At 74.4% G+C, this 51,371-nt stretch carries 42 protein-coding genes and 1 tRNA gene; 25 read left to right on the forward strand and 18 right to left on the reverse strand.

Annotated features, from left to right (window positions below):
* Positions 1–608 precede the first annotated feature (608 nt).
* Positions 609–896 (reverse strand): hypothetical protein, encoded by a 288-nt coding sequence (locus ABWU78_RS14680; protein ID WP_253054963.1) that lies wholly within the window; start codon positions 894–896, stop codon positions 609–611.
* A 310-nt stretch (positions 897–1,206) separates the two neighbouring features.
* Between ABWU78_RS14680 and ABWU78_RS14685 the strand changes: the two genes are divergently transcribed.
* A complete protein-coding gene (locus ABWU78_RS14685) occupies positions 1,207–2,211 on the forward strand; it encodes a LacI family DNA-binding transcriptional regulator (protein ID WP_253054962.1) in 1,005 nt (334 codons plus the stop codon).
* Between the two features lie 229 nt (positions 2,212–2,440).
* Entirely contained in the window at positions 2,441–5,755 is a 3,315-nt protein-coding gene (locus tag ABWU78_RS14690; protein ID WP_439158803.1) for a family 16 glycoside hydrolase, read from the forward strand.
* A 153-nt stretch (positions 5,756–5,908) separates the two neighbouring features.
* Here ABWU78_RS14690 and ABWU78_RS14695 read toward each other — a convergent pair whose 3' ends face one another.
* Positions 5,909–6,928 (reverse strand): LacI family DNA-binding transcriptional regulator, encoded by a 1,020-nt coding sequence (locus tag ABWU78_RS14695; protein WP_439158804.1) that lies wholly within the window; start codon positions 6,926–6,928, stop codon positions 5,909–5,911.
* 136 nt (positions 6,929–7,064) lie between these two features.
* Here ABWU78_RS14695 and uxaC point away from each other — a divergent pair, with 136 nt between their 5' ends.
* The 8 genes from uxaC (at position 7,065) to ABWU78_RS14735 (ending at position 15,855) form a co-directional block, all read left to right on the forward strand.
* The gene (gene uxaC / locus ABWU78_RS14700) at positions 7,065–8,564 is read left to right on the forward strand and encodes a glucuronate isomerase (RefSeq protein ID WP_439158805.1); all 1,500 of its coding nucleotides are present in this window, start codon (positions 7,065–7,067) and stop codon (positions 8,562–8,564) included.
* A gap of 215 nt (positions 8,565–8,779) precedes the next feature.
* Positions 8,780–8,950 carry a hypothetical protein gene (locus ABWU78_RS14705; RefSeq protein ID WP_253054958.1) on the forward strand — a complete coding sequence of 57 codons (171 nt, stop codon included), beginning with the start codon at positions 8,780–8,782 and terminating at the stop codon, positions 8,948–8,950.
* Entirely contained in the window at positions 8,950–9,306 is a 357-nt protein-coding gene (locus tag ABWU78_RS14710; RefSeq protein ID WP_439158806.1) for a YciI family protein, read from the forward strand. The genes ABWU78_RS14705 and ABWU78_RS14710 overlap by 1 nt, the downstream gene beginning before the upstream one ends.
* 10 nt (positions 9,307–9,316) lie before the next feature.
* Positions 9,317–10,669, forward strand: a complete 1,353-nt coding sequence (locus ABWU78_RS14715; protein ID WP_253054954.1) for an RNA polymerase sigma factor — start codon at positions 9,317–9,319, stop codon at positions 10,667–10,669.
* A 217-nt stretch (positions 10,670–10,886) separates the two neighbouring features.
* The gene (locus ABWU78_RS14720; protein ID WP_439158807.1) at positions 10,887–12,488 is read left to right on the forward strand and encodes an endo-1,4-beta-xylanase; all 1,602 of its coding nucleotides are present in this window, start codon (positions 10,887–10,889) and stop codon (positions 12,486–12,488) included.
* A 180-nt stretch (positions 12,489–12,668) separates the two neighbouring features.
* Positions 12,669–13,463 carry a (Fe-S)-binding protein gene (locus tag ABWU78_RS14725; RefSeq protein WP_253055359.1) on the forward strand — a complete coding sequence of 265 codons (795 nt, stop codon included), beginning with the start codon at positions 12,669–12,671 and terminating at the stop codon, positions 13,461–13,463.
* Positions 13,460–15,199 (forward strand): LutB/LldF family L-lactate oxidation iron-sulfur protein, encoded by a 1,740-nt coding sequence (locus ABWU78_RS14730; protein ID WP_439158808.1) that lies wholly within the window; start codon positions 13,460–13,462, stop codon positions 15,197–15,199. Before ABWU78_RS14725 ends, ABWU78_RS14730 begins: the two co-directional genes overlap by 4 nt.
* Positions 15,196–15,855 carry a LutC/YkgG family protein gene (locus tag ABWU78_RS14735; protein ID WP_439158809.1) on the forward strand — a complete coding sequence of 220 codons (660 nt, stop codon included), beginning with the start codon at positions 15,196–15,198 and terminating at the stop codon, positions 15,853–15,855. Before ABWU78_RS14730 ends, ABWU78_RS14735 begins: the two co-directional genes overlap by 4 nt.
* A 70-nt stretch (positions 15,856–15,925) precedes the next feature.
* Here ABWU78_RS14735 and ABWU78_RS14740 read toward each other — a convergent pair whose 3' ends face one another.
* Entirely contained in the window at positions 15,926–16,585 is a 660-nt protein-coding gene (locus tag ABWU78_RS14740) for an NUDIX hydrolase (protein ID WP_439158810.1), read from the reverse strand.
* Between the two features lie 189 nt (positions 16,586–16,774).
* Here ABWU78_RS14740 and ABWU78_RS14745 point away from each other — a divergent pair, with 189 nt between their 5' ends.
* Positions 16,775–17,482, forward strand: a complete 708-nt coding sequence (locus ABWU78_RS14745) for a uridine kinase family protein (RefSeq protein WP_439158811.1) — start codon at positions 16,775–16,777, stop codon at positions 17,480–17,482.
* A gap of 3 nt (positions 17,483–17,485) precedes the next feature.
* On the opposite strand, the gene ABWU78_RS14750 is transcribed toward ABWU78_RS14745, so the two are convergent.
* The 8 genes from ABWU78_RS14750 to ABWU78_RS14785 all read right to left on the reverse strand — a co-directional run bounded on the left by ABWU78_RS14750 (position 17,486) and on the right by ABWU78_RS14785 (position 27,744).
* Positions 17,486–18,034, reverse strand: a complete 549-nt coding sequence (locus tag ABWU78_RS14750; protein WP_353707675.1) for a hypothetical protein — start codon at positions 18,032–18,034, stop codon at positions 17,486–17,488.
* A gap of 159 nt (positions 18,035–18,193) precedes the next feature.
* Complete coding sequence (locus ABWU78_RS14755) at positions 18,194–19,237, reverse strand: methyltransferase (protein WP_439158812.1); 1,044 nt, start codon at positions 19,235–19,237, stop codon at positions 18,194–18,196.
* Positions 19,238–19,369: 132 nt separating this feature from the next.
* Positions 19,370–20,446, reverse strand: coding sequence for an LLM class flavin-dependent oxidoreductase (locus tag ABWU78_RS14760; RefSeq protein ID WP_439158813.1), 1,077 nt, complete (start codon positions 20,444–20,446; stop codon positions 19,370–19,372).
* Entirely contained in the window at positions 20,443–21,882 is a 1,440-nt protein-coding gene (locus tag ABWU78_RS14765) for an LLM class flavin-dependent oxidoreductase (protein WP_439158814.1), read from the reverse strand. Before ABWU78_RS14765 ends, ABWU78_RS14760 begins: the two co-directional genes overlap by 4 nt.
* Positions 21,879–22,679 carry an ABC transporter ATP-binding protein gene (locus tag ABWU78_RS14770; protein WP_439158815.1) on the reverse strand — a complete coding sequence of 267 codons (801 nt, stop codon included), beginning with the start codon at positions 22,677–22,679 and terminating at the stop codon, positions 21,879–21,881. Before ABWU78_RS14770 ends, ABWU78_RS14765 begins: the two co-directional genes overlap by 4 nt.
* Complete coding sequence (locus ABWU78_RS14775; RefSeq protein WP_439158816.1) at positions 22,655–23,518, reverse strand: ABC transporter permease; 864 nt, start codon at positions 23,516–23,518, stop codon at positions 22,655–22,657. Before ABWU78_RS14775 ends, ABWU78_RS14770 begins: the two co-directional genes overlap by 25 nt.
* Positions 23,515–24,660 carry an ABC transporter substrate-binding protein gene (locus ABWU78_RS14780; RefSeq protein WP_439158817.1) on the reverse strand — a complete coding sequence of 382 codons (1,146 nt, stop codon included), beginning with the start codon at positions 24,658–24,660 and terminating at the stop codon, positions 23,515–23,517. Before ABWU78_RS14780 ends, ABWU78_RS14775 begins: the two co-directional genes overlap by 4 nt.
* A gap of 516 nt (positions 24,661–25,176) precedes the next feature.
* On the reverse strand, positions 25,177–27,744 hold the full coding sequence (locus ABWU78_RS14785) for an ATP-dependent Clp protease ATP-binding subunit (protein WP_087472769.1): 2,568 nt from the start codon (positions 27,742–27,744) through the stop codon (positions 25,177–25,179).
* Positions 27,745–28,021: 277 nt separating this feature from the next.
* On the opposite strand from ABWU78_RS14785, the gene ABWU78_RS14790 reads away from it, so the two are divergent.
* From ABWU78_RS14790 to ABWU78_RS14800, 3 genes are all read left to right on the forward strand, one after another.
* Entirely contained in the window at positions 28,022–28,669 is a 648-nt protein-coding gene (locus tag ABWU78_RS14790) for a hypothetical protein (protein WP_253055351.1), read from the forward strand.
* Between the two features lie 249 nt (positions 28,670–28,918).
* Positions 28,919–29,872 carry a universal stress protein gene (locus ABWU78_RS14795; protein ID WP_253055350.1) on the forward strand — a complete coding sequence of 318 codons (954 nt, stop codon included), beginning with the start codon at positions 28,919–28,921 and terminating at the stop codon, positions 29,870–29,872.
* A gap of 49 nt (positions 29,873–29,921) precedes the next feature.
* Complete coding sequence (locus tag ABWU78_RS14800; RefSeq protein WP_439158818.1) at positions 29,922–31,694, forward strand: ABC transporter ATP-binding protein; 1,773 nt, start codon at positions 29,922–29,924, stop codon at positions 31,692–31,694.
* A gap of 175 nt (positions 31,695–31,869) precedes the next feature.
* Here the strand turns inward: ABWU78_RS14800 and ABWU78_RS14805 are convergent, their stop codons facing one another.
* Positions 31,870–33,732, reverse strand: coding sequence for a VaFE repeat-containing surface-anchored protein (locus ABWU78_RS14805; RefSeq protein ID WP_439158819.1), 1,863 nt, complete (start codon positions 33,730–33,732; stop codon positions 31,870–31,872).
* A gap of 236 nt (positions 33,733–33,968) precedes the next feature.
* Entirely contained in the window at positions 33,969–36,050 is a 2,082-nt protein-coding gene (locus ABWU78_RS14810) for an ABC1 kinase family protein (protein WP_439158820.1), read from the reverse strand.
* 121 nt (positions 36,051–36,171) lie between these two features.
* Between ABWU78_RS14810 and ABWU78_RS14815 the strand changes: the two genes are divergently transcribed.
* Positions 36,172–36,504: a cupin gene (locus ABWU78_RS14815; RefSeq protein WP_439158821.1), complete on the forward strand. Its 333-nt coding sequence runs from the start codon at positions 36,172–36,174 to the stop codon at positions 36,502–36,504.
* Positions 36,505–36,587: 83 nt separating this feature from the next.
* Here ABWU78_RS14815 and ABWU78_RS14820 read toward each other — a convergent pair whose 3' ends face one another.
* Positions 36,588–37,079, reverse strand: a complete 492-nt coding sequence (locus tag ABWU78_RS14820; RefSeq protein ID WP_439158822.1) for a hypothetical protein — start codon at positions 37,077–37,079, stop codon at positions 36,588–36,590.
* 113 nt (positions 37,080–37,192) lie between these two features.
* Here ABWU78_RS14820 and ABWU78_RS14825 point away from each other — a divergent pair, with 113 nt between their 5' ends.
* The 7 genes from ABWU78_RS14825 (at position 37,193) to ABWU78_RS14855 (ending at position 45,311) form a co-directional block, all read left to right on the forward strand.
* Positions 37,193–38,251, forward strand: coding sequence for a LacI family DNA-binding transcriptional regulator (locus ABWU78_RS14825; protein ID WP_439158823.1), 1,059 nt, complete (start codon positions 37,193–37,195; stop codon positions 38,249–38,251).
* A gap of 98 nt (positions 38,252–38,349) precedes the next feature.
* Positions 38,350–39,516 (forward strand): Gfo/Idh/MocA family protein, encoded by a 1,167-nt coding sequence (locus tag ABWU78_RS14830; protein WP_439158824.1) that lies wholly within the window; start codon positions 38,350–38,352, stop codon positions 39,514–39,516.
* Between the two features lie 71 nt (positions 39,517–39,587).
* The gene (locus tag ABWU78_RS14835; RefSeq protein ID WP_439158831.1) at positions 39,588–40,799 is read left to right on the forward strand and encodes a dihydrodipicolinate synthase family protein; all 1,212 of its coding nucleotides are present in this window, start codon (positions 39,588–39,590) and stop codon (positions 40,797–40,799) included.
* A gap of 432 nt (positions 40,800–41,231) precedes the next feature.
* Complete coding sequence (locus ABWU78_RS14840; protein ID WP_439158832.1) at positions 41,232–43,388, forward strand: heavy metal translocating P-type ATPase; 2,157 nt, start codon at positions 41,232–41,234, stop codon at positions 43,386–43,388.
* Positions 43,389–43,486: 98 nt separating this feature from the next.
* The gene (locus tag ABWU78_RS14845) at positions 43,487–43,951 is read left to right on the forward strand and encodes a hypothetical protein (RefSeq protein WP_253055342.1); all 465 of its coding nucleotides are present in this window, start codon (positions 43,487–43,489) and stop codon (positions 43,949–43,951) included.
* 65 nt (positions 43,952–44,016) lie between these two features.
* Positions 44,017–44,616 (forward strand): DUF305 domain-containing protein, encoded by a 600-nt coding sequence (locus ABWU78_RS14850; protein ID WP_439158825.1) that lies wholly within the window; start codon positions 44,017–44,019, stop codon positions 44,614–44,616.
* 98 nt (positions 44,617–44,714) lie between these two features.
* Complete coding sequence (locus ABWU78_RS14855) at positions 44,715–45,311, forward strand: alpha/beta hydrolase family protein (protein ID WP_353707660.1); 597 nt, start codon at positions 44,715–44,717, stop codon at positions 45,309–45,311.
* A 17-nt stretch (positions 45,312–45,328) separates the two neighbouring features.
* Here ABWU78_RS14855 and ABWU78_RS14860 read toward each other — a convergent pair whose 3' ends face one another.
* Positions 45,329–45,865 (reverse strand): rRNA adenine N(6)-methyltransferase family protein, encoded by a 537-nt coding sequence (locus ABWU78_RS14860; RefSeq protein ID WP_439158826.1) that lies wholly within the window; start codon positions 45,863–45,865, stop codon positions 45,329–45,331.
* A 158-nt stretch (positions 45,866–46,023) separates the two neighbouring features.
* On the opposite strand from ABWU78_RS14860, the gene ABWU78_RS14865 reads away from it, so the two are divergent.
* Complete coding sequence (locus ABWU78_RS14865) at positions 46,024–46,770, forward strand: hypothetical protein (RefSeq protein ID WP_439158827.1); 747 nt, start codon at positions 46,024–46,026, stop codon at positions 46,768–46,770.
* A 286-nt stretch (positions 46,771–47,056) separates the two neighbouring features.
* Here ABWU78_RS14865 and ABWU78_RS14870 read toward each other — a convergent pair.
* From ABWU78_RS14870 to ABWU78_RS14880, 3 genes are all read right to left on the reverse strand, one after another.
* Positions 47,057–47,129, reverse strand: a tRNA-Thr gene (locus ABWU78_RS14870).
* A 112-nt stretch (positions 47,130–47,241) separates the two neighbouring features.
* Positions 47,242–48,789 (reverse strand): alpha/beta hydrolase, encoded by a 1,548-nt coding sequence (locus ABWU78_RS14875; RefSeq protein WP_439158828.1) that lies wholly within the window; start codon positions 48,787–48,789, stop codon positions 47,242–47,244.
* Between the two features lie 89 nt (positions 48,790–48,878).
* On the reverse strand, positions 48,879–49,472 hold the full coding sequence (locus ABWU78_RS14880; protein ID WP_439158829.1) for a hypothetical protein: 594 nt from the start codon (positions 49,470–49,472) through the stop codon (positions 48,879–48,881).
* Between the two features lie 129 nt (positions 49,473–49,601).
* On the opposite strand from ABWU78_RS14880, the gene ABWU78_RS14885 reads away from it, so the two are divergent.
* Complete coding sequence (locus ABWU78_RS14885) at positions 49,602–50,840, forward strand: low temperature requirement protein A (protein WP_439158830.1); 1,239 nt, start codon at positions 49,602–49,604, stop codon at positions 50,838–50,840.
* A 150-nt stretch (positions 50,841–50,990) separates the two neighbouring features.
* Positions 50,991–51,365, forward strand: coding sequence for an SHOCT domain-containing protein (locus ABWU78_RS14890; protein WP_087471101.1), 375 nt, complete (start codon positions 50,991–50,993; stop codon positions 51,363–51,365).
* Positions 51,366–51,371 lie beyond the last annotated feature (6 nt).

Here is a 51,371-nt window from a genome sequence, read left to right on the forward strand (position 1 = left end):
GTCGTCGTCGAGGTCGAGCACGTTCGTCCCCCACGCGCTGCGGAGCTCGACGAACCCCAGCCCGAGCTCGGAGGCGACGACGCACTGCGTCTTGACGTCGGGCGATATCTCGTCGGCGAAGCCCGAGAGCGTCCACATCGTGCCGCCCTCCCTTCTGCTCGTGGCTCCCGGGCGACGACGCGGCCGGCACCGTGCGGCCACCGGGGCGCAGCCTCCGGCCCGGGGAGGGGCTCGTGCGGAGGGCGGCGCGGGGCCGGTGAGGCGAGGACGCGGGGTCGTACGGGACGGTGGTCGAGGTCCTGCGCACGGAGCTCGTTCTCCGTGCGCCTGGCATGGACAGTAGGTGCGGGCCATGGCACGGACAACGAGTTGCCATTTGTTGCACCTGACAGCGCTGGACGAGCGACCGCGGCACCAGGCGCACCGGACCGCGGGTGCCGGGTCGTGCGCGGGCACGAGGCGCGCGGGTGGGCGTGGTTGCCGTCGGTTGCCACCGGTCGGCGTCGCCGGGCGACGCCCGGCGACGGTTCCGTGACGGGGCCGTCGACGGCTGCCCGGCCCGCGTCGGCGGCGGTCCGGGCAGGGCACGCGGAGGGCGCGCCGGCGCGTCAGGTGCCGGGGTCCGCCGGGGTGCCGAGGTCGAGCGCGACGAGCCGGAAGCCCGCCGACCGGACGGCCCGCAGGACCTCCCCGCGCAGGGGCTCGGCCGCCACGACCGGCAGCTCCGTGTGGGGAGCCTCGACCCGGGCGAGGTCGCCGTGGTGGTGGACCCGCAGGTCCTCCAGGCCGAGGCGGCGCAGCTCGCTCTCGGCCGCCTCGACCTGGACGGCGGCCTCGCCGTCACGGGCGCGGTCGACGGCGAGGTCGACCGACGGCGCCTGATCGGTGCGGCTCATCGACGCCGTCCGCCGGGCAGGACCGGGACGGCACCGGAGGTTCGAGGTCCAGGCCGCCGACGTGCCGTCGTCGGGCGCAGGGACGCGTTCGCACGCGAGATCACGGAGCCATTGGAGGATGCCGTTCGGGGCCCGTCAAGGAGTTGCCGTCGGTTGCCGTGGGTTGCCACGAGACCTGCGTTCGGGCGGCGCGAGGGGCGGCACGAGGCGGCCACGGCGTGCGTATCGGCTGGTCACGGGGCACGGCCGCGACACGAGGGTGACAACCGGTTGTTGTCCGGCGCTGTCACGCCCGTTACAGTCCGACCGCATGACCTCAGCCGGCAATGGTGCCAGCCCGACGATCTACGACGTCGCCCAGGCGGCCGGCGTCGCCCCCTCGACCGTGTCACGGACGTTCTCGCGTCCCGGCCGCGTCAACGCGCAGACCGCGGAGCGGATCCGCCAGGTCGCCAACGAGCTCGGGTACCGGACGAACCCGCTGGCCCGCGGCCTGCCGAGCGGCCGGACCTCGCTGCTCGCGATCGTCGTGGCCGACGTGACCAACCCCTTCTTCTTCGAGATCATCCGCGGCGCGGAGAAGACGGCCCGCGACGCCGGGTACACGCTGCTCATGGTCGACGCCCACGAGTCCGACGAGGCGGAGCGCCGCGCGCTCGACCGGACGCTGCCCCTCGTGGAAGGTCTGATCCTCGCGACCTCCCGGCTCTCGGACTCCTCGATCCGGGTCGCCGCGAAGCAGCGGCCCACCGTCGTCATGAACCGGCACATGACCGACGTCCCGAGCGTCCTGACGGACAACGCCCAGGGCATGCGCAGCGCCGTCGAGCACCTGGCCGGGCTCGGGCACACGAGCCTCGCCTACGTCGCAGGGCCGGAGGCGTCGTGGGCCGACGGGATGCGCTGGCGCGCGTTCCGCGAGGCGACGCGCGAGACCGACGTCCAGGCGCGGCGGATCGGCCCGTTCGCGCCGACCCTCGCCGGCGGGCTCTCCGCGGCCAAGTCGCTCGTCAAGCACCCCGCCACGGCGGCCGTCGCGTACAACGACCTCATCGCGATCGGCGCGATGCGCGGTCTGCGCCGGCTCGGGGTCGAGGTGCCGCGCGACCTGAGCATCGTCGGGTTCGACAACATCTTCGGCTCGGACTTCTGCACCCCGCCGCTCACGACCGTCGCCGCACCGCTGCGCCACTTCGGGTCGTTCGCGGTCCAGCGGCTCCTGGCCCAGCTCCGCACGTCGCCCGCGCCGGCCGCCGGGCCGACGCTGCTCCCGGCGAAGCTCGTCGAGCGCGGCTCGACCGGCCGCCCGGCCTGACCGCACCCGCCCGCGGCGCGGTCGCCGCCGGGCCGGGCAACAAGTGGCAACTCGTTGCCCGTACGTCGTGCGCGCCCGGATAGTGACGGCACAGCGCACCGATGCGCGCCCTGTGCGCAGTCCGACGCACGGTCCTCGACGGAGAGGCAGGCTGATGGAACACCCCTCGACCGACGCACCACCCCCGCACGGCACGCCCCGGCCCCGCCGCAGAAGACGGCGTGCCCTCGTGGCCGCGCTCGCCGCCCTGGCCGTGCCGTCCGGCGTCCTCACGGCCCAGGCCGCGGTGCCGACCGCCGCACCCGCCGTGGCACCCGCCGCGACGCAGGCGGACATCCGCCCGCAGGAGCCCGGCGTGACCCTGCGCGTCTTCGACGTCCAGGTCATCCTCGACGACTACTGCACGCTCAAGCCCGGGCAGACGCCCAACGTCGACAAGATCATGCCGACCATCGACTGGACCACGGCGGCCGACTTCGGCCTCACGGACAAGTTCGTCACCGAGGTGACGGGGTACCTGAACGTCCCCGAGGCCGGCACGTACGACTTCCGGATCACGAACGACGACGGCGCGCGACTGCTGCTCGACGACGAGCTCGTCGTCGACCACCCGGGCCGTCACGGCGCGACGTCCAAGGAGGGGTCGATCCAGCTCGACGCGGGCTACCGCGCGCTGCGCATCGACCACTTCGACGGCGAGTTCGACCAGCGGCTCAAGCTCGAGTGGCGGCCGCCGGGCGCCTCGGGCTACGTGCTCGTCCCGAACTCCGTGCTGAGCACCGACGCCGACGTCACGCGCGTCACCTCGCCCGGCCGCAAGGAGTGCGAGGGCATCACCGAGGCACCGGGCGACGGCCTGCCGCTCACCGAGGTGCACCCCGACTACACGCTCACCGACCTGCGCCCCGAGGGCTTCCAGCCGCAGGTGACGGGGATGGACTGGCTGCCCGACGGCCGTCTGGCCATCTCCACGTGGGGCGGCGACCGGCTCACGCAGCGCGGCGAGGTCTACCTGATCGACCACGTCCAGGGCGACACCGGCGCGGACGACGTGACCTACACGAAGGTCGCCGAGGGCCTGACGGAGCCGATGGGCCTCAAGTACGTCGACGGCACGATCTACGTGTCCGAGAAGGACGGCCTCACGGCGCTCGTCGACACCGACGGCGACGAGGTCGCCGACGAGTACGACACGTTCGCGACCTGGCCGTTCGGCGGCAACTACCACGAGTTCGCGTTCGGTCTCCTCTACGAGGACGGCTACTTCTACGTCACCACCGGCATCGCCATGGTGCCGGGCGGCAACTCGCTCGACCCGCAGCTCGCGGAGAACCGCGGCTCGGTCATGAAGATCAGCAAGGAGACCGGCGAGGTCGAGTACGTCGCGGGCGGCCTGCGCACCCCGAACGGGCTGGGCTGGGGCACCGACGGTGCGATGTACGTCACCGACAACCAGGGCGTCCGCATCCCGACGTCCAAGCTGGTGCGCGTCGAGGAGGGCGCGTTCTACAACCACTTCACCAACCCCGACGGCCCCTACGACGACCAGCCCGTCACCGAGCCGGTCCTGTGGATGCCGCACAGCGAGATCTCGAACTCGCCGAGCAACCCGGTCGTGCTCACCGAGGGCGTGTTCGCCGGTCAGCTCGCGATCGGTGACGTCACGTACGGCGGCCTGCAGCGCGCGTACCTCGAGGACGTCGCGGGCCAGGAGCAGGGCGCCGTCTTCCGCATGACGCAGGGCCTCGAGTCCGGCGTGAGCCGGACGAGCGTCGGGCCCGACGGCGCGATCTACGTCGGCGGCATCGGCTGGTCCGGCAACTGGGGCCAGGCGGGCAAGCTCTCGTACGGGCTGCAGAAGCTCACGTACGACGGCAACAACGCGTTCGACATGCTCGCGATGCGCGCCGTCGAGGGCGGGTTCGAGATCGAGTACACGCAGCCGCTCTCCGAGGAGACGGCGCAGGACCTCGCGTCGAAGTACACCGCCGCGCAGTGGCGCTACGTCGCGACCCCGCAGTACGGCGGCCCGAAGGTCGACGAGGAGGACCTCGACGTCGCCTCCGCGACCGTGTCGGAGGACCGCAAGACCGTCACGCTCCAGATCGACGGGCTGAAGCCCGGGCGGGTCGTGAACGTCCACTCCCCGCGCCCCTTCGCGTCCGAGACCGGCCAGGAGCTGTGGAGCACCGAGGCCTGGTACACCCTCACCCGCCTGCCCGACGGCTCCGTCGCCCCGCCGGTCTACGAGGCCGAGGCCGCGGACATCAGCGGCGGCGCCGGGTGGAACAGCAACCACGCCGGCTACTCGGGCTCCGGGTTCGTCGACCGCAACTGGGAGCCGGGCGCCCAGACGACGTTCGCCGTCCGCACCGAGGAGGCCGGCCTGCACGACCTCGCGATCCGCTACGCCAACGGCCAGAACAGCGACCCCGCGCCGCTGCCGAGGAACCTGAGCCTCTACGTCAACGGCGAGAAGCTCAAGCAGGTCTGGTTCGACAGCACCGTGGCGTGGTCCACCTGGGCCACCCAGGTCGAGACCGTGCCGCTGCGCGCGGGCGCCAACACCATCACGATCCGGCACGACGACGACGACATCGGGCACGTCAACCTCGACAGCCTCACCGTCACCCCGACCGAGCGCATCACGCTGTTCGACGGCGACGACCTCGACCAGTGGGCGGCCGTCAACGGCGGCGGTCCCGCGACGTGGCCGATCGCCGACGGCTCCGTCGAGTCGTTCGGCGGCGACATCCGCACCCAGGAGAAGTTCGACGACTTCCGGATGCACGTCGAGTGGTACCAGCCCGAGCACGCGCCCGACGTCACGGGCCAGGCGCGCGGCAACAGCGGCGTCTACATCCAGGAGCGGTACGAGGTGCAGGTTCTCGAGTCCTTCGGCATCGACCCGCCGCGGAACGACCACGCCGGGGCGATCTACCTCCAGAGGGCTCCCGACGTGAACGCGGCGACGCCGATGGGCACGTGGCAGACGTACGACATCACGTTCCGCGGAGCCCGCTTCGGCCCTGACGGCACGAAGACCGAGGACGCGCGGCTCACGCTCGTGTGGAACGGGCAGGTCGTGCACGACGACGTCGCCGTCACCGGCAAGACCGGCAACGGCCGGGCGGAGGGACCGACGTCGGGGTACATCAAGCTCCAGGACCACGGCGACCCCGGCCTCAACCCCCGGTTCCGCAACATCTGGATCGAGCGCCTCTCCAGCGTCGAGGAGCCCGGCCAGGAGGAGGTCGCGATCACCGCGACCGCCGAGGTCCGGTGCCTCGCGGGCACGCCGTACGTCGCGGTCCGCGCGCTCAACGAGGACACCGTCCCGCTGGACGTCGTCCTCGACACGCCGTACGGGTCCAAGACGTTCACGGACGTCGCTCCTGGCAAGAACGCCTACCAGTCGTTCGCCGTCCGGGGCGTGGAGGACCCGACGGCCGGATCCGTGACCGTCACCGCCCGTCCGTCCGACACCTCCGACGAGCGGGAGACCGTCGCGACCCCGGAGCACGGCCAGCCGTCCTGCGGCTGACCGACCCGCTCCGGTCCCGGGGCCGTCCCGCGCGCCACTCGGCGCGCGAGGCGGCCCCGTCTCGGTCGTGCGCCATGGAACCCAGGTGGCGCGCGAGACAGAGGCTCCCGTCGCGAGGTAGAGCCCGCGAGCTCTACGCCGAGACCGGAGGCTCTATCTCGCGGGGGCGAGGGTCGTGGAGTCGCGCACCATGAGCTCGACGGGGAGGACGTCGTCGGGCGCCGTCGCGGGCTCCGGCGACCCGTCGGCGTCGGCGACGGCCCCGCGACGCGTGCCGAGCGCCGCGACCAGGCGGTCGACGGCGCGGGCACCGAGGCGCGCGAGGTCGGTGCGGACCGTGGTGAGCGGGGGCGACGCGAGGGTCGCGACGAACGTGTCGTCGAACCCGACGACGCTGAGGTCGCGCGGCACGTCGACGCCGCGCTCCCGGAGTCGAGCGACGAGGCCGAGGGCGACGAGGTCGTTGTAGGCGAGGACCGCCGTCGCCCCCGACGCGACGACGAGGTCGGCGGCCGCACGACCGCCCTCGACACGGGGGCGGAACGACCCCACGGTGACGGTCTCGACGTCGGGGTAGCGCTCGCGGACGACGTCGAGCCCGGCGCGGCGGCGCGCGTCGGACCACGACCGGTCGGGCCCGCCGACGTACGCGACGCGGCAGTGCCCGAGCGCCCGCAGGTGCTCGACGGCGAGGACGACGCCGTGCGCGTCGTCCGAGGAGACGGAGGGCACGCCGTCGTGCCGGAGGTTGACGAGGACGACGGGGGCGCCCCGAGCTGCGTCCAGGTCGGCCTCGGCGGCACGCGGAGAGCACAGCACGAGCCCGTCCGTCTGGGACCGCAGCCCGGTCACGAGCTCGGTCTCGAGCGCGGGGTCCTCCCCCGCGTCGACGACGAACACGGCGTGGCCCGTCTGGCGTGCCCGCGCCTGCACGCCCTTGGTCACGGATGCGAAGTACGGGTTCTCCAGGTCCGGCACGACGAGCCCGAGGGCCCCGGTGCGACCGGCACGCAGCCCGCTCGCGGCGCGGTTGGGCCGGTACCCGAGGCGGTGGGCGACGGCGACGACGCGGTCGCGCGTCTCCGGGGCGACGCGCTCGGGCTCGGCGAGGGCGCGGGAGACCGTGGAGATCGACACCCCGCTCTCGCGGGCGACGTCACGGACGGTGACCACGGCTGCCTCCTCGGCGCTCGGGGCCCCGCGGGGAGACTCGGGGCTGCGAACGATTGTAGCGGCCCCGCGGCTTTCGCTCCGAGAGATCCCGTGGCGTACGATGCAAACGTTCGCAACGATGCCTCTGGAGGAACCCGTGACGAGCACGGCCCACCTGGACCCGACCACCGCGACGGCGCCGTGGTCCCTGCACCCCGACCGCGCGCTCCCCGCCGACCCCGTGCTCCGACCGCTCGCCCGCGAGGTCTACGCGGCGACGCGTGACCTCCCGATCGTCTCCATGCACGGGCACGTCGACGCCGCGCTGCTCGCCGACGACACCCCGTTCGGCGACCCTGCCGCGCTGTTCGTCACGCCCGACCACTACCTCGTGCGCATGCTCGTCGCGCAGAGCACGTCGCCGCACGGCGCGCCGGGCGTGCGCGGCGTCCAGGACCTCGGCGTCGCGCCCGTGCCCGGCGCTCCCGACGGCACCGCGCCCGCCGAGACGGACCCGCGCGAGATCTGGCGCCGGTTCTGCGCGGGCTGGCACCTGTTCCGCGGCACCCCGACGCGCTACTGGACCGAGCACGCGCTCGTCGAGGTCTTCGGCGCCCCGGTGCGCCCGTCGGCACAGACCGCCGACGCGCTCTACGACCACCTGGTCGACCGCCTCGCGCGACCCGAGTTCCGACCGCGCGCGCTCTTCGAGCAGTTCGGCCTCGAGCTCCTCGCGACGACCGACCCCGCGCAGTCCCCGCTCGCCGACCACGCGCGCCTCGCCGCGGACGGTTGGGGCGAGCGCGTCGTGCCGACGTTCCGCCCCGACCCGCTCCTGCACGTCGACCGCGCCGACTGGGCCGCCCAGGTGGCCGAGCTCGGCGCGGCCGCGGGGACGGACGTCGTCGACTACCGGTCCTACCTCGACGCGCTCCGGGCGCGCCGCGCCGCGTTCGTCGCGGCCGGCGCCCGCGCGACCGACCACGGCCACCGCACCGCGGACACCACGCCCCTCGACGACGCCGACGCCGCCCGCGTCCTCGACCGCGCGCTGCGCGGCGAGGCCACCGCGGCCGAGGCGCGGGCGTTCTCGGCGCACATGCTCTTCCAGATGGCTGCGATGTCGGCCGAGGACGGCCTCGTGATGCAGCTCCACCCCGGCGTCCTGCGCGACCACTGCGCCGGCGTCGTGCAGGCGTACGGTCCCGACAGGGGCTACGACATCCCCGAGCGCACCGAGTACGTCCGCGCGCTGCGTCCGGTCCTCGAGGCGTTCGGCCACCACCCGGGCTTCCGGATGATCGCGTTCACCGTCGACGAGGACACGTTCTCGCGCGAGCTCGCCCCGCTCGCGGGGGTCTACCCGGCGCTGCGGCTCGGCGCCCCGTGGTGGTTCCTCGACACCCCCGACGGCATGCGCCGCTTCCGCGAGGCGGCGACCGACACCGCGGGCTTCTACAACACGAGCGGGTTCGTCGACGACACGCGCGCGTTCTGCTCCATCCCCGCCCGCCACGACCTCGCACGCCGGATCGACGCCGGCCACCTCGCCCGCCTCGTCGCCGAGCACCGCCTCGACCTCGACGAGGCGATCGACACCGCCGTCGACCTCGCCTACCACCTCCCGAGGGCCTCCTACCCCCCGCTGGGCGCGTGAGCCCGTCGCCGAACCCCACTCACGCCCGCGAGATCGACCCGTCCGCCTTCAGATCGACCTCCCGAGGGTCGATCTCGGACGCTCGGGTCGATCTCGCGCCCAGCGCCCGCCGCAGTCCGCTCCCCAGAACTCGTCCGCGTGAGGTGTCGATCTCGGCGACGGTCGTTCGTCGTCCTGGTGAGCGGCCGCACGGGCCGCACGACCGAGGAGGCACGATGACCTTTCTGGAGACGATCCTCGCCGCGAACCGGGAGCAGCCGCCGGACCTCGCGCGCTACCGTGACGGACGGCGCGGCGTGGGCGACGGGATCGACGCCGCCGACGTGGTGCTCTACGGGCCGACGGCGCTCCGCCGGCCCGCGACGACGAGGGCGGAGGACCTGTGATGCGTTACCTCATGCTCGTGCTCAGCACGCCGCACGACCCCGACCTGCGCCCCGAGGAGGCTGCGGCTGCACCCCCGATCGAGGAGTGGGTCGGGCGCCACTACGGCAGCGGCGCCGCGGTGCTGGGCGACCGGCTGCGGCCCGTGGAGGACGCCGTCGGCGTCCGGGTGCGCGGCGGCAAGGTCCTCGTCACCGACGGGCCGTTCTCCGAGACCAAGGAGACGATCGCCGGGTTCGACGTCCTCGAGGCGCCCGACCTGGACACGGCGATCGCCATCGCGTCCGAGCACCCCATGGCGTACGGCGGGGCGATCGCGCTGCACCCTGCGTGGCCGCTGGACCTCGACGGCTCCTGACCTGCCGGTCGTGACGGACCCGCGCCGCGCCGTCGAGGACGCGTTCCGCACCGAGTGGGGACGCGTCCTCGGCGCGGTCGCGCGCAGCACGGGCGACCTCGACCTCGCCGAGGAGTCCGCGCAGGAGGCGTTCGCGACCGCGCTGCGCACCTGGGACCGCGACGGCGTCCCCGAGCGGCCCGGCGCCTGGCTCACGACGACGGCCCGCCGGCACGCGATCGACGTCCTGCGCCGGCGACGGGTCGAGGCGGAGCGCGTTGCCGCCGCGGGCCGCCTGGGCGAGCGTGTCGACGCCGGGTCCCGGAACGGTGGCCCGGACCCCGTCGTCGAGCAGGTCGCCCTCGGCCTCGACGACGACGCGTGGGACCTGGACGACCCCGACGGCGACCTCCTCCGGCTGCTGTTCACGTGCTGCCACCCGGCGCTGCCCGCCGAGGCTCGCGTCGCCCTGACCTTGCGGTCGCTGACCGGCATGACGACCGCCCAGGTCGCGCGCGCCTTCCTCGTCCCCGAGGCGACGATGGCGCAGCGCCTCGTCCGGGCCAAGCGCCGCATCCACGCGACCGGGATGACCTTCCGGGTGCCGCCCGCCGAGTTCCGGGCGGAGCGCGTCGACGGCGTCCTCTCCGTCCTGTACGTGCTCTTCACGGAGGGGTACGACGCCTGGGCGGAGCCCTCCGACGTGGTCGAGGGATCGGCCGAACGGCGTGCTCTCGCCGACGTCGCCGTCCGGCTCGCGCGCCTGGCCGCACGGCTGCTCGACGACGAGCCGGAGGCCCGCGGGCTGCTCGCCCTCCTGCTGCTCCAGCACGCCCGCCGGGACGAGCGCGTCGGCCCCGACGGCTCGACGCGCACCCTCGCGGAGCAGGACCGCGCGCGCTGGCGGCACGACGAGATCGCCGAGGGCGTGGCCGGGCTCGAGGCGGCGCTCGCCGTCGGGCGGCCCGGGGCGTACCAGGTGCAGGCCGCCGTCGCGGCGCTGCACGACGAGGCCCCCGACGCCGAGGCGACCGACTGGCCGCAGATCCTGGGCCTGTACGACGTGCTGCTCGACCTCACCGGTTCGCCGGTCGTCGCGCTCAACCGCGCGGTCGCCGTCGCCGAGGTGCACGGCGCGGAGGCCGGCCTCGCGGCGATCGACGCCGTCGCCGCCGAGCCCGCGCTCGCGGGGTACCACCTGCTGCCCGCGGTCCGCGCGGAGCTGCTCGAGCGCGCCGGCCGACCCGCGGAGGCCGCCGTCGACCTGCGTCGCGCCCTCGCGCTCGTCGACCGCGAGGGCGACCGCCGCCTCCTGGAGCGCCGCCTGGCCGGGCTCGCCGAGGCGATGCGAGATCGACCCGAGCGTCCGAGATCGGCCCTCTGAGGGTCGACGTCGCGACGCTCGGGTCGACCGGGCCGCGCTACGAGGCTCCGCAGGGGGCGAGCCGCTTCCAGCGAGCCAGAAGCCGGTGCTCCGTCCCAGCATGTAAAACGGTATCGATAACGATTGCCATCCCGCCGCCGTATGACTAGCGTCACGTGCGCACGTTGTTCGCGCTGGTGGGCCAACGGTGGTCCACCCGGGAGGAAGAGGATCGACGATGACCCGAGCACTACCCTTGCGCAGCACGAACGGCAGGAGGTCGGCCGCCCTGGCCGCGCTCGTTGCCGTGCTCATCACCACCGGCGTCGGCGCGGGCTCCGCGCAGGCTGCCGGCTCCACCCTCGAGGCGGCGGCCGCCGAGTCCGGCCGCTACTTCGGCACCGCCCTCGCGGCGGGCAGGCTGTCCGACTCGACGTACTCGACCATCGCGAACCGCGAGTTCGACACGATCACGGCCGAGAACGAGATGAAGATGGACGCGACGGAGCCGTCGCAGAACCAGTTCAACTATTCCCAGGGCGACCAGATCGTCAACTGGGCCACGAGCCGGGGGAAGCAGGTCCGCGGGCACGCCCTCGCCTGGCACTCGCAGCAGCCGGGCTGGATGCAGAACATGTCCGGCTCCGCGCTCCGCCAGGCGATGCTCAACCACGTGACGCAGGTCGCGACGCACTACCGCGGCAAGATCTACGCGTGGGACGTCGTGAACGAGGCGTTCGCCGACGGCAGCTCGGGCGCGCGTCGCGACTCGAACCTGCAGCGCACCGGCAACGACTGGATCGAGGCGGCGTTCCGCGCGGCCCGCGCCGCCGACCCCGGCGCCAAGCTCTGCTACAACGACTACAACACCGACAACTGGAGCCACGCGAAGACCCAGGCCGTGTACAACATGGTCCGCGACTTCAAGGCGCGGGGGGTGCCGATCGACTGCGTCGGCTTCCAGGCCCACTTCAACTCGGGCAACCCGGTGCCGAGCAACTACCACACCACCCTCCAGAACTTCGCCGACCTCGGCGTCGACGTGCAGATCACCGAGCTCGACATCGAGGGCTCCGGCTCGTCGCAGGCGGAGCAGTACCGCGGCGTCGTCCAGGCGTGCATGGCCGTGTCGCGCTGCACCGGCATCACCGTCTGGGGCGTGCGGGACACCGACTCGTGGCGCGCGTCCGGCACCCCGCTGCTGTTCGACGGCAACGGGAACAAGAAGGCCGCCTACACCGCCGTGCTCGACCAGCTCAACAGCGGCGGCGGGACGCCCGGCGGCCCGGGGGAGAACCCGGGCGGCTCCTGCACCGTGACCGTGACGCGGGGCGACTCCTGGGGCGACCGCTTCAACACCACGTTCCAGGTCTCCGGCGCGTCCGACTGGACCGTGACCATCCGCACCGGCTCCGGCCAGAGCCTGCAGAACTCCTGGAACGCGGCCGTCTCCGGCACGAGCGGCACCCTCACCGCGACACCGAACGGGAACGGCGACGCCTTCGGCATCACGCTGTACTCGAACGGCAACACCACGCTCCCGACGGCCACGTGCTCGTCGGGCTCGGGAGGCGGCGGCGAGACGTGCACCGTGACCGTGACGCGGGGCGACTCCTGGGGCGACCGCTTCAACACCACGTTCCAGGTCTCCGGCGCGTCCGACTGGACCGTGACCATCCGCACCGGCTCCGGCCAGAGCCTGCAGAACTCCTGGAACGCCGCCGTCTCCGGCACGAGCGGCACCCTCACCGCGACACCCAACGGCAACGGCGACGCCTTCGGCATCACGCTGTACTCGAACGGCAACACCACGCTCCCGACGGCCACCTGCTCGGCCTGACCGGAGACCGCCGGGGTGGTGGGACCGTCCGTCCCGCCACCCCGGCGTCCGTGCCGCACCAGGGCCGGCAGAGCCACGTCGTCCGACCACAACCGCAGCGCCTCGCCGCGGGGGTCTCGACAGGCGGCACGGACGCGCCCCGGCGAGACTGGACCGGACTCACCCTCTCCCGGAGCCCTGATGCGCATAGCCCTCACCGCGACCTGCCTCGGCGACGTGATGTTCCCGCAGGCACCGCGCGCCACCGCCCTCCTCCTCGAGCGCCTCGGGCACGAGGTGTTCTTTCCCGAGCGCCAGGCCTGCTGCGGCCAGATGCACGTCAACACCGGGTACCTCGACGAGGCGGTCCCCGTGGTGCGCAACCACGTCGAGGCGTTCTCCCCCGTGCTCGACGGCGAGTGGGACGCGATCGTCGTGCCGTCGGGGTCGTGCACAGGGTCGGTCCGGCACCAGCAGGGCATGGTCTGCCGGCGCGCCGGTCTCGACGAACTCGCGCGCACCGCCGACGCGGTCGCCGCGAAGACGTACGAGCTCTCCCAGCTGCTCGTCGACGTGCTCGGCGTGACCGACGTCGGCGCCTACTTCCCGCACCGCGTCACCTACCACCCGACGTGCCACTCGCTACGCATGCTCCACGTCGGCGACAAGCCGCTGCGCCTCCTGCGCGCGGTCGCGGGCATCGACCTCGTCGAGCTGCCCGCGGCGGAGGCGTGCTGCGGGTTCGGCGGCACCTTCGCGCTGAAGAACGCCGAGACCTCGACGGCGATGCTCGCCGACAAGATGACGCACGTGAAGGAGACGGGCGCCGAGGTCCTCACCGCGGGCGACGCGTCGTGCCTCCTGCACATCGGCGGCGGCCTGTCGCGCATCCGCGCGGGCGTCCGCACGCTGCACCTCGCGGAGATCCTCGCGTCCACGAAGGACACACCCGCCCCTGCCGGGGCCGGTCCGTCGACGCGCGGGGGTGCCCGGTGAGCCGCACGTTCCTCGGCCTGCCCGCCCGGCGCGGCGCGCGCACCCTGCCCGACGACGTCGCGCGCCCGGGCGCGCGCGGCACGTCGGCGGGTACCTCGGCGGGCGCAGCGGCGGCGTCGGACGCGTTCGGCGACGTGCCGCACCCCGACGCGCCGCTGCGCTGGGGCGACGCGTTCCCCGACGCCGCGCGCGCGGCGCTGCAGAACACGCAGCTGCGCCGCAACCTCGCGCACGCGACCTCGACCATCCGGGACAAGCGCGCCGCCGTCGTCGGCGAGGTGCCGGACTGGGAGGCGCTGCGCGACGCGGGCTCCGCGATCAAGACCGACGTCATGGCGCGCCTGCCCGACCTCCTCGAGGAGCTGGAGCGCAACGTCGTGGCGCGGGGCGGCGTCGTGCACTGGGCGCGCGACGCCGACGAGGCGAACCGGATCGTCGCGGACCTCGTGAAGGCCAAGGGCGTCGACGAGGTCGTCAAGGTGAAGTCCATGGCGACGCAGGAGACCGGGCTCAACGAGGCGCTCGCCGCCGAGGGGATCGCGGCGTACGAGACGGACCTCGCGGAGCTCATCGTGCAGCTCGCCGACGACATGCCGTCGCACATCCTCGTGCCCGCGATCCACCGCAACCGCGCGGAGATCCGCGAGATCTTCCTCGCGCGCATGGGCGACGCCCCGCCGGACCTGTCGGACGTCCCGCGCGAGCTCGCGATGGCCGCGCGCGCCCACCTGCGCCGCACGTTCCTCTCGGCGAAGGTCGCGATCAGCGGCGCGAACTTCGGCGTCGCGGACACGGGGACGCTGACCGTCGTCGAGTCCGAGGGCAACGGCCGCATGTGCCTGACGCTCCCCGAGACGCTCATCACGGTCATGGGGATCGAGAAGGTCGTGCCCACGTACACCGACCTGGAGGTGTTCCTCCAGCTCCTGCCGCGGTCGTCCACGGGCGAGCGCATGAACCCGTACACGTCCCTGTGGACGGGCGTCACGCCCGGCGACGGCCCGCAGGAGTTCCACCTCGTGCTGCTCGACAACGGGCGCACCGACGTCCTCGCCGACGAGGTCGGGCGGGCCGCGCTGCACTGCATCCGCTGCTCCGCGTGCCTCAACGTGTGCCCGGTGTACGAGCGGGTGGGCGGCCACGCCTACGGGTCGGTGTACCCCGGCCCGATCGGCGCGATCCTCACGCCGCAGCTCACCAAGTCCTCCGGCGGGCTCTCCGGCCACCACGACCCCAACGCGTCGCTCCCCTACGCCTCGACGCTGTGCGGCGCGTGCTACGAGGTGTGCCCCGTGAAGATCGACATCCCGTCGATCCTCGTCGAGCTCCGGGCGCGCGAGGTCGACGCCGACCGCGGCCGCCCGACCGGCTGGGGCGCCGCGATGAAGGCGGCGTCGTTCGTCATGTCCGACGCGCGACGGTTCGCGCTCGCGGAGAAGGCGGCGGGTCTGGGGCGCGTGGTCGCCGGTCCGACAGGCCGGATCGCGACCCTCCCGCCCCCCGCGTCCGCCTGGACCCGCTCGCGCGACCTCCCGGCCCCGGCGAAGCAGACCTTCCGCGACTGGTGGCGCGACCGTCCGGACCGTGCGACCCCACCGGCCGACCCCGTGGTCCCTCCCCAGGACCGGTCCGCGCTGAGGAACGATCGCGGGTTCGCCGAACCCGGGATCACTCCTCAAGATGAGCCCGCACCGGGGAACGATCCAGGGTTCGGCGAGAGGGGTGATGACCGGTGAGCGCGCGCGACGACGTCCTCGCCCGCGTGCGCGCCGCGCTCGGGGGGTCGACGGCGGGTGGGTCGGCGGCGTCCGGCCGTGTCCCGCGGGCGTACCGCGAGCGCGGCGACCTCGCGCCGGGGTCGCCGGGAGCCGTGGACGTCCTCGTCGACCGGCTCGTCGACTACCGGGCGCACGTCCACCGGGCCGCCGGCCCGGCCGAGGTCGCCACGATCGTGGGCGACGTGCTCGCGGACGCGGCGTCCGTCGTCGTGCCGCCGGGGCTCGACGACGCGTGGCTGGGCGCGCTGGGTGCCGGGACCGCCGTCGTGCCCGACGCACGCGACGACCCGCGCACGCCCGACGAGCTCGACCGGGTGGACGCCGTCGTCACGGCCGCGCGCGTCGCGATCGCCGACACGAGCACGATCGTGCTCGACGGCGAGCCCGACCAGGGCCGCCGGGCGATCACGCTCGTGCCCGACCTGCACGTCTGCGTCGTGCGCACCGACCAGGTCGTGGAGACGGTCCCCGAGGCCGTGCGGCTGCTCGCCGCGCACCCGGAACGACCGCAGACGTGGATCAGCGGCCCCAGCGCGACGAGCGACATCGAGCTCTCCCGCGTCGAGGGCGTGCACGGCCCACGCACCCTCCACGTGATCCTGGCGCCGAGGTAGAACCCGCGGTCGCCAGGTAGAACTCCGCACGTTCTACGTCGCGACCGCGCGGTCTACCTCGCGGCAGAGGTCATGCCCGACGGCGGTGGCGCACCTCGGCGAGGACGGTCGCCAGGCGCACGGGGAAGTCGTCCGGCGTGCCGGCCGGGAGCGCGTCGACCGGGAACCACGCGACGTCCTCGCTCTCGTCGCTCACGGCCGTCCGCGCGTCGGGGTCGGCGAACGCGACGAACCCGACGTCCCAGTGCGTGCGGCACGTCCCGAACGCCGCGGCGAGGTCGTGGCGGTGCACGTCGACGGGCGCCGCGGGGCCGACGGCCTGGTGCCCGGGGCCGTCGTCCGGGCCGGTGGACGGCTCGGGGTCCGGGTCGAACGGGACGAGGTCGTCGAGGCCGCTCTCCTCGCGGGCCTCGCGGTAGGCGGCCCCCGCGAGCGTCGTATCGCCCGGCTCCGTGTGCCCGCCCACCTGGACCCAGAACTGGCCCTTGCGGTGGAAGCAGAGCAGCACGCGGCCCAGGTCCGGGCTGAGCACGAAGCAGCTCGCCGTGAGGTGCTGCGGGCCGCCGTCGCGCCGGACAGCGTCGGCACGCGCGCCGGAGCCACCGTCGCCGCGGAGGAACGCGCGGTACTCGGCCGCGAGCGCCGCCTGCTCGTCGTCGACCGGCTCCCACCGGTCGAGGCGGGCGAGGGCGTCGCGAGCGAGCAGGGCGGCAGGGTCGAGTGCGGTCACCGGGGAAGGCTACGCGGGCCGCGCGAGCTCTACCCTCACGTGCCGCCGGTCCGCGGTCCGCGGTCCGCTGCACCCGGCACTCCAGCGATGCACCGGCACGGGAGCGACGCACCACGGAGCGCATCGCCCGACCGGGAGCGCAGCGCTCGGCTGCACAGTGGTCCGCCGGCACTGCGAGAATGGGGTCCCGTGAGCGACCCTCAGCACGTCGACGGAGGCCCGGTCCAGGCCGGCACAGGACCGGCGACCGACGACCTCGGCACGGACCCCGCGCTGTTCGACCTCCCGCCGGGCTCGCGCGAGGTCCCGACGCGCATCGTGCTCCTCACGGGCGCGTCCGGCTCGGGCAAGACGTCGCTCACGCGGCGCCTCGGCCTCCCGGTCGTCGCGCTCGACGACTTCTACCTCGACCACGACCACCCGGACCTGCCGCAGCGGTTCGGCATCGTCGACTGGGACGACCCCCGCTCGTGGGACGCCGCGGGCGCCGTCGCGGCGCTCGTCGACCTCGCGCGGACCGGGCACGCGGACGTGCCGGTCTACGACATCCCGACGTCGCGCCGCACGGGGACGACGCACCTCGACGTCACGGGCTCGCGGGTCGTGCTGGCCGAGGGGATCTTCGCGGCGGAGATCGTCGCGGCGTGCCGCGCCCAGGACGTCCTGGCCGACGCGATCTGCCTGCGCCGACCGCGTCTCATGACGTTCTGGTTCCGCCTGCTGCGCGACCTCGCGGAGATGCGCAAGCCGCCGGTCACGCTGTTGCGGCGCGGCTGGGCGCTGCTGCGCGCCGAGCCCGCACTCGTGCGCCACTGGGAGTCGCTCGGCTGTCGCGCGCTGACGCCGACGCAGGCCGAGAAGGAGATCCGCGCGCTCCTGCGGCCCTCCGCGGCGTAGGCGCTACACCGACGGGGCAGCGACCTCGATCGTCGCGACCGACGGCCCGCCGCAGTCGGGCCCGAAGTCGCCGGTCGTCGTCTCCCACACGGGGTCGACCTCGTGCTCGGCGACGACGTCTCCCGACGCGAGGTCCACGACGCGGACGGCGATCGGCCCGACCGGGCCGTTCGTCGCGGAGCCCGTCCAGCCGCCGCGCGACGGCTCGACGGGCAGGTCCTCCGCCGCCGCCTCGGGCGAGCTCTGGGCAGCCTCGGGCCGGTCCGGCAGGACCAGGTGGTCGGGGACCGTCGTAGGGATCGGCTCCGGGTCGAGCGAGACAGTCCCGTCGCGCACGAGCCCGCAGGGGTTGATCCCGACGCAGCCCACGAGCACGCCGTAGGCATCCCGATCCGGCCAGGAGTCGTCGAGCCGGACCTCGAGGCGCGCCACGTAGCCGACCGCGGGGCACGCGGTGACCGGGCCTCCCGGGCCGCCGCACGCGGGCAGCACGGCGACGAGCAGTCCTGCGGCGAGCCCGCGCGCACGCCGTCGTCCCCGTCCGTCGGTCATCGTCGGCACCCCCTCCGCAGGCCGGCACGTTCGCCCGGGCCTTCGTCCAGAGCCTGTCGCGTGCGGCCGGATCCTTGCACCGGAACCTGCGAGTCCACCCGCGGAGCGTGACGAGACGTGAGAAGTGGCCCCTGAACGGCACGCCCCGGGGGCCACTTCTCACGCCTCGGCGGGGAGCGTCCCGACGACGATCGTCGCGCCGATCTCCTCGTCGCGGACGACGCGCGCCCGCAGTCCGGCCCGTTCGAGGACGTCGACGGCGCCCGTCGCCTGGCGCTCGCCGGACTCCGTGAGCAGGTGGCCGCCGGGAGCGAGCCACGCGGGCGCCTCGGCGGCGACGCGGCGCAGCACGTCCAGACCGTCGCCGCCGCCGTCGAGCGCGACGTGGGCCTCGTGGTCGCGCGCCTCGCGGGGCAGCAGCGGGATCTCGGCCGTGGGCACGTACGGCACGTTGGCGAGGAGCAGGTCGACCCGGCCGCGCAGACCGGGCGGCAACGGGTCGAACAGGTCGCCCTCGTACGCGCTGCCGCCGACCGCGGCGACGTTGCGCGCCGCGCACGCGACGGCGGCCGGGTCGACGTCGCTCGCGTGCAGCGCGACGGTCTCCGCGCCGCCGAGGCCCACCGCGGTCGCGAGCCCCAGCGCCCCGGCGCCGCAGCACACGTCGACCACGACCACTGCCAGGCCGGCAGCCCGGCCGTCCGGGCCGCCACCCAGCCCGCCGTCGGAGTCGCCGACCGTCACGCCGCCCGCGCCGCCGCCTGTCCCGCCGTCGCGGTCGCCGACCGCCACGCCGCTCGCGCTGCCGCCCGCCCCGCCGTCGGGGTCGTCGAACGTCACGCCACCCAGCCCGCCGTCGGCGTCGCCGACCGTCACGCCGCCCGCGCCACCGCCTGTCCCGCCGTCGGGCAGCCGGACCAGGCGCCCGGCCTGCCGCCCGAGCGCGACGGCCTCGTCGACGAGCAGCGCGGTGCGCTGGCGCGGCACGAAGACCCCGGGGTCGACGGCGACGCGGAGCCCGTGGAAGTCGACGTACCCGAGCACGTGCTCCAACGGCTCGCCCGCGACCCGGCGCGCGACGAGCGCGTCGAGGTGCGCGTCGTCGTCGGCCCGCGCGGCGAGGAGCGCGGCCTCGTCCTCCGCGAAGACGCACCCGGCGGCGCGCAGGCGGGCGGCGAGGTCGTCGAGCTGGTCCCGGTCCACGTCCGGACGGTACTCCGGGCCGGGTCGCGCCCGCGCGGGGGACCCGCCCGTCACGAGATCGACCCGAGCGTCCGAGATCGGCCCTCAGGGGGTCGATCTCACGACGCGCGGGTCGATCTGGGCGGTGCTCGGTCAGTCGCGCAGGAGCGGGAGGAGCTGGGTGCCCTGGCGCTCGATCTCGCGCAGGTACGGGGTGTCCGACAGGACGAAGTGCGTGACGCCGAGGTCCTGGTAGCGCCGCAGCGACTTCGCGACGTCCTCCGCCGAGCCGACGAGCCACGTCGTGCCCGCTCCCCCGCCGCCGAACCGGCCAGGCGTCGTCCACAGGTTGTCGTCGAGCACCTCGCCGCGCGCCGCGAGGTCGAGCAGGCGCTGCTGCCCGACGGCGGTGCTCCGCCCCCGGTCGCGCGCGGACCACGCCTCGCCCTCCTGCGACCGCGCGGCCAGCTCCGCGACCTTCGCCTCGGCGTCGGCCCACGCCTCCTCGGTGGTGTCGCGGACGAACGTCGTGATCCGCAGGCCGAACTCGAGCGGCGCGTGCTCACGCCCGAGCTCGGCGCTCAGGCGCTTCAGCCGGTCGATGCGCTCCGCGATCCCGTCGAGCGGCTCGCCCCAGAAGAGCTGCACGTCCGCCTCGGTCGCGGCGACCCGCTCCGCGGCCTCCGACGCGCCGCCGAAGTAGATCCACGGGTGCGCGCGGCCGTCGCGTGCCACGGGGCGCGGACCCAGCCGTGACCGCGTCACCGAGAAGTGCTCGCCCGCGTACGTGACCTCCTCCTGCGTCCACAGGCGGCGCACGATCTGCAGGAACTCGCGCGTCCGGGCATACCGGTGCGCGGGGTCGGCCTCGCCGTCGCCGTACGCCTCCTGCCCGTCGGTGCCGGACACGATGTTGACGCGCAGCCGGCCGTCGCTGAGGTGGTCGAGGGTCGCGGCGGCGGACGCGAAGTGCGCGGGCCGCCAGAACCCGGGCCGGATCGCGACGAGCGGCTCGAACGTCGTGGTGCGGGCCGCGAGCGCCGTCGCGACGGTGAACGTGTCGGGACGCCCCCAGCTCGTCCCGAGCAGCGCGCCCGCGAACCCGTGGCGTTCCAGCGCGTGCGCGTGGTTCGTCAGGGTGTCGAGGCTGTTGTGGCCCTCGACCGCGTCGTCGCCGCGGTGGCCTGGACGGACCTGGTTCGGGACGTACCAGAGGTGCTCGGCGCTCACGCGAGGGCCTCCTCAAGGACGCGCGCGCCGCCGTCGGGCACGCGGCCACCGGGGGCGGTGCCCGCGGTGGCGGGGTCGACCTCACCCGCTCGTGCGTACCGGTTCGCCGGCCGCTCGAGCCCGTAGTGCTCGCGCAGCGTCCGTCCCTCGTACTCCTCGCGGAACAGGCCGCGCTCGCGCAGCACGGGTAGCACGTGGTCGACGAACTGCTCGAGCCCCGACGGCAGCACCGCGGGCATGATGTTGAACCCGTCGGCGGCCTCGGCGTCGTACCAGTCCTGGATCGCGTCGGCGACCTGCTCGGGCGTGCCCGCGAACGTGCGGTGCCCGCGCCCGCCGCCGAGCCGCCCGATGAGCTGGCGCACCGTGAGCCGCTCGCGCCGCGCGAGCTCGACGATCAGCGTGTACCGGCTCTTGGCCCCCTCGATCTCGTCCTCGGTGGGCAGACCGTCGGGCAGCTCGCGGTCGAGCGGCAGGTCCTCGGGCGCGAGGCGCAGCGTCTTGGCGAGCTGGGCGCGCGCGTACTCCGGGACGATGAGCTCATCGAGCTCGCGCTCCTGCGCGAGCGCCTCCGCCTCGGTCGATCCGATGACGGGGACGATGCCGGGCAGGATCTTCACCGTTCCCGGGTCGCGGCCGACGGCGACCGCCCGGGCCTTGAGGTCGGCGTAGAAGTCGCGGGCGTCGTCGAGCGTCTGGTGCGCGGTGAACACCGCCTCGGCGTAGCGCGCGGCGAGGTCCTTGCCGTCCTCCGACGAACCGGCCTGCACGATGAGCGGCCGCGCCTGCGGCGAGCGCGGCGTGGTGAGGGCGCCGTGCACGGAGAAGTGCGTCCCCGCGTGCGCCGGGGCATGAATCTTCGACGCGTCCGCCCACACGCCCGCGGCCTTGTCGGCCAGCACGGCGTCGTCCTCCCACGAGTCCCAGAGCTGGAACGCGACCTCGAGGAACTCCGCCGCGCGCTCGTACCGGACCGCGTGGGCAGGCTGGTCGTCGAGGCCGAAGTTGCGCGCGATGTCCGGCCCTGCCGTCGTCACGACGTTCCACCCGGCCCGACCGCCGGAGACGTGGTCGATCGACGCGAACCGCCGCGCGAGGTTGTAGGGCGAGTTGTACGTCGTCGACGCCGTCGCGATCAGGCCGATGCGCTCGGTCACGGTCGCGATGGCCGTGAGCACGATGAGCGGGTCGAGCGACCCCGCCGGGCGGCGCCCGACGTCGGACCGCAGCCCCGGGCCGTCCGCGAAGAAGATCGAGTCGAGCCTGCCCGCCTCCGCGATCTGCGCGAGGCGCTGCAGGTGCGCGATGTTCGTCGACGTCCACGACGGGTCGCTCTCCGGCAGCCGCCAGGACGCCTCGTGGTGGCCCGTGCTCATGAGGAACGCGTTGAGGTGCAGGCGCCCCGGGCGGTGGCCTGCGGAGTCGTAGCGGGTCATGCGGCGGTGTCCTTCCTGTCGTCCCGGACCACGCCGAGCGCGTCGAGCAGCTCGGTGCGGAGCCGGGAGAAGCGGGGGTCGGCGGGGTCGCGCGCCTCGCCGGGGCGGTAGCTCTGGTCGATGCGGCGCTCGGCCGCGATGCGTCCCTCGTCGAGCACGACGACGCGGTCCGCGAGGACGATCGCCTCGTCCACGTCGTGCGTCACGAGCAGGACGGCGGGGCGGTGCCGCGCGCACAGGTCGCGCAGCAGCGCGTGCATCCGGATGCGGGTCAGGGCGTCGAGCGCGCCGAACGGCTCGTCGGCGAGCAGGAGGCGCGGCGAGCGCACGAGCGAGCGGGCGAGCGACACGCGCTGCTGCTCGCCGCCCGAGAGCTCGTTCGGCCACGCGCGCTCGCGCCCGGCCAGGCCGACCTCCGCGAGGCTCGCGCGGCCGGCGTCCCGCGCGGCGCTCCGCCCGCGCGCCCCGGCGTCGAGACCGAGCACCACGTTGTCCAGCACGCGCGCCCACGGCAGCAGCCGCGAGTCCTGGAAGACGACGGACACCTGGTCCGGCACGACGACCTCGCCCGAGCCCGCGACCCCGTGGTCGAGCGCGGCGAGCGCGCGCAGGAGCGTGCTCTTGCCCGAGCCCGAGCGACCCAGGATCGCGACGAACTCGCCGTCGTCCACGGTGAGGTCGAGGTCGTCGAGGATGCGCTGCTCCCCGTACGACCGCACGAGCGAGCGGACCCGCACGGCCGCGCCGACCGCCGTCGGGCGGTCCTCCACGGTCAGTCCTCCAGCGTGCGCCGCCACGACAGCACCCTCCTCTGCAGGAGGCGGACGGCGAGGTCCGCGGAGTAGCCCAGGACGCCGTAGACCACGAGGCCGACGAGGATGATCTCCGTCTGCCCGTACGTCCGCGCGAGCTCCATCATGTAGCCGATGCCGGCCGTCGCGTTGACCTGCTCGACCACGACGAGCGCGAGCATCGACCCCGTCACCGCGAACCGCAGCCCGAGGAAGAACCCGGGCAGCGCGCCGGGCAGGATGACGCGACGCACGAACTGCCACCGCGAGAGCTGCACCGTCTCGGCGAGCTCGACGTAGCGGCTGTCGATCGCTCGCAGGCCGTTGTGCGTGTGCAGGTAGATCGGGATGAACACGCCGAGCGCGATGGTGATGACCTTCATCTCCTCGCCGATCCCGAACCACAGGATGAGCAGCGGCAGGAGCGCGAGGTTGGGGATGGCGCGCTTGACCTGGATCGGGCCGTCGAGCACGGCGTCGCCCACCCGGCTCAGCCCGGCGGCGAGCGCGAGCACGACGCCCGCGACGATGCCGAACGCCAGCCCGAGCGCGGCGCGCGTCAGGGACACACCGAGGTGCGCGCCGAGCTTGCCGTTCGCGACGAGCTCGGCACCCGTCGTGACGACCGTCCACGGTGCGGAGAGCACGCGCGGGTCGATGAGCCCCGTGGCGGAGCCGACCGACCAGACGCCCACGAGCAGCGTCACGCCGACGAGCGCCGCGAGCGGGATCGGCCGGCCGAGCCCCAGGCGTGTGCCGCGGGGGCGCACGTCCGCGGTCGTCGCGGGTGCGGCGTCGAGCCTCGGGGCCGCGAGGTCCACCCGGTCGACGACCGCCGCGCTCACTGCGCTCCCCCGTCCCGCGCCGCCGCCGCGGCCTCACCCGCGACGGGACCGAAGCGCTCGTCGAACAGGTCCGTCGCGTCGAACGGCTCCTGGTCGAGCTCGGTCGCGAGCAGGTCGATCGTCGCCTGCGTGCGCTCGATGCCCTCGGTCAGGTCGGACGGGATGTCCGGGACCGGCGCGTGGTCGATGAGGTACTGCGCGTCCTCCTCGCTCAGCCCCTGGTCCTCGACGTAGTACCCCTGCTTCCACTCCTCGGGGTGCTCGTCGATCCAGACCTTCGCCGCCGCCCACGCGGCGACGTACTCGCGCAGCGCCGCGGCCTTGGCCGGGTCCTCGACGACCTCCGTCGGGCCGTAGAGGTGCGAGGCGTCGTCGCGCAGGTGGTGCTTGACCGACGTCGCGCCGTCCGCCTCATAGGTGGCCAGGTAGCGGAAGAGCTGCGTCCCGCCCAGCGGGGCGATGTCGACCTCGCCCGCGGCGAGCGCCGTCGAGTACACGTCGCCCGTGCTCGGCAGCTCGACGAGCTCGACGTCGTCCTGCGTGAGACCGGCCTCCTGGAGCGCCTTGAGCACGATCGCGCCCTGCGCCTGGCCCGGGCTGAACGCGATGCGGTGGCCGCGGAAGTCCTCGAGCGAGTCGAGCTCGACCCCGGGCGCGCCCGCGAACTCGTAGATCGGCGCGTCCTCCCAGTTCTCCCGGTAGATCGACGCGTAGATCTGCACGTCCAGTCCCGTCCACGTCGCGTGGATCGGCGGGATCTCCGCCACCGCACCGACGTCGAGCGAGCCCGCCCGGAACGCCTCCGTCGTCGCGGGGCCGCCGGAGATGTTGGCCCACTCGACCTCGAACGAGAAGTCACTGTCGAGGTCGTCGCCGGCGAGCTCGAACGCCTTCTGCGTCGTCGGGTCGCCGATGCGCAGGACCGTGCCCTCGGGCACCTCGGTGGGCAGGTCGGCGTCGGCGGCGAGGGCCGCGCCGTCCGCCGGGTCCGTGCCGCCGGACGCCTGCGCGGCACCGCACGCACCCGTCGCGAGGAGTGCGACGAGGCCGACCGCGACGGCGGTCGCGCCGCGGCGGCCGGACGGACCCGCAGACGGGCGGCCGGGCGGAGCGGAGGAACGGACGAGCGGGTGTGCGGGCATGACGAGTCCTCTCGGGGAGAGCGCACGGGGGCATGCGGACGCCGCGTGCGGGAGGCGAGGTGGTGAACGGGCCCGACGGCGGCCCGGGCGGCCGTCGGTCAGTGCGTCGACGTGCTCAGCGGCACGGGGTCGGACGACACGCAGCCCGACGGCGCGGGCGCGCGCTCAGCGCGCGGCGACACGCGACGCCCGGCACGCGCCCGGCGTCGGCGGCGGGGACGGCGACATGGCCCCCCGGTGTCGTCTGCATGCGGGCGACTGTGCCAGCGCGCGCACGCCACAGGAAGGGCACCCGCACCCCGTCCCACGACGAGGACGAACGTAACGCCGTGCAACGTCGTCGCATCCTTCACCGCGAGGTAGACCAGCGGTCTCGAGGTAGTGCTCGCGGAGCTGTACGTCGCGACCGCTGGTTCTCTCTCGCGCGGCCTCCGCTCTCTCTCGGCGGGACGACGACGGGCCCCGACCCTCCGGGTGGAGGATCGGGGCCCGTGTGTCAGGCGTTTCAGGAGTGCGTCACTCCGCGCCGGCCTGCAGCTCGCCCGTCGGGGGCAGGTCGCGGACCGAGACGCCGGTGGGGGCGTCGAGCGCGGCGGCCGCACCCACGCTCACCGGGCCGCGGTCGTGCTCGCCCTTGGAGACACCGCGGAAGGTGAACTCCCCGAGCAGGCCCTCGCCCTCGGCGTCGACCAGGACGATCTCGCCGGCCTTGAGCTCGCCGAACAGGATCTTCTCGGAGAGCACGTCCTCGATGTCGCGCTGGATCGCGCGGCGCAGCGGACGAGCACCCAGGACCGGGTCGTAGCCCTTCTCCGCGAGGAGGTTCTTCGCGGGCTGCGTGAGCTCGATGCCCATGTCCTTGTCCCGCAGGCGGGTGTCGAGACGGGCGATCATGAGGTCGACGATCTGGATGATCTCGGTCTGCGAGAGCTGCGGGAAGACCACCACGTCGTCGACGCGGTTGAGGAACTCAGGCCGGAAGTGCTGCTTGAGCTCGTCGTTGACCTTCGCCTTCATGCGCTCGTAGGACGTGACCAGGTCACCGCCGGCGTTGAATCCGGTCTGGACGCCCTTGGCGATGTCCCGCGTGCCGAGGTTGGTCGTCATGATGATGACGGTGTTCTTGAAGTCCACGACACGGCCCTGCGAGTCGGTCAGGCGACCGTCCTCGAGGATCTGCAGGAGCGAGTTGAAGATGTCCGCGTGGGCCTTCTCCACCTCGTCGAACAGGACGACCGAGAACGGCTTGCGCCGCACCTTCTCGGTGAGCTGACCACCCTCGTCGTACCCGACGTAGCCGGGGGGCGAGCCGAACAGCCGCGAGACGGTGTGCTTCTCGGAGAACTCCGACATGTCGAGCTGGATGAGCGCGTCCTCGTCCCCGAAGAGGAACTCGGCGAGCGCCTTGGCCAGCTCCGTCTTCCCGACGCCCGTGGGGCCGGCGAAGATGAACGACCCACCGGGGCGCTTGGGGTCCTTGAGGCCCGCACGCGTACGGCGGATGGCCTGCGACAGCGCCTTGATCGCGGCCTCCTGGCCGACGACGCGCTTGTGCAGCTCGTCCTCCATGTTGAGCAGACGGCTGGACTCCTCCTCGGTGAGCTTGAAGACCGGGATGCCCGTGGCCATGGCCAGGACCTCCGCGATCAGCTCCTCGTCCACCTCGGCGACGGTGTCCAGGTCACCGGACTTCCACGCCTTCTCCTTGTCGGCGCGCTTCGCGGTGAGCTGCTTCTCCTTGTCGCGCAGGCCGGCAGCCTTCTCGAAGTCCTGCGCGTCGATCGCGGACTCCTTCTCGCGGCGTGCCTCGGCGATCTCCTCGTCGAGCTCCTTGAGCTCCGGCGGGGCGGTCATGCGGCGGATGCGCAGGCGCGCGCCCGCCTCGTCGATGAGGTCGATCGCCTTGTCCGGGAGGAACCGGTCGTTGATGTACCGGTCCGCGAGCGTGGCCGCGGAGACGAGCGCGGCGTCCGTGATGGACACGCGGTGGTGCGCCTCGTAGCGGTCGCGCAGGCCCTTGAGGATCTCGATCGCGTGGTTGAGCGACGGCTCGGCGACCTGGATCGGCTGGAAGCGGCGCTCCAGGGCCGGGTCCTTCTCGACGTGCTTGCGGTACTCGTCGAGCGTGGTCGCGCCGATCGTCTGCAGCTCGCCGCGCGCGAGCATCGGCTTGAGGATGCTCGCGGCGTCGATCGCGCCCTCGGCGGCACCCGCCCCGACGAGGGTGTGGATCTCGTCGATGAAGAGGATGATGTCGCCGCGCGTGCGGATCTCCTTGAGCACCTTCTTCAGGCGCTCCTCGAAGTCGCCGCGGTAGCGCGAGCCGGCCACGAGCGCACCGAGGTCGAGCGTGTAGAGCTGCTTGTCCTTGAGCGTCTCGGGCACGTCGCCGCGCACGATGTCCTGGGCCAGGCCCTCGACGACGGCGGTCTTGCCGACGCCGGGCTCACCGATCAGCACCGGGTTGTTCTTGGTGCGGCGGCTCAGCACCTGCATGACGCGCTCGATCTCGAGGTTGCGCCCGATGACCGGGTCGAGCTTGCCCTCGCGCGCGGCCTGGGTGAGGTTGCGCCCGAACTGGTCGAGCACGGCCGAGCCGGACGGCTGGCCCTCGGCGGGGCCGCCCGCGGCGACGGGCTCCTTGCCCTGGTAGCCGGACAGGAGCTGGATGACCTGCTGGCGCACCTTGTTGAGGTCGGCGCCCATCTTGGTCAGGACCTGGGCGGCGACGCCCTCGCCCTCACGGATGAGGCCGAGCAGGATGTGCTCGGTGCCGATGTAGTTGTGGCCGAGCTGCAGCGCCTCGCGCAGCGACAGCTCGAGCACCTTCTTGGCGCGCGGCGTGAACGGGATGTGCCCGCTCGGGGCCTGCTGGCCCTCGCCGATGATCTCCGTCACCTGGGTGCGGACGCCGTCGAGGGAGATCCCGAGGGACTCCAGCGCCTTGGCCGCGACACCCTCGCCCTCGTGGATGAGGCCGAGGAGGATGTGCTCGGTGCCGATGTAGTTGTGGTTGAGCATCCGCGCCTCTTCCTGGGCGAGGACGACGACCCGACGGGCTCGGTCTGTGAATCTCTCGAACATGTGCTGCTCCTCGTGAGCGGCGTACACCTGCCCGCCGGACGACGGGTACAAGCCTGACCGCATTGACTCTATGCGGTTCGAACGAGCCGCACCCCCTCCGTATGCCGTTGTTCGCCAGGGGCGTGAAAGAGGGGCCAGGCCGTGACCTGCGGGGCCGCCGGACGCCGTCGTGCGCAATCACCCGGCCCGACACGCGCGCGCCACGTTGACCGCGGCGCGCACCCCGTGCAGGCTCGGGAGTGCGCCCCGCACGGACGCCAGAAGGGTGGCGAGAGCGATGCACCAGCCGGACCAGCAGCCCGAGGACCCCGCCGCGCCGGGAGCCGACGAGCGCGACGCGCCGTCGGTGGGCGCGCCCGCGACGTGGGAGCAGGTCGTCGCCCGGTTCCACGGCGTCGTCGCCGAGGTGGACGACCCGCTGACCTGGGGCCTGGACCTCGACGAGGAGACGCTCACCGGGGCCGGGCACGGCGCCCACGACCCGGCGGAGGAGCGGTTCCTGCGCTCCTACGTGTCGTTCACCGGCGAGACGCTCGACCTCGAGACGCTGCGCGTCCTGGCCGCGCACGACGAGCAGGCGGAGGACATCGTCCGCACCGCCCTCAGCGGGGCGCTCGCCGCGCCGTTGCACTCCGACACCCCGGGCGACGACGACTTCCTCGACTCCTACCAGGAGTACCGCGCGGCGATGCGCGCGATCGTCGAGGAGGTCGACGTCGCGCCGGTCACGCGCACCACCTTCGTGGTCGACGGCGAGCCTCGGGCCTGCCTGCACGTCACCGTGCGGGAGCACGCGGCGGTGTACGTCCCGCTGGAGGACCGCGCGCTCGTCGTCTCGGGTCCGGCCGACCTGCTCGCGCGCGTGGACGTCGTGACCCGCCCGCTGCGCAACATCCTCCAGGACGAGCCCGAGCCGAGGTTCTGACGCCCGACCCGGGCTTGCGGTCACCCCTGCTGCCGAACCCGGGGATGCGGGTGGGTTCGGCGTCGGCACGGACGGCAACCCCGGGTTCGGCGACCGTCCGGTGACCCTCGTCCGTCGGTCCGGGACCGGCGTCCCGGGCGGAGCGCGGCGGCGCGGCCTAGGGTCGAGTCAGCACCGGTGCCGGGCGACGGCGCCGGGACAGCACGCCGACGGCGCACGCGGTCGGCCGACCGGGCGGAGGTGGCGCAGATGCGCGGCGTGATCGTCGGTGTGGACGGGTCGGAGGAGTCCGGCGGCGCGCTCGACTGGGCGCTGCGCGAGGCGGCGGACCGGGGCGTGCCGCTCACGGCCGCGCTCGCGTTCGAGTCGCGGCAGGGTCCGGGCGACGGCCCGGACGCGGCGGCCGAGGAGAAGCGTGCGCTGGTCCAGGAGTGGCTGGACGCCGCGCACGCGCGCACGGGCCTCGGCCCGGACGCGGTGACGACCACGGCCGTCGCCGAGCGCGGCAGCCCCGCGGCGGTCCTGCTCGCCCTCGCCCAGCCCGGGACCGCCCAGCCCGTCCAGGACGACGTGCGCCCCGACCCGGGCGACGGCGACCACGCGGACCTGCTCGTCGTCGGGCGCTGCGGCCGGGGACGCCTGGGGCGCATGGTCCTCGGGTCGGTGCCGACCGCCGTCGTGCAGCACGCGACGGTCCCGGTGACCGTGGTGCGCGGCACGCCCGACGTGCGGCACGACCACGCGCGGCCCGTCGTGGTCGGGGTCGACGGGTCGTCGACGTCGGTCCAGGCGCTCCGGCACGGGGCGGACGTCGCGCGGCGCACGGGCGCGACGCTCGAGGCCCTGTTCTGCTGGCAGATCGTGTCGCTCGCGCCGCTCCCCGACTCGTGGGGGTGGACGCCGCCGATCGACGACTACGAGAAGTTCGCCTCCCAGAAGCTCGACGCCGCGCTCGAGGCCGCGGAGGTCGACCTGCCCGACGACCGCCTCGTGCGCAGCGTGAAGCACGTGCACGCCGCGAAGGGGATCATCGAGGCGTCGTCGCACGCGGAGCGGCTCGTGCTCGGCAACCGCGGCGTCGGCGGGTTCGACCGGCTCCTGCTCGGGTCCGTGAGCCGGCACGCGGTCGAGTACGCGCACTGCCCGGTCACCGTCGTGCGGCCCCCGGACGCGACGCACCCCTCGGGCGCGCACGACGCCTGAGGGCTTCGCCCTCGAAACGATTCGACGCGGCCCGTCCCGCGGGTGGACGATGGGGCGCGTGCAGATCGAGGACACCTACGACGGCTCCCGACCCGTCCGCACCGTCACCCGGCTCTTCGCGCCCCAGCGCGGGCGGCTCGCCGCCGCGGCGCTCGCGTTCGCCGTCAAGCACTCGCCCGTGTGGGTGATCCCGGCGCTCACGGCGACGGTGATCGACGTCGTCGTCGAGCACCGGCCGCTGCGCGAGCTGTGGGTCACGGGCGCGGTCATGCTCGCCGTCGTCGCGCAGAACCTCCCGCTGCACACGCTCTACGTGCGGTGGCTCTCGACCGCTGTGCGCACGGTCGAGAACGGGCTGCGCATGGCGCTCTCGCGCCGGCTCCAGGAGCTGTCGATCGGCTACCACCGCCGCGTGAGCGCGGGCGTGCTCCAGGCCAAGATCGTGCGCGACGTCGAGAACGTCGTCGAGGCGTCGCGCACCACGTTCGACTCGGGGATGGCCGCGCTCACGACGCTCGTCGGCGCGGTCGTGCTCACGGCCGTGCGCGTCCCGGAGTTCCTCGTGATCTTCGCGCTCACCGTGCCCGCGGCGGCCTGGCTCGTCGTCGCGATGCGCCGCCGCATGACCACCCGCAACGCGGCGTTCCGGGCCGAGGTGGAGAACATGTCCGCGCGCGTCGCCGAGATGACGCATCTCATCCCCGTGACGCGCGCGCACGCGCTCGAGGAGCGCGAGCTCGACCGCATGGGCTCGGTGCTGCACCGCGTGCGCGAGGCGGGGATCCGGCTCGACGTCGTCAACGGCCGGTTCGGCGCGCTGTCGTGGATCGTGTTCCAGGTGCTCTCCGTCGCGGGGCTCGTCGGCGCGGCGTGGGTCGCGTGGACGCAGACGTTCGCGGTGTCCCCCGGCGACGTCGTCATGCTGTCGAGCTACTTCGTCACGCTCACCGCGTCCGTGACGGGGCTGCTGAGCCTCGCTCCGATCGTCACGAAGGGCCTGGAGTCCGTGCGGTCCATGGGCGAAGTGCTGGGCGAGCCCGACGTCGAGCGCAACGCCGGCAAGCGCGTGCTCGACCACGTCGAGGGTCACGTCGCGTTCGAGGACGTCACGTTCGCGTACGACGTCCCCGCGCCGGGCGAGGAGCCCGCCCTCGCGGTCGACCACCTCTCCCTGTCGGCACGGCCCGGCGAGACCGTCGCGCTGGTCGGGGCCTCGGGGTCGGGCAAGTCGACCGTGCTCAACATGGTCATCGGGTTCCTCGCGCCGATGTCGGGGCGCGTCCTCGTCGACGGCGTGGACACCGCGACCGTCGACCTGCGCTCCTACCGCCGGTTCCTCGCCGTCGTGCCGCAGGAGTCGATCCTGTTCGAGGGGTCCGTCCGCGACAACGTCACCTACGGCAGCCCCGAGCTCACCGACGCGGCCGTCGAGCACGCGCTGCGCGACGCGAACGCGTGGGACTTCGTCACCGAGATGGGCGGCCTCGACGCCGTGATCGGCCAGCGCGGCGGGCGGCTCTCCGGCGGTCAGCGCCAGCGCCTCGCCATCGCCCGCGCCCTCGTGCGCGACCCGCGCGTGCTCGTCCTCGACGAGGCGACGTCGGCCCTCGACACGACGTCGGAACGGCTCGTGCAGGAGGCGCTCGGGCGGCTCATGCGCGGTCGCACGACGTTCGTCGTCGCGCACCGGCTCTCCACCGTCCGCGGAGCCGACCGCATCGTCGTCATGGACCACGGCCGCGTCGTCGAGGTCGGCAGCCACGACGAGCTCGTCGCCGCCGGCGGGGCGTACGCGCAGATGCACGCGACGCCCGCGGCCTGAGCGCCGCCGGCCGACCGGCCCGCGACCGCCTCGGCCGGCGGCCCGACCTCGTCCGGACCGTCCGTCCGTCGTGGGGCCGGGGAGAGGGAGGGCCTCGCGCCCGGCACCGAGGGGCCTCGGGACCTGCCCGCACCCCCTGGGCGGGCAGGTCCCGAGCCGGCGTGACCGGGCAGGGTCAGGCTCGCGCTCGCGCGCGTCGGACGAGCACGAAGGCCGAGCCGAGGAGGAGCAGCGCGGCGGCCCCGACGGCGGCGCCGGTCATGCCGACGCCGGTCGCGGGCAGGTCGCCCTCGGTCGGGCTCCCCGCGGTCACCGGCGCGGCGTCGACGGTGACGGTCTGCGCCGCGTCGTCGAGGTCCGTGTGCTCAGCGACCGGGACGGCGGCGGTGTCGGTCCCGGCACGGAGCTCCTCGAAGGCGACGAGCGTCTCACCGGCATGGCCCGCGGGAACGACGAACGAGACGTCGACCGAACCGTTCGGCTCGGCCGGGGTGAACGTCGTCGACCCCGTGATGCCCGTGCCCGTGCCGTCGGACTTGCGCACGAGCTCACCGGTCACGGTGTACTCGGTCCCGGGCACGAGGTTCTGGTAGGAGACCGTGTCGACGACGGTGCCGCCGTCCCACGGCAGCACGCGGTCACCGTCCGCGGAGTCGACGAGCGACGTCCCGATCACCGGGGCCGGCGTCTGCGGCAGCGCCTCGATCGTCACCGTCTGCGCCGCGTCGTCGATGTCCTCGTGCGCGGCGACCGGGTCGCCGGTCGTCTCCGTGCCGACGCGCAGCCGCTCGAAGGCGACCAGGGCCTCGCCCGCATGGCCGGCGGGGACGACGAACGAGACCTCGACGGAACCGTTCGCCTCGGCCGGCGTGAACGTCGTCGAGCCCGTGATCCCCGTGCCGGTGCCGTCGGACTTGCGCACGAGCTCACCGGTCACGGTGTGCTCGACCCCCGGCGTCAGGTTCTGATAGGCGATCGTGTCGATCACGGTGCCGCCGTTCCACGGCAGCACGCGGTCACCGTCGGCCGAGTCGACCAGCGAGGTCCCGATCACCGGATCGGCGGCGGCGGGCACGGCGGACCACGACGCCGAGGCCTCCGCGCTCGTCCTGGTGGTGCTCGGGGTCACCAGGACGATCGTCTGCGCGTGATCGCTCCCGGTGGGAGTGCCCCCGGTGACCGTCGGGACCGAGATGATCCTGCCGGTGCTGCTGGAGCCGGCCGCCGTCACCCGGACCACGGCCTCGCCCGCCGTGGTCGAGTCGCGCAGGTCCAGGAAGAGCTCCTGCCCGTCGACGACTCCCGCCAGGTCGACCGGGCTCCCGCTCCCGTCGGTGACCGCGACCGTCGGGTCGACGGACACGGAGACCGTGGGCTGGTTGGTGCTCACGACGAAGGGGCCCACGAGAGACCCCGCGCGCTGAGGTGCGACCGGAGCCGAGATCGACGCGGTCACCTCCAGCTCCGCGGGGGTGAGCCCGGGGCTCGCGTTGGCACCCTCGACGAGGTACCAGTACGCCGCCTCGGAGGCAGGCGTCTCGAAGTTCCACGCCGCGTCCCAGGTGAGGTCGGTGTACCGCCAGATCGCGTACTGCGTCGCCTCGATCGCGTCGTTCCGGGAGATCCCGGGAACCCCCGCAGCGACGCCGAACTCCTCCAGGCTCAACGCCGGGTAGCTGTGCGCCAGGACCCAGAGAACCTTGCCCTGGACCGCGGGATCCGTGAAGTAGTTCTCGCCCAGGTACTCGTCGAGGTCACCCACGGTGCCGACGACCCCGGTCCGCGCGGAGACGTCGTGCTCGAGGCAGTACGCCCAGTAGTCCACCTCCCCGGTCGGCGTGCCGTCGGACCGGATCGGGAAGAGTCCGGTGCCGCCGTACCCCTCCCTGCCGCCGACATGGACCGTGTCGCCGGGCTCGACGTCAGCCGCTGCCGTGACCGCACCGGGAGCGAGGACCGCACCCAGCGCGAGCACCACGGCGGCGAGCCATCGCCCTTCACGGCGAGCTCTCCGCGCACCCGTGTCTGTCATCACCATCTGGACTCCCTCTGTGCTCGTCTCCGTCGATCGGCTCTTCGTCGGGCTCAGCCCTCTCTAGAGACGCTGCACGTCGGGATCATGACGCGAGACCCCGCGCCGGATACCCCGGACGCCGGGTGAAAACACGGCGCCGCGGCGCACGGGGCGTCCGACACCGGGGGTGAGGTCCTGGCGGTCAGGACGATGCCGAGCGGGCCGCACGGACCGGCAGCCGCGACGGGCGTCCCGCCAGGTCAGCGCGTCGAGCCGCCTCCCGGTCCCGTCCCGCGGAAGGCGAACACCAGGACACGGACCGCCAGCACGGTCCCGACGAACCCGAGCGCCGCGCCGAGGACGGCGAAGAGGCGCAGGCCCTCGACGAGCTCGGGGCCGGAGTCCGCGGAGACCAGCACGACCGCCGCCACGACGGCCGCGGCGGCGATGACGGTGGACACGACCTGCTGCACGAGGCCGGTGACGAACGCGCGGTCGTCGGGGTGGGCGAAGGAGCGGACGTTGACGGTGAGCCGCCCGGCCTCGACGTCGCTCGTGATCTTGGCGAGCCGGCGCGGGAGCCGTTCGAGCTCGGGCGCGAGGCCGAGGAAGAGGCTCGTCGCGCGCTCGCGCAGGCCCTCCGGCGTGACGACGCGCCGCACGAGCGGCTGCGCGGTCGCGCGGGCCCCGGCGACGAGGTCGAACCCGGGGTCGATGAGACGCAGCGTCCCCTCGAGCGAGGTGAACGTGCGGAACGCGGCGGCGACCTGCGAGGGGACGGCGAGCCCGGCGTCGGTCACGAGCCGGAAGAGCGCGGTGAACATCGCGCCGCTCGCGCCCGCGCCGCGGAACCGCACGATCACCTGCCCGACGGCGCGCTCCAGGCGGCGCACGTCGAGGTCCGCCGGCGCGTCGAGCAGCTCGAGCAGCGCGTCGGTCGCGGCGACGGCGTCGTCGGCGTCGACCGCGAGCAGCACGGCCGCGAGCGCGAGGCGCTCGGGCTCGCCGAGGCGTCCGACGGAGCCCATGTCGAGGAGGCCGAGGCGACCGTCGTCGGTGACGAGCACGTTGCCGGGGTGCAGGTCGGCGTGGAACGTGCCCGCGACGAGCACCTGCTCGAGCGTCGCGGTGAGGAGCCGGGAGGCGAGGTCGGAGCGCACGGCGTCGTCCAGGCCCGCGAGCACGTCCGCGGCGCGGCCGACGGGAGCACCGTCGAGCCGCTCCATGACGAGCAGCGTCGTCCCCGAGAGCTCGGGGTAGACCTCCGGGACGCGGACGCGCGGACCCACCGCCGCGTCGCCACCGTCTCCGTCGCCGTCTGGACGCCGCTCCCCCACCGCATCCCGCGCGAGCGCCGCGCGCAGCGCGAGCGTGTTCTCCAGCTCGACGGTGTAGTCGAGCTCCTCGCGCAGCGAGGCCGCGAAGCCGTCCGCGAGGTCGACGACGCCGAGCGAGCGCCCCCACGCGGTGTCGCGTTCGATGCGGCGCGCGAGGCGGCCGAGGATCGCCAGGTCCGTCTCGACCTGCGCCCGTGCGCCGGGCCGCTGGACCTTGACCACGACCTCGCGCCCGTCGAGCAGGCGCGCCGCGTGCACCTGCCCGACCGAGGCCGACGCGAGCGGCTCGGGCGAGAACTCGGCGAACGCCTCGTCGATCGGGCACCCGAGCGCTCCCGTGACGGCCGCCTCGACCTGCGACCACGGCGCGGGCGGGACCTCGCTCTGGAGGGTCGCGAGCGCGTCGGCGAACGTGGCGGGGAGCAGGTCGCGGCGCGTCGAGAGGACCTGCCCGAACTTCACGAACGTCACGCCCGCGTCGCTCAGGGCGTCGCGGAGCGCCGCCGCCTGGTGGCGCTGGTCGGTGCGCGAGAGCCGCGACCCGTCGGGCTGCCGCGCCCCGCGCGTGAGCGCTCCGCCGAGGCCGTGCCGGACGCCGATCGCGAGGATCTGCGCGTACCGCCGGGTCTCGCGTCGCCCCTGGCGCAGGCCGCGCAGCGCGCGCCACGGGCCGGGCACCGACCCGGTCGGCACGAGCAGCTCGAGCACGAGCAGCACGCACAGCCCGAGCACGAACGCCCAGGCGAACGCGAGGACGATCGCCACGAGCGCGACGCCGGGCGCGACGGTGAGCGTCCCGTCCGGGCGCGACCAGCCGACGTCGAGCAGGCCGTTGGTGAGCACCCACGACGTGACGGTGAGCATCGCGAGCGCCACCACGGCGGAGCGGATCCAGCCGACCGCGGCCCCCATGACGCGCCGCGCCGTCGCCGCGAGGAGGACGAGCATGACCACCGTGGAGACGACGCCGACGAGACCGATGAAGAATCCGGAGACGACCTGCATGACCGTCACTCTTCCCGACGGTGCCGCGGATCACCACCACACCCCCCCCGGCGCGCCACCGGGACGCGCACCGCGTCGCCCGGCGCGGCATGATGGAGCTCCCCGACAGGTCGGAGCCCCGATGACGAACGTCGACCTTCTCACCGACGCCCACCTCACCCACGCCCGGACCGCCCCGAACGGGCGCAGCGCGGAGGTCGTGCTGCACGACGGCCCCCTGCGTCAGACGATCCTCGCGCTGCGCGCGGGCGTCGAGCTCGGCGAGCACAACTCGCCGCCCGCGGCGTCGATCCAGGTGCTGCGCGGCCGGGTCCGCGTCACCGCGCTGGGCGAGGGCGACGTCGAGCTGGGCGCCGGCGAGCTGCGCGTCCTCACGCACGAGCGGCACGCCGTGGGCGCCATCGAGGACTCGGCGTTCCTCCTCACGACGGTGACGAGCATCCCCAACGCCTGAGCGACGGCACGATCGCCGTCGAACCCGGGATCTCGGGTCACCGGGGCTCGGCCGTGCCCGGCGACCCAGGGTTCGGCGGGTCGTCAGCGCCGCACTGCCAGTGCCGCGAGCACGAGCGCGACGGCGTCTTCCGCGACGGCGCCCGGCCAGTCGGGACGCGACCCGACGGCGAGGCGTCGCCACGCCGCGCCGCCCCACGTCCCGGCGGCGGCCCCCGCCGCGCCGGCGACCGCGGCGCCGACGACGCCCGCGGGACCTGTGCGGCGTCGGGCCAGCAGGACTCCGCCCAGCGCCCCGCTCGCGAGGCGGAGCACCGGCCCGGGCGGGTCGAGGCGGCTCGGCGTCCGCGGCAGCTTGTCGCCCACCATCTCGCCCACGACCCCGGCGACGGCGCCGGCCCGCGCGAGCAGGCCGGGTCCGCCGGACCCGCCGCGCGACCCGCCCCCGACCCAGCCGCCGAGCACCGGCGCCGCGACGCCGAGGCTGCTGCGCGACCCCGCGGCGACGCCGAGCGCGAGCGCCCGGGCGAGGAGCGCCGTCGTGCCGGGCGTGGGTGCTGCGCCATGAGACGTCATCGGGTCCTCCTGCGGCTCGTCGGCCGTGCGGCTCGGTGGGCGGTCCTCACGAACGTAGCCGCTCCGGGCGCGGCCCACCCGGGCTGCGAGACCGGTCCCGCTAGCCTGGGTCCGTGCCCGGACCCACCCTGAGCGAGGTCGCGCGCGACGCCGGCGTCTCCCTCGCGACCGCCTCCCGCGCGATCAACGGGAGCGCGAACCGCACGGTGCGCCCCGACCTGCGGGAGCGGGTGCTCGCGTCGGCCCGCCGGCTGGGCTACTCGCCGGACCCGAGCGCGCAGGCCATGGCGCGCGGCCGCACGACGAGCGTGGGCCTCGTGGTGCACGACATCGCGGACCCGTACTTCTCCTCGCTCGCGGCAGGGGTCGCCGACGCGGCCGACCGCGACGGGCTCATCGTCACGCTGACGAGCACACGGCACTCGCCCGAGCGGGAGCGCGCGTTCGTCGAGCTCATGGACCGCCAGCGCGCCCGGGCCGTGGTGCTCGGCGGCGGGCGGCTCACCGAGGACGCGGACGGCGCGCTGCGGGGCGCGCTCGAGCGCTACCGCGCGTCGGGGGGCGGGGTCTCGCTCGTGGGCCAGCCGCTCGGCGACCTCCCCGCGGTGGAGATCGCCAACGCCGACGGCGCCGCGGACCTCGCGCGTGCCCTGCACGGCCTGGGCTACCGCGCGTTCGGCGTGCTCGCGGGGCCGGGGGGCCACCGCACCGCGGTCGACCGGGCGCGCGGCTTCACCGAGGCGCTGTCCGCGCTGGGCTCGCCCGTCGCCGCGGACGCGGTCGTCGAGTGCGCGTTCACGCGCGACGGCGGTCACGGCGGGATGAGTGAGCTGCTCGACCGCCTGGGGAAGGGCCTGCGCGGCACGGGCTCCCCGCCCGTCGCCGTCTTCGCGGTGAACGACGTCATGGCCGTCGGGGCGATGGCCGCGGCGCGCGAGGCGGGCCTGCGCGTCCCCGAGGACGTCGCCGTCGCGGGGTTCGACGACATCGTGACGCTGCGCGACGTCACGCCGGCGCTCACGACGGTCCGCATCCCGCTCGCCGAGGTCGGGGAGCAGGCGCTCGCGCTCGCGCTCGCGCCCTCGCTCGCCCCGTCCGACGACGACGCCGCGCCGCAGCGGGTCGTGGTCCGGGGCGAGGTCGTGCTCCGGGAGTCCACGCCTCCGCTCTGACGCACCCCTGTTGACGCGGGAAAACGGCTCCCCTACGCTCGCGGAAAGCGCATTCCGCCTGCCGCCCTGCCGGGCGCCCGACCGACGACGGAGTCTCGATGACCACCACCCGAACCCTGCGGATCGCGATGAACGGCGTGACCGGCCGCATGGGATACCGCCAGCACCTCGTCCGCTCGATCCTGCCGATCCGCGAGCAGGGCGGCGTCGAGCTCCCCGACGGCACGCGCCTCCAGGTCGAGCCGGTGCTCGTCGGGCGCAACGAGACCAGGCTCCGCGAGCTCGCCGCGCAGCACGACGTCGAGCACTGGACCACCGACCTCGACGGCGTGATCGTCGACCCGGCGACCGACGTCGTCTTCGACGCCTCGATGACGGCTCTGCGCGCCAAGACGCTGACGAAGGCGATGCAGGCCGGCAAGCACGTCTACACCGAGAAGCCGACGGCCGAGACGCTCGCCGAGGCGGTCGACCTCGCGCGGCTGCGCGAGGAGACCGGGGTGACCGCCGGCGTCGTGCACGACAAGCTGTACCTGCCCGGCCTGGTGAAGCTCCGCCGCCTCGTCGACGAGGGCTTCTTCGGCCGCATCCTGTCCCTGCGCGGCGAGTTCGGCTACTGGGTGTTCGAGGGCGACCACCAGGCCGCGCAGCGCCCCTCGTGGAACTACCGCGCCGAGGACGGCGGGGGCATGACGACCGACATGTTCTGCCACTGGAACTACGTGCTCGAGGGCGTCCTCGGGTCGGTGCGGACGGTCACCGCGCAGACCACGACCCACATCCCCACGCGCTGGGACGAGCAGGGCAGGGAGTACGCCGCGACCGCCGACGACGCCGCGTACGGGATCTTCGAGGTCGAGACGCCGGGCGGGGACCCGGTCGTCGCGCAGATCAACTCGTCGTGGGCCGTGCGCGTCTACCGCGACGAGCTCGTCGAGTTCCAGGTCGACGGCACGCACGGCTCCGCCGTCGCCGGCCTGCGCCGGTGCGTCGCGCAGCAGCGCGCCCACACCCCCAAGCCCGTCTGGAACCCGGACCTCCCCGTCACCGAGCCGTTCCGCGACCAGTGGCTCGAGGTCCCCGCGAACGCCGACCTCGACAACGGCTTCAAGGCCCAGTGGGAGGAGTTCCTGCGCGACGTCGCCGCCGGCCGGCCGCACCGCTACGACCTGCTCTCCGCCGCGCGCGGCGTCCAGCTCGCCGAGCTCGGGCTCCGCTCGTCCGCCGAGGGCCGCCGACTCGACGTGCCGGAGATCGTGCTGTGACCGCGCCGACGACCGAGGCTCCCGGCGCGCGCGAGCTGCGCGAGCGGGACGGCAGCGGCGCCGTCGTACGCCTGCCCCGCTTCGCCGACGACGGCCGCGTGGCCGGGACCGAGGTGCGCGAGCTGCTCGTGCCCGGCCCGTGGACGACGCCGGCCGCGCCCTTCACGTCGCGCGTCGCCTTCGCGGCCGCGCACGTCGTGCCGCACGTGGGCGCGGAGAACGTGCCCGGCGCGCCCGCCGTCGTCGACTGGGACACGACGCTCGCCTACCGGCACCGGCTCTGGGAGCACGGGCTGGGCGTCGCCGACGCGATGGACACCGCCCAGCGCGGCATGGGCCTCGACTGGGCCGCGACCCGGGAGCTCGTGCGCCGGTCGGCGGCCGAGGCGCGAGCCGTGGGCGGTCGCGTCGCGTGCGGCGCGGGCACCGACCAGCTCGACCCGGCCGTCGTCGCGGGCTGGGAGCGGGGCGACCCCGCCGCGCTCGCCGCGGTCGCCGACGCGTACCGCGAGCAGGTGCACGTGGTCCAGGACGCGGGCGCCCAGGTGGTCGTCATGGCGTCGCGCGCGCTCGCCCGCGTCGCCCGCTCCCCCGAGGAGTACGCGCGCGTCTACGACGCCGTGCTCGCCGAGGCCGACGCGCCCGTGATCCTGCACTGGCTCGGGACGATGTTCGACCCCGCGCTCGCCGGGTACTGGGGCACGGGCGACGACGTCGCCGCGGCCACCGACGTGTTCGTCGACCTGGTCCGCGCCCACCAGGGTCGCGTCGACGGCGTGAAGGTGTCGCTGCTCGACGCCTCGCACGAGAAGGGCCTGCGCGCCCGCCTCGCCGCGCTCGACGCCGCCGCAGGAGGCGCCGTGCGCCTCTACACGGGCGACGACTTCCACTACCCGGAGCTCGTGGTCGGCGACGGCCGGGCGCACTCCGACGCGCTGCTCGGCATCTTCGCGGCGATCTACCCCGCCGCGTCGACGGCGCTCGGCGCGCTCGACGCCGGCCACCCCGACCGCGCGCACGCGATCCTCGCGTCGACGGAGGCGCTGGGGCGCCACGTGTTCGCCGCGCCGACGCACTACTACAAGACGGGGATCGCGTTCCTGTCGTGGCTCAACGGCACGCAGCCCGCGTTCCAGATGGTCGGCGGCCTGCAGTCGGGGCGCTCCGTCGCGCACCTCGTCGCGCTCGTCCGGCTCGCCGACCGCGCCGGGCTGCTGCTCGACCCGGACCTCGCCGCACGCCGGACGCACGCGTTCCTCGAGGCGCACGGGGCGGCGGCGTGACCACCGCGGCGTGCGGCTCGCACCCGAGGCGCGCCGCGCCGTCGCGACCGTGGCCGACCGCTCCGCCCACCACGCCCTGCCGCACCTGACGGCTCCCGACCGGCACCCGACGAAACACCGGGCCCCCTCAGGCCCACCCTCTCGCAGCCCGTGCGTCGGCCCCCGACACCCCCGAGGGGTTGACGAATCGGACATGGCGGGGCATGATCATGGGCAGAGCATACCCCCTAGGGGTATCTGGGAGGAGGAACGGTGGACCACCGTACGGAGCATGACCACGGGCACGGGCCCGGTCCGGGCACCGACGACACGCACCAGGGGGCGCACGCCCACCACGACGCCCACGCACCCGCCGCGCACGCGCCGGCCCACGCGCACGCGGAGCACGACCGCGCGGGCCACGCCGAGCACGACGCGCACGCCGGGCACGACATGCCTGGCCACGACGACCATGCCGGGCACGACATGTCCGGCCACGGGGGCCACGCCGGGCACGACATGTCCGGCCACGGCGGCCACGCCGGGCACGACATGTCGGGCCACGGTGGCCACGGCGACCACGTCGGGCAGTTCCGGCGCCTGTTCTGGGTCATGCTCGTCCTCGCGGTGCCGACCGTCGCGCTGAGCCCGATGTTCGCGATGCTGCTCGGCTACGACCTCCCCGACGCCGCGTGGCTGCCCTGGGTCTCGCCCGTGCTCGGCACGGTCATCTTCTTCTGGGGCGGACGGCCGTTCCTCACGGGCGCGGTGAGCGAGCTCCGCGGTCGCAAGCCCGGGATGATGACGCTCATCTCGCTCGCGATCACGGTCGCGTTCGTGTCCTCGCTCGGGGCGAGCCTCGGGCTGCTCGCGCACGAGCTCGACGTGTGGTGGGAGCTCGCGCTCCTCGTCGTCATCATGCTGCTCGGCCACTGGCTCGAGATGCGCTCGCTCGCCCAGACGGCGTCGGCGCTCGACTCGCTCGCGGCGCTCCTCCCGGACGAGGCGGAGCGGGTCGCCGAGGACGGGAGCGTGACGACGGTCGCGCCGACGGACCTGCGCGTGGGCGACCTCGTCGTCGTCCGCCCGGGCGGGCGCGTCCCCGCGGACGGCGAGGTCGCGTCCGGGTCGGCGGACGTCGACGAGTCGATGATCACCGGGGAGTCGCGGCCCGTGCGTCGTGCCGTCGGGGACGCCGTCGTCGCCGGGACCGTCGCGACGGACGACGCGCTGCGCGTGCGGATCACGGCCGTGGGCGAGGACACCGCGCTCGCGGGCATCCAGCGGCTCGTCGCCGACGCCCAGGCGTCCTCGACCAAGACCCAGCGCCTCGCCGACCGCGCCGCCGGCTGGCTGTTCTGGTACGCGCTCGGCGCGGCAGCCCTGACGATCGGCCTGTGGCTCGTCTTCGGCACGCCCGAGCAGGCGCTGATCCGCGCGATCACCGTGCTCGTCATCGCGTGCCCCCACGCCCTGGGCCTCGCGATCCCGCTCGTCGTCTCGCTCTCGACCGAGCGCGCCGCGAAGGCCGGCGTCCTGGTGAAGGACCGCCTCGCGCTGGAGCGCATGCGTACCGTGGACACGGTCCTGTTCGACAAGACCGGGACGCTGACGGCGGGCGAGCCCGTCGTCGCCCACCTCGCGACCGCGGGCGGCACGACCGAGGACGAGCTCCTCGCGCTCGCCGCCGCGGCCGAGGCCGACAGCCAGCACCCGCTCGCGCGGGCGATCGTCGACCGCGCGTCCGAGCGGGAGATCGACGTCCCGCAGGCGACCGACTTCCGGTCGCTCACCGCGGTCGGCGTCGAGGCGACTGTCCCGACCGCCGGGGGTGCGCGCCGCGTCGCGGTCGGCGGCCCCGCGCTCCTGCGCGAGCGCGGGCTCGACCCCCTGCCCGACGCCGAAGCCTGGGCGCACGACGGCGCGACCGTCCTGCACGTGGTGGCCTCGCCCGCCACGGCCGGTCCGGGCACGGGTGCTCACGAGGGCCACGGGCACGCGGCGGGCGAGGTCGTGGGCGCGTTCGCCCTCGCGGACGCGATCCGTCCCGAGTCGCGCGAGGCCGTCGACGCCCTGCACCGGCGCGGCATCAAGGTCGTCATGATCACGGGCGACGCCGAGCCCGTCGCCCGCGCGGTCGGGCGCGAGCTGGGCATCGACCAGGTGTTCGCGGGCGTGCGCCCCGAGGACAAGGACGCGAAGGTCGCGGAGCTCCAGCACGACGGCCGCGTCGTCGCGATGGTCGGCGACGGCGTCAACGACGCCCCGGCGCTCGCCCAGGCGGACGTCGGCATCGCGATCGGCGCGGGCACGGACGTCGCCATCGCGTCGGCCGGGGTGATCCTCGCGAGCTCCGACCCGCGCGCGGTCCTGTCCATCATCGAGCTGTCGCACGCGTCCTACCGCAAGATGCAGCAGAACCTGTGGTGGGCCGCGGGCTACAACATCGCGGCCGTGCCCCTCGCCGCGGGCGTGCTCGCGCCGGTCGGGTTCGTCATGCCGATGGCCGTGGGCGCGATCCTCATGTCCGCCTCGACGGTCATCGTGGCGCTCAACGCGCAGCTCCTGCGCCGCATCGACCTCGACCCGGCGCGGCTCGCCTCCCGGTGACCTCCACGTCGAGCCCGAGGCTGCTGTCGTTCTCGCCGCGAGAACGACGGCAACCTCGCGCTCGCGGACGAGCAGGGTCGTGGTCGGCGGTCGTGCTCGTGGGACTGCTGGCGGCCGCGGTGCTGTGGATGCACGTCCTCGCGGGGAGCAGCACGCACCACGGCGTCGCGCTGCCCGACGTCGGACCCGCGCACGGCGGTCCGGTCGCCCTCGACGGTCCGACGGCGTCGGGCGGCACCTTCGCCCGGGACGGCGAGTCCCCGCACGCCGCCACCACGCTCGGCCTGGACGCCGGCACGGCTGCCTCCGGGCTCGGCCGGGACGACGCCACGCCAGCCTCCGGGCCAGGTCCGGCCCTCTCGGCGGGAGCGGACGCGCACGGCGGCACGGGGCCGCTGTGCCTCATGGTGCTCGTCGCGCTGGTGACGCTGGCCGCGCGAGCCGCGCTGCGCCGTCGGACGCCGTGGCACCCGACGCGCGGTGCCGCGCCCGTGCTCGACGTGCGGACCGCGCTCCCGGACCGCCCGCCCGACCTCCGTGCGCTGGGGATCAGCAGGACGTAGGCCGGCGACGGCCCCGTCCTGGGCGCCCACGTGCGCCCGCTGCACCCCACGAACGGAGATCGACCATGACACGCACCGCCCGCACGACCCTCGCCGCGCTCGCGCTCGGCACCACGCTCGCCCTGACGGGCTGCTCCGACGCCGGCACCGGAGACGCCGGCGAGCAGCCCGCGGGCACGCCCACGAGCACCGCGCCCGCGAGCGCCACGACGGCGTCCGCCGCCGACGTGATGTTCGCGCAGATGATGATCCCGCACCACGAGCAGGCCGTGGAGATGTCCGCGATCGTGCTCGCAAAGGACGGCGTCGACGAGCGCGTGGTCGCCCTCGCCGAGCAGATCGAGGCCGCGCAGGCCCCGGAGGTCGAGCAGATGACCGCGATGCTCGACCGCTGGGGCGCCGACCCGTCCGGCGGCGACCACGCCGGGCACATGGGCGGCATGCTCGACGACGACGCGCTCGCCGCGCTCGAGGCCGCGCCCGCCGAGGAGGCCCAGCGCCTCTTCCTGGAGGGCATGGTCGAGCACCACGAGGGTGCCGTCGCCATGGCGCAGGACGTCCTCGCCGAGGGCGAGGACCCCGAGGTGCTGGCGCTCGCGGAGGAGATCGTCGCGGCGCAGCAGGAGGAGTTCGACGCGATGCGCTCGCTGCTCGCCGAGCTCTGACCCGCCGAGCACGACGTGGGTGTCGTTGTGGACGCCGTCGCGACACCCACGTCGTGCTCGACCGCGAGGAACGTCGTGCTCGCTGCGAGACTGGGCGGGTGACCACGCCGACCCCCGACCGGCCCGTCGCCGGCGTCCTGCTCACGCCGGGCGCCGGCGCGAGCCGCGACCACCGCGCGCTCGTCGCGATCGACGACGCGCTCGCCGCGCTCGACCCGCCCGTGCCGGTGCGGCGCGTCGACTTCCCCTACCGGACCGCGGGCAAGCGGATGCCCGACCGGCCGCCCGTCGCGATCGCCCACGTGCGCGCGGAGGCCGAGGCGTTCGCCGCCGAGCTCGGCACGACGACGGACCGCCTCGTGCTCGGCGGCCGCTCGTACGGCGGGCGCATGTGCTCGATGGCCGTCGCCGAGGGCCTGCCCGCGGCCGGGCTCGCGCTCGTCAGCTACCCCCTGCACCCGCCGGGCAAGCCCGAGCGCCTGCGCACCGAGCACTTCCCCGACCTGCGCGTGCCCGTGCTTCTCGTGTCGGGGCGCACGGACCCGTTCGCGACGCCCGACGAGCTCGCCGAGCACACCGCCGCGATCCCCGGCCCGGTCACGCGCGTCGAGCTCCCGGGCGCGCACGACCTCAAGGGCCAGGACGCCGCGGTGTGCGACGCGCTCGTCGCGTGGCTCGCGACGCTCGGTCGCTGAGCTCGACGCGAGAACCCTCAGCGCCGCCGGACGCGGAGCACCGCCGCGTCGACGCGCGGCGGCGGCCGGAACGCCGAGCGCGGCACGGACCGCGCGACCTCGACGGCCCAGCGCCGTGCGGCGCGCCCCGCCGTGCCCTCGCCCGCAGCGATGCGCCGCGCGGCCTGCCGCTGCACGACGACGTCCGCCGCGACGAGCGCGGATCCCCGCGCGAGCACGCGAGCGAGCAGCGGCGACGTCAGCCCGAACGGCGGGTTCGCGACGACGCGGAACGGGCGTCGCGGCAGGCGCAGGTCGGCGAGGTCGACCTCCAGGACCGTCACGTCCGCACCGGCGAAGCGCTCGCGCAGGGCACGGGCACGGCGCGGGTGCAGCTCGACGGCGAGGACTCGCGCGCCCGCGGCCACGAGGTGCCGCGTGAGCGCCCCGTCCCCGGCCCCGAGATCGAGGACGAGCTGACCGGGACGCACCCCGGCGTCGTCGACCACGCGCGCGGCGTGCTCAGCGGTGAGCGGGTGCCATCCCCACTCGCGTCGCGAGGCCGGCCCGGCCACGACGCACCATCGTCATGAAGAACATGGCGGCCACGCTAGGACGGCGCGAGCGTCGAGGTCGAGCGATTTGCCCGGGCCCGAAACCGCGCTTTCCGACGGCGCACCCGGACTGCGTACGATGTGCCGCGGACAACGCCCGAGCCGACCCGGAGGTGATGATGCGCGCCGCTGGCCGACTGCTCGCGCTCGCGACCCTGGGGGTCGTCACGGCGGCGCTCGCGGCGGCGCCGGCGGTGGCCGCCGATCGCGACGGCGGCGGAGGGCTCACCGTCACCGTCGACACCGTGTCGTTCGACGCGAGCCGGCTGCACGAGGGGCCGGGGTGGCTCGGGTACGTCGTGACCTCTCCCGACGGGTCGCACGCGCGCCACCTCGGAGACGGCTACTCCCGGGAGGACGCCGCCGACGGCGTGCTGGAGCTCGACGTCCCGCGGCGAGGACAGTACAGCGACGGGTACTGCATCAGCTGGGTCATGGTGACGGGCATCGACCAGCAGTTCGCGGAGTGGAACGGCGACGCCGCCGTCTGCACGACCACCGCCACGCCCGCGCCGACGACGCCGCCCCCCGCTCCCGTGACCGAGGCGCCCGTCGAGGCGCCTCCTGCGGTCGAGGCGCCCGCGCCGGTCGTCGAGGCGCCCGTCGGGACGGCGGACGCGCCCGAGCCGGAGGTGACCGAGGAGCCGACGCAGGAGCCGACGACCGAGGCGCCCGTCGAGCCCTCTCCCGAGCCCACGACGGCCCGGCCGGAGCCGTCGCGCACGCCGCTCACGTCAGCCGCGGAGCGCATGGCGCCTCCCCCGCCCGCGGAGGAGGCGTTCCCGACGCTCGCCGTGGTCGGCGTCGGCGGGCTCGTCGCCGCGGCGGCCGGCGGCGCGATCCTGCTGCTGCGCCGCGTCGGCTGAGCGCTCGGCGCGTGCGCGGCGCGGCGCTCCTGGACGCGCGGCGCTGCCACCGCACCAGCTCGTCGACGTCCCCCGCCGTGTCGTCCGGGTCCGCCGGGTCGTGCGCCGCGACGGCGGGCAGCCGCCCGGGTGCGCGCGGGAGCCACGCCGCGTGGCACGCATCGCCAAGGCCGCCGCGTCACGGGTCCGGCGAGTCTTCAGCGACCAACACGCTGCTCGTCGCCTCGGGCACCCTCGCCCGGACATGACTGAGGCCCGGAATCGTTGAGATTCCGGGCCTCGTCGGAGCCGCCTAAGGGAATCGAACCCTTGACCTATTCATTACGAGTGAATCGCTCTGCCGACTGAGCTAAGGCGGCGTGCTACGTCCCGGTCCGCTCCGCGAACCGCTGGCAACGAGCGCCTACTGTACCCAACGACCGGGCCAGATTCCAAAGCGGCCCCGTCGGCCGCCGTCGGGCACTCCTGACGTCAGCAGCGCAGCCCGTCCTCGGGCACCGTCCCGTCCACCAGGTAGGCGTCGACGGCGTCGCCCACGCACGCGTTCGCGCGGCCGTAGGCGGTGTGGCCCTCGCCCTCCCACGTGAGGAGGACGGCCGAGTCGAGCGTGTCCGCGAGGCCCTCGGCCCACACGTACGGGGTGGCGGGGTCGTTGGTCGTCCCGATGACGACGATCGGCGCGGCGCCCTCGGCGTGAAGGTCGAACTCCTGCTCCACCACGGGGTAGGCCCAGCCGTCGCACGTGAGGCCGCCGAACGCGAAGAAGTAGCCCATGGTGGGCGCGGCCTCCTCGAGGCGCTCGAGCTGGGCCAGCATCGCGTCGGGGTCGTCGTCCTGGCGGCCGTCGAGGCAGTTGACGGCGCGGAATGCCTCCGACGAGTTGGACGCGTACGTGCCGTCGGGGTTGCGGTCGTTGTAGAAGTCGGCGAGGTAGAGCAGCAGGTTGCCCGTGCCCTCCTCGAACGCCTCCGTGAGCGCCTGCGTGAGCACCGGCCAGCTCTGGTCGTTGTAGAGCGTGACGGCGACGCCGTAGAACCCGAGCGTCTGCGTCACGCGGCGGTCCGAGTCGGTCGGCAGCGGGTTCGCCTTCGCGGCGTCGAGGAGCGAGCGGATCTGCCGCATCCCCGCGTCGGTGTCCCCGCGCAGCGGGCAGTCACCCCCGGCCTGGCAGTCCTCGACGTACGCGCGCAGGGCGTTCTCGAACCCGACCGCCTGCTGCTCGGAGATCGTGTCGGGGTCGAGGCTCGTGTCGATCGCGCCGTCGAGCACGAGGCGCCCCACCTTGTCCGGGAACAGCCCCGCGTACGTCGCGCCGAGCTGTGTGCCGTAGGAGTAGCCGAGGTAGGCGAGCTTCTCGTCACCGAGCACGGCCCGCAGCATGTCCATGTCGCGCGCGGCGCTCTGGGTGTCGACCTGGCCGAGCAGGTCGCCCGTGTTCTCGGCGCACGCGTCGGCCCAGGCCCGCCGGTCCTCCGCGAGCGCCTCGAGCCCCGCCTCGTCGGTGTCGAAGTCGCGGGCCAGGGACTCGTCCTTCGCCGCGTCGTCCAGGCACACCACGGGCGAGGACTGCCCGACGCCGCGCGGGTCGAACCCGACGAGGTCGTAGGCCGCGGTGACACGCTCCCCGACCGTCGGGGCGAGGGTCGTGACGAAGTCGATCCCCGAGGCCCCGGGACCGCCCGGGTTGGTGAGGAGCGAGCCGATGCGCTCCCCCGTCGCGGGCTGGCGCTTCACCGCGAGCTCGATCTCGCCCGCCTCCGGGTCCTGCCACGAGAGCGGGGCGCGCGCCGTCGCGCACTCCCAGCCCGCCCCGCAGTCCTCCCACGCGAGGCTCTGGCCGTAGAACTCCTCGAAGCCCTCCGGGCCGGTCTCGCCCGTGCCGGACGCGGCGGCCGCGACGTCGTCCGCGGGGGTCTGCTGCTTGGGCGGCACGGAGCACGCGCCCAGGACGAGGGCCAGCACGAGGGTCGCGGCGCCGGCCAGGGAACGTCGAGCAGCGCGGGAGAGGGGCGTCGTCACCCGCACACGGTAGCCGCTCCCCCGACGCGCGCAGGACGGTCCCGCCGGGGCGGGACCGTCCTTTCACGCGCTCTTCACCGCAGGGGCGGCTACTCCTCGACCCAGGCCGACTCGCCGGTCGTGCCGTCCGCCGCGGGCGGGACGACGACGGTCCCGCGGTCGCCGAGGACGACGCTCACCTCGCCGCTCGCGTCCACGTCGTCGGGCACCCCGACCACCGAGGTCGCCGGCACGTAGTCCATCGTGCACGGCGTGTCGGGGGCGATCTCGACGAACGTCACGAGGACGTCGCCCCCCTGGACCGCGGCCTCGTCCTCCGCGAGCACGGGGCACGTGCTCGACCCGTACGTCACGACGAACAGCAGCCCCGGCTCCGCGCTCCACGCGGCGCCCGTCCCGCCCTCGGTCGGCGCGTCGACGCCGGGCGGCAGGCCCGTGCCGTGCGCGCCCGCCACGACGTCCATCGTCCCGGCGTCGGGCAGGCCTTCCTCCTCGGAGGCGTCGTCCGACGGCTCCTCGGACGCGTCGTCGCTCGGCGCGGTGGATTCCTCGGAGGCGGACGCGTCGTCCCCGCCGCCGTCGGTCTCGGAGGCGCACGCCCCCAGCAGGCCGACCGCGACGACGAGCGAGAGCGCGGACGCGGTGCGAGCCGTCCGGGAGACGGGGCGGCGGACGGGGACCATGAGCACTCCTCGGTCGGCGACGGTAGCGCGACCATCGTGGGCCCTGGTGGGCGGTCGTGCGCGGCGAACCGCGACGCGCCGGGCGATCGTGACCGGACGGTGACCCGGCGACGGTGGGAGCATCCCAGCATGGACGCTCCGCTCACGACGCCCGGCACCGGGCCCGCCCCGCTGCGCTGGGGCCTGCGCACGGACCTCCGGAGGCACGGCGACGGTGGCGACTCGAGCCGCGTCGGCTACGTCGAGCTCTTCTTCGACCTGGTGTTCGTCTTCGCGGTCACGCAGCTCTCGCACGGCCTCATCGCCCACCCGGGCGCCGAGACCCTCGTGCACACGCTCGTCCTCGGCGTCGCGGTGTGGTGGGTGTGGGTCTTCACGATGTGGGCCACCAACTGGCTCGACCCCGAGCGCGTCCCCGTGCGGGCGATGCTGGTCGTCCTCATGCTGCTCGGCCTGGTGCTCGCGAGCGCGATCCCCGAGGCGTTCGGCGACAAGGCCCTGCTGTTCGCGGTGATGCTCGTGACGATGCAGGTGGGGCGCAGCGCGTTCGTGCTGGTCGCCCTGGGCCGGGTGTGGCCGGAGAACGCGGTCAACTTCGTCCGCATCACCACGTGGTTCGTCGTCTCGGGCAGCCTGTGGATCGCCGGGGCGCTCGTCGAGGAGCACCGGCTCGTGCTGTGGGCGGTCGCGTGCCTGATCGACCTGGCGGGACCGCGCGCGATGTTCTGGCTCCCGTGGCTCGGGGCCTCGCGCGCGAGCACGTGGGTCGTCCGGGGCGAGCACATGGCGGAGCGCGTGAGCCTGTTCGTCATCATCTGCCTGGGCGAGTCGATCATCGTGACGGGCGCGGCGTTCGCCGAGCTGCCGCTCGACGCGACGACCGTCTCCGCGTTCTGCTCCGCGTTCGCGAGCACGGTGCTCATGTGGCTGCTCTTCTTCGACCGCTCCGAGCGGCGCGCGACCGAGTACTTCACCTCGCGCGACGAGCGCGGCATGGTGGCCCAGACGGCGTACACCTACGTGCCGTTCGTCATCGTCGCCGGGATCGTGCTCACCGCGGTCGCGGACGAGCTGGTCCTGCTGCACCCGCTGGGGCACGCGGGCCACGCCGACGCGTGGACCGCCGCGCTCGTGTGCGGGGCGGCGGCGACCTACCTCGTGGGCAACGCGCTGTTCCGCCGCGCGGCCGGCGGGCCGTGGTCCCTCCCGCACCTGCTCGGCGCGGCAGCGGTCGGCGCGCTCTACGCGACGCACGGGTGGCTCACGCCCCTCACCCTCAACTGGGTCACCGACGGCATCCTGCTCGCCGTCATCGTCGGCGACGTCGTGCGCGCTCGTCGTCGGGTGGCGACGGACGAGCCCGGGTGATCCGCCCCGAGAGACGAGGTACGGCCGCTTCGTGCGCTTCACCCGGCTTTCGCCGGGCGCGAACCCCCCATCGTCGCTAGGTTCGCCCTGTTGGTGCGCGGCAGCCGGCCGTGCTCCGGGTACGGGGATCCGTCGAGAAAGGGCGCGACCGTGGACTTCTGGGACTTCTTCTGGCTCCTCGTCTGGAGCTTCTTCTTCATCGCCTACCTCATCGTGCTCTTCCAGATCATCGCGGACCTGTTCCGTGACCGGGAGCTCTCGGGGTGGTGGAAGGCCGTGTGGATCATCTTCCTCATCTTCCTGCCGATCCTGACGTCGCTCGTCTACCTCATCGCGCGCGGGCGCGGGATGGCGGAGCGGCAGGCGGCGGCGGTCGTCCAGGCGAAGCAGGACACCGACGCGTACATCCGCCAGGTCGCGACCACGTCGCCGGCCGAGCAGATCACGCACGCGAAGTCGCTCCTCGACTCCGGGGCGATCACGCCCGAGGAGTTCGCGCAGCTCAAGGCGAAGGCGCTCGCCTGACCGACC

Source organism: Cellulosimicrobium sp. CpK407 (genome assembly GCF_051844275.1).
GTDB lineage: Bacteria > Actinomycetota > Actinomycetes > Actinomycetales > Cellulomonadaceae > Cellulosimicrobium > Cellulosimicrobium cellulans_G.

Bases quoted from the DNA above. Each gene is read 5' to 3' on its own strand.
- ABWU78_RS14680 (WP_253054963.1), bottom strand. From the start codon at position 896: ATGAGCCGCACCGATCAGGCGCCGTCGGTCGACCTCGCCGTCGACCGC.
- ABWU78_RS14685 (WP_253054962.1), top strand. From the start codon at position 1,207: ATGACCTCAGCCGGCAATGGTGCCAGCCCGACGATCTACGACGTCGCC.
- ABWU78_RS14705 (WP_253054958.1), top strand. From the start codon at position 8,780: ATGACCTTTCTGGAGACGATCCTCGCCGCGAACCGGGAGCAGCCGCCG.
- ABWU78_RS14710 (WP_439158806.1), top strand. From the start codon at position 8,950: ATGCGTTACCTCATGCTCGTGCTCAGCACGCCGCACGACCCCGACCTG.
- ABWU78_RS14720 (WP_439158807.1), top strand. From the start codon at position 10,887: ATGACCCGAGCACTACCCTTGCGCAGCACGAACGGCAGGAGGTCGGCC.
- ABWU78_RS14725 (WP_253055359.1), top strand. From the start codon at position 12,669: ATGCGCATAGCCCTCACCGCGACCTGCCTCGGCGACGTGATGTTCCCG.
- ABWU78_RS14750 (WP_353707675.1), bottom strand. From the start codon at position 18,034: ATGACCGACGGACGGGGACGACGGCGTGCGCGCGGGCTCGCCGCAGGA.
- ABWU78_RS14765 (WP_439158814.1), bottom strand. From the start codon at position 21,882: ATGACCCGCTACGACTCCGCAGGCCACCGCCCGGGGCGCCTGCACCTC.
- ABWU78_RS14780 (WP_439158817.1), bottom strand. From the start codon at position 24,660: ATGCCCGCACACCCGCTCGTCCGTTCCTCCGCTCCGCCCGGCCGCCCG.
- ABWU78_RS14785 (WP_087472769.1), bottom strand. From the start codon at position 27,744: ATGTTCGAGAGATTCACAGACCGAGCCCGTCGGGTCGTCGTCCTCGCC.
- ABWU78_RS14790 (WP_253055351.1), top strand. From the start codon at position 28,022: ATGCACCAGCCGGACCAGCAGCCCGAGGACCCCGCCGCGCCGGGAGCC.
- ABWU78_RS14795 (WP_253055350.1), top strand. From the start codon at position 28,919: ATGCGCGGCGTGATCGTCGGTGTGGACGGGTCGGAGGAGTCCGGCGGC.
- ABWU78_RS14800 (WP_439158818.1), top strand. From the start codon at position 29,922: ATGGGGCGCGTGCAGATCGAGGACACCTACGACGGCTCCCGACCCGTC.
- ABWU78_RS14805 (WP_439158819.1), bottom strand. From the start codon at position 33,732: ATGGTGATGACAGACACGGGTGCGCGGAGAGCTCGCCGTGAAGGGCGA.
- ABWU78_RS14810 (WP_439158820.1), bottom strand. From the start codon at position 36,050: ATGCAGGTCGTCTCCGGATTCTTCATCGGTCTCGTCGGCGTCGTCTCC.
- ABWU78_RS14815 (WP_439158821.1), top strand. From the start codon at position 36,172: ATGACGAACGTCGACCTTCTCACCGACGCCCACCTCACCCACGCCCGG.
- ABWU78_RS14820 (WP_439158822.1), bottom strand. From the start codon at position 37,079: ATGACGTCTCATGGCGCAGCACCCACGCCCGGCACGACGGCGCTCCTC.
- ABWU78_RS14830 (WP_439158824.1), top strand. From the start codon at position 38,350: ATGACCACCACCCGAACCCTGCGGATCGCGATGAACGGCGTGACCGGC.
- ABWU78_RS14840 (WP_439158832.1), top strand. From the start codon at position 41,232: ATGCCTGGCCACGACGACCATGCCGGGCACGACATGTCCGGCCACGGG.
- ABWU78_RS14850 (WP_439158825.1), top strand. From the start codon at position 44,017: ATGACACGCACCGCCCGCACGACCCTCGCCGCGCTCGCGCTCGGCACC.
- ABWU78_RS14865 (WP_439158827.1), top strand. From the start codon at position 46,024: ATGCGCGCCGCTGGCCGACTGCTCGCGCTCGCGACCCTGGGGGTCGTC.
- ABWU78_RS14880 (WP_439158829.1), bottom strand. From the start codon at position 49,472: ATGGTCCCCGTCCGCCGCCCCGTCTCCCGGACGGCTCGCACCGCGTCC.
- ABWU78_RS14885 (WP_439158830.1), top strand. From the start codon at position 49,602: ATGGACGCTCCGCTCACGACGCCCGGCACCGGGCCCGCCCCGCTGCGC.